Below are 56883 nucleotides of genomic sequence, written 5' to 3'. Positions count from 1 at the left end.
AACTCGGCCTGCCCGGTGAGCTGCCGCAACGGCCGGGTCTCGACGCCCGGGCCGTGCATGTCGATGACGAAGTAGGTCAGGCCCTTGTGCTTGGGCACATCGGGGTTGGTGCGCGCCAGCAGCAGCCCCCAGCGGGCGCGGTGCGCCAGGCTGGTCCACACCTTCTGACCGTTGATCACCCAGTCGTCTCCGTCGGGAACGGCCGAGGTGGCCAGGCCGGCCAGGTCGGAGCCCGCGCCCGGTTCGGAGAACAGCTGGCACCAGATGTCCTCGGTGGTGGCCAACGGCCGCAGCCAGGACTTCTTCAGGTCGTCGGACTGGGCGTGCTCGCGGATGGTCGGCGCGGCCATGCCGTAACCCATCGGGTTCAGGCCCAGCGGCACCGGACCGCCGGCGCCCTGCAGGATCCCGTCGGCCACGGCCTGCAGGCCGCGCGAGACGCCCAGGCCGCCCTGCCCCTCGGGGAAGTGCACCCAGGAAAGTCCGGCGTCGTAACAGGCGCCGAGATAGTCGGGGATGGGAACGGATTTCGGGTTGTGGTCGGCGACGACCTGCCGGGCGAGGTCGGCGACCCGTTCGGAGTCGGCAGCGGTGCTCATCTGAGCCACGATATTGAATCAACACCTGTCAAGAAAGACCGGGGTGTGATTCAGGTCGCTACCAGGTGTCGACGAACCGCGGCCGCCGGCGCGGCTCGCGCTCGTGGTGCGCGGCCGCGGTCAGCGTGGCGATGATCAGCTCCCGGGTCTCGGCGGGGTCGATGACGTCGTCGATCTCGAGGATCTGCGCGGCGTTGAGCGCCTTGGCGTGCTCCTGGGCGGCCGCGGTGGCCTGGCGCACGCGCTCCTCCCGTTCGTCCGCGTCGTCGATGGCCTCGAGCTCCTTGCGCAGGCCCAGCCGCACCGCGCCCTCGAGCCCCATCGGACCCAGATGCGCGCCCGGCCAGGCGACGGTCAGCAGCGGTTCCTGCAGGCTGCCGCCCGTCATGGCCTGCGCGCCAAGGCCGTAGCCGCGGCGCAGGATCACCGCGATCAACGGCACGTCCAGGGCGGCGCCGGCCACCAGCAGCCGCGACGCGCGCCGCACCAGCGCCTGGGCCTCGGCGTCGGGGCCCACCATGAAGCCCGGGCAGTCCACCAGCGAGATTACCGGCAGCCCGAACGCGTCGCACAACTGCAGGAAGCGGGCCGCCTTGTCGGAGGCCGCGGCGGTGATGGCACCGGCCATCACCCGGGTGTTGTTGGCGATGAACCCGACCGGGCACCCGTCGATGCGGGCCAACGCGGTCACCATCTCGGGCGCGAACCGCGGCCGCAGGAAGGTCACGCTGTCCTGATCGGCCAGCGTGGTGATGATCGGGTCGACGGGATAGGCGCGCCGAGCGCGCTCGGGAAGTATTGTGCGCAAGGGGGTTTGGTCGGCGGCCGGACCGGGTTCGGTGCTCCCCTGGAAGTAGGACAGCAGCCGCTTGGTGACCGCCACCGCCTCGGCCTCGTCGGCGACCACCACGTCCACCACGCCGTTGGGCTCCTGCACCGAGATGGGCCCCACCTCGTCGGGCGGCACGTCGCCCAAGCCGCCGCCCGCGATCATCGCCGGGCCGCCCATCCCGAGGGACGCATCGGCGGTCGCCACGATCAGATCCGCCGCCCCCGCGATCACGGCGTTGCCCGCGAAGCAGCGCCCCTTGACCACCGCGATGCGGGGCACCCACCCGGACAGCGCGGCCCACAGCTTGAAGGCGCGCACCTCCAGCGAGGAAACCGTCGGATAATCGGTGTCGCCGGGCCGGCCGCCGCCGCCCTCGGCGAAGAACACCGTCGGCAGCCGCATCCGCTCGATGAGCTCGAAGAGCCGGTCCTTCTTGCGGTGCCCGAACACGCCCTGGGTGCCGGCCAGCACGGTGTAGTCGTAGGACAGCACCGCGCACGCGCTGCGCTGCGGGCCGAACAGCGCGCCGTTGATCCGCGCCGTGCCGGCGAGCAGGCCGTCGGCCGGGGTGCGTTCGATCAGTTCGTCCACCGGGCGCCGCGCGCGCTGCGCGGCGATGGCGAACCGGCCGTACTCGACGAAGGATCCCTCGTCGACCAGGTCGGCGATGTTTTCCCGGGCGGTGCGGGCCCCGGCGGCGTGCCGGCGCTGCACCGCCTCGGGCCGGGCCGCATCCTTGGTGAGTGCCCGACGGCGCAGCAACTCGACGTGATCATCGGGTAGGTGATCGTCAGGTAGGTCGCCGTCGGGCATCGTCACTCCTTCGCTCAGTCCGCCGCGACCGGGTCGGGCCTGCGGCGCTTGACACAGGCGATGATCGCATCGACGACGACGAACGCGAGCAGACTCAGCCCGAACAACGGCAGGAACCAGCCCACCGCGACGGCCGCCACCAGCAACGCCGCCTTCGCAAACGGGGACAGGCTGCGGATCGCGCCGCGCAGCGGCGGGCGTCCCACCGCCCACGCCGAGCCGCGGGTGGGCCGGCGCTGCCACCACATCCGGTAGCCGTGCACGATCAGCACGATCAGCCCGATGGCGATGAGCGCCAACACAATCTGGTTGGGCACCCCGAACAGGATGCCCATGTGGGTGTCGATGGACCACCGGGTGAGCTTCGCCAGCACGGGCCACTCGGCGAAGTCGACCCGGTCGGTGATCGCCCCGGTGTCGGGATCCACCGAGATGGCGTCGTGGCGGTTCGGCCAGTCGCGCTTCTTCTCGGCGACCAGCCAGCCCTCCTCGGCGTTGGCGGGCGGGTACATCCACATCGGTTCCACCAGCCCCGCACCGTGGGCGGTGTGCAGCGCGGTATCGGCGCCGTGCAGGAAATCCGCACCGCCGACGACGGATCCGCCGTGGTGCGCGTGCGACCCGCCGGCCGGTGCGGCGCCGCCGCTCAGGGTCGTGTCGACCGCGGGTGCCTTGCTGTCGAACGCCTGCTGCACCGCGTCGATCGACGCACCGCCGTACCGAGACCAGGTGATCCCGGTGACGGACAGGCCGAGCAGACCCAGCAGGATCCACACCCCGATCACCGCATGCCAGGACCGGGTGCGACGGCGGCCCTTGCCGGTGCGGTCGGGCACCGCGATCCGACGCCAGGACCCGGTCTGGCGGCGATGCCCGACCCACAGCCACAGCCCGGCCAGCGCGGTGATACCCAGCCAGCTGGCGGCCAGCTCGCTGTAGTGCCGGCCGACGGCGTCCAGGTGCAGGTTGCGGTGCAACTCGTCGAACCAGGCCCGGGTGGGCAGCCACTGGCCGTAGGTGGTCAGCGCGCCGCGCACCTCGCCGCTGTACGGGTCGACGAACACCGTGCGCTGGTAGTCCGGCGGCACGTCGTCGACGGCCAGGGTGACCCAGGTGGTCTCGTCGGGGGCCCCGGGCGGACGGATGCTCTCCACACTGCCCTCGGGGTGCGCCGCGCGGGCCGCGGACAGCTGCTCGGCGAGCGGCAGCCGCTGCTCGCCGACGCGTTCGACGGTCAGTTGGTCGCGGTGGATGTAGGTGTCGAGCTGCGGGATCAGGGCGTACATCAGGCCCGTGACCGCGGCGATCAGGATGAACGGGCCGATGAACACCCCGGCGTAGAAATGCAGCCGGCGCAGCAGCGCGGAGAAGCCGTGCGGGCGTGGCGTCGGTGCGGCACCGGTCGGTGCGGCACCGCCCGGCGGACCGTGCTCGTCGCGCGAGGGGGTTTCGGGTTGGGTGGTGGTCATGGTGCGCTTTCGTTTGCGTCGAAAAATGGGAGCACAACGCCGATCGGATCGGGTGGTGCCAAAGACTGCGCGCCGGAACATCCGGCGGCGGTGAAGGATTCGGCTCAGCCGAGCGACGCGAAGCGGGGCGGGGCGCGCATGCCCATCCCGCAGTACAACAGAACCGACTGCGCGACAATGTTTCTCGCGCGGTACCTGCGGGGGCGGGCCGCGGGGCGGGCCCGTCCGACCAGGATCAGCCGCAGCCAGCACAGCACCGACTCGCACACGGAGTACAGGTGCTCGACCGCGGCGATCAACGCGGCGAGGCCGACGGCGGCCGCGGCGTGCAGCGCCAGCATCGGCAGCGACGGCAGCAGCGATCCGTGCGCGTGCGCGGCGGTGAGTGCCAGGCCGAGGTGGCCGAACGCCTGCGCGACGGCCAGGGCCGCGACCAGCGCGCCGAGTTGGCCGCGCCGGTCCTCGACGGTGAACCGGCTCGCGACGGCGCCGACGGTGATGGACAGGATGGTGAGCACCATCAGGGTGCCCCCGCCGGGAAGTCCGCCTCCGGCCGCGGCGTGCGCGGCGGCGGTGACCAGTGCCGAACAACCACCGATCAGGGCGCCGCGCAATCGGCGGACGCGCGAGGGCGGCGTGCTCACGCGCGCAACCCTACTAAATGGGATCAGCCGGCCTCGGCGGCGCCGACCGCAGGTCCGGGCGCCGGACCGGTGCCGGTGCCCCCGGACGGGGCCGGCTGGGCCGTCGGGTTCGAGGCGGCCGGGGCGGGGCCGCCGGCCGGGGGTGGGGCGCCGCCGGCCGCGCCGGGATTGCCGAGCACGAGCTGACCCAGCTGGCCGAGGATCGCCGCCGGGCTGGCGCCCTGCGGGCCGCAGCCGGGCAGGCAGTCGTCGATCTTGCTCCACTGCTGGCAGTCGCTGGTCTTGAAGGCCGTGTCACCGGCCTCGATCTTGACCACCTGCGCCTTCTTGCTCAGGGCGTTGTCGACGAGCTTCTCGCCGCTGATCCGCTTCCAGTAGCAGGCGCCGTCCTCGACCGGGCCGGCCGAACTGTAGGTGCCCGGCATGATCTCGGAGCCCACGGCGTAGGTGCCGTCCCCGGCGAACGTCGTCTGGGGGCCCGGCGGGGGACCCGGGGCCGGTTCGCCCTCGGGATCGGCGAACGCGATCGCTGCCGAGGCGCACCAGCCCACGAGGGCCAGCGCGGCGGCCAGCCCCACGGTTTGCTTAGACCTCATAAGTTGTCAGTGTAGGCGCTCATTCGGCCGCACATCGTCGAACTCCCACGTAGCCCGAGCTCAGCGCCGGGGTCTGGGACAGCGGATCCACCGGGTTGCCGTCGATCAGCAGGTTGCGGTTGACGCCGAAGGACTGCGGCGCGCCCCCGCCGCGCGGATCGAACACCCGCGACCCCCAGCCGTGATCCATGACCAGCAGCCCGCGCCGGGGCCGGTCGCTGAGCTCGGCGTCCAGTTCGACCTCGCCGACCGCGGAGAAGACCCGCACCCGGTCGCCGTCGGCGATGCCCAGCTCGGCGGCGTCGTCGGGGTGGATCAGCACCCGGTTGCCGCGCCCGCCGGGATGCAGTCCGGGCAGCTCGTTGAGATAGGAGTTCATCGAGTGCCGGTTGCGGCGGTTGCCCAGCTGGAACGGGAAGCCGGCCGGCGGCCGCGGCGCCGGGTCGGCCAGCAGCTGCCGCGCGCGGGCCACCAACTCGGCGGGCGCGATGCGGATCAGCTTGTCCTCGGTGCGCAGCGCCGCGCGGAAGTGGCCGAACTCACGCGGGCCGAGCACCTTGCCGTGCGGATTCTCGGTGAGATCGCGCCAGCGCAGCCGGCGCCCGCCGACCTTGCGGGAGGCCGCGACGATGATCCGGTCCAGCCAGCCGGGACCGAACTCCAGACCCGGGCGGCCCGTGCGCCGGGCCAGCGCGCGGGTGGCCCGGATGAACCCGTTGAGCCCGCGGGCACCGAACAGCGGGGTCTTCATGGCCAGGGCCAGGTCGACGAAGATCCGCCATTCGGGCCGGGCGTCGGCGGGCGGGTCCACCACCTTGGCGCCGTACTGCACGAACGGCTCGTCGTGCATGTTGCTGGTGAGCGCCAGCAAGTCGTCGCGCTCCAACCAGTGCACCGCGGGCAGCAACCAGTGCGCGTGCCGGTGGCTCTCACGCTGCACCAGGTCGATGGCCACCAACAGATCCAGCTGCCCCAGGGCGTCGTCGAGGGCGGCACCGTTCGGTCCGGAGACCACCGGGTTGCCGGCGTCGATCACCATCGCCCGGATCCGGCCGCGGCCCGGCGTGGTGATCTCGGCCGGCAGGTCGCTGAGGGTGTGGGCGCCGGCGACCATCGGCCGCCCCGAGACCCGGTTGCGGTGATCGGGTGTCTTCGCCAGACCCGCCAACCGCAGCGCGTCGAGGTAGCCGGGCTCGAACCGGCGTCCGCCGGGGCGGTCCATCCGACCGGTGATGACGTTGAGCACGTGGCCCAGCCATTCGCCGACGGTGCCCGCCAGGTGCAGCGACACCCCGGTCCGCGTCACCACCATCGCGCCGCGGGCCGCCGCGAACTCGCGCGCGGTCTGTTCGATCAGCGCCCGTGGCACGTCGCAGCGGGCGGCCAGGTCGTCGACGTCGACGCCGTCGACCAACTCGCGCAGCGCCGCCATCCCGGTGACCCGCTGCATGCAGTCCTGCCGGTGTTCGCGGCGTTCGTCGAGGATGACCTTGACCATCGCCAGCAGCAGCGCCCAGTCCTGCCCCGGCCGCACCGCGAGGTGGGTGTCGGCCGCGTCGGCGCTCTCGGTGCGCACCGGATCGACGACGACGATCCTGGCCCCGTCGCGCTGCCGGTCCAGCGCGCGGCGCCACCCGCCGGGCGCGGTCTCCACCCAATTCCACGCGCTGACAGCGGGATTCGTGCCGACCAGCAGGAAGTAGTCGCAGTTGTCGATGTCGGAGACCGGCACCATCAGCGCCGAGCCGTACATGGCCTCGGCCACCACGTGCAGCGCGTTCTGGTCCACCGAGCCCACCGCGTAGCGGCTGCCGGTCCCGATCCCGTCGAGCCAGCCGTTGAGGAAGATCAGGTTGGACGACGAGAACCCGGCCGGGTTGCCGTAGTAGACGCCCACGGCGTCCGGTCCGTCGCTGGCGATCAGCGCGGTCATCCGGGCGGCGATGTCGGCGATGGCCTCGTCCCAACCCGCCGCCACGTAGCGATTCCCGACCCGCTTCATCGGCGTGCGGATCCGGCGGGGGTGCTCGACGAGTTGGTGGGCGTTGCGGCCCTTGGCGCAGAAATCCCGCCAACTGTGCGGGTGCTGCTTGTCGGCGGAGATCTTGCGCACCCGGTTGTCGGCGACCGCGACCTCGACGCCGCAGGACGCCAGGCAGATCCGGCAGAACGTGAACACGGTGTCGGTATGGGTGGCGTCCGCGCGGGCGGGAGCGTCGGACGCCCCGGGCGCTGTCATGCGCTCAGCGTGACATCGGCACGCGCGGTTGTAAAGGCTCGGCGCCACCCTCGCCGGGGCGGGGGACGCCCGGCGGATTCGCTGCCGCCGTGGCGTTTCGACCCACCGCCGGTGTGGCAATACTGCCCGGGTGCGATGGCGAGCCAGGGCATCGGCGGCCGGCCGTCCGTAGTCTCGTTGGAACACGCGGTTCGGATTGGCAACGGAAGGAGCTCCATGTCGCAACCGGTGGAATCGGTGCCCGGAGATCAACCAGAGCAGCCCAGCGAATCCCCGGAGCTCACCTTCGACGAGCACCTGCATCCCGCGCGACCGCGTACCTTGCGCTACCGCCCGCGGGTCAAGGCGGCGTTCACCCGCAAGTCCCTCGGCCAGGAGGGCGCGCCCGCGGCCGACAATCCCGCCTACGTGTCCTGGCTGCTGTCGCAGTCGATGCTCGCCGACGCCAACACCATCAGCCAGCAGTTCTCCGGTCAGGGCTCGATGTGGCAGAACCCCTATGCGACCCCGATGCCGCGCGGCGCGGTCGAGACCGCCTCGGTGTGGTTCACCGCCTACCCGCTGTCGCTGATCACCCGGCCCGACGAATCCTTCCTCAAGGCCATGGCGGACGAGGCGATGTGGAAGGCGTTCGCCGACATCGGCATCGAGGCCGTGCACACCGGCCCGGTCAAACGCGCCGGCGGCATCTCCGGGTGGGCGCACACCCCCAGCGTCGACGGGCACTTCGACCGGATCAGCACCCAGATCGATCCCGCGTTCGGGACCGAGGACGACTTCCGGCAGTTGTGCGGCACCGCGAACTGGTACGGCGGCACCATCATCGACGACATCGTGCCCGGGCACACCGGCAAGGGCGCGGACTTCCGTCTGGCCGAGATGAAGTACGCGGACTATCCGGGGATCTATCACATGGTCGAGGTGGATCCGCGGGACTGGGAGCACCTGCCCGACGTGCCGGCCGGCGCCGATTCGGTCAACATCGACGCGGCCTGCGAGGACTGGTTGGACAAGGCCGGATACATCATCGGCCGGCTGCAACGGGTCATCTTCTACGCCGAGGGCGTCAAGGAGACCAACTGGAGCGTGACCCGCCCGGTCCTCGGGGTCGACGGGGTGGAACGTCGCTGGGTGTACCTGCACTACTTCAAGGACGGGCAGCCCTCGATCAACTGGCTGGATCCGTCGTTCGCCGGGATGCGGCTGGTGATCGGCGACGCGCTGCATTCCCTGACCGACCTCGGCTCGGGCGGACTGCGCTTGGACGCCAACGGTTTCCTGGGCGCGGAGAAGACCGCGGCCGACGAGAACCCGGGCTGGTCGGAGGGCCATCCGCTGTCGGAGGCCGCCAACCACCTGATCGCCAGCATGGTGCGCAAGCTCGGGGGGTTCACCTTCCAGGAACTCAACCTGACCATCGACGACATCAAGCAGATCGGCGAGGACGGCGCCGACCTGTCCTACGACTTCATCAACCGGCCCGCCTATCAGCACGCCTTCGCCACCGCCGACACCGAGTTCCTGCGGCTGACCCTGCGCACCACGCTGGAACTCGGCGTCGACCCGGCGTCGCTGGTGCATGCGTTGCAGAACCACGACGAACTGACCTACGAGCTGGTGCATTGGTCCACCGGCCATCGCGACGACCACTACACCTACAAGAACGCCGAGGTCACCGGCGAGGAGCTGGGTGAGATCGTCCGCACCGACCTGACCGAGAAGTTCACCGGCGAGCACGCCCCCTACAACCGGGTCTTCACCACCAACGGAATCGCCTGCACCACAGCCTCTTTGATCACCGCGACGCTGGGCATCACCGACCTTGACGAGCTCGACGACCCCGCCGAGGTGGATCGGGTGCGCCGCGCGCACCTGCTGCTGGCGATGTTCAACGCCCTGCAGCCCGGGGTTTTCGCGCTGTCCGGCTGGGACCTGTGCGGAATGCTCACCTTGCCGGCCGCCGACGTCGCGGAGCTGCTGCGGTTCGGCGACACCCGCTGGATCCACCGGGCCGCGCACGACCTGATGGGCGTCAACCCCGAGGCCCGCGCATCGATGGCCGGAATGCCCAGGGGCAAAAGTCTTTACGGCTCCATCCCGGAACAGCTGGCCGACGAGGCGAGCTTCCTGCGGCAGCTCCAGGCGATCCTGCGGGTGCGGTCACACTACGGGATCGCGACCAGCCGACAGATCGACATCCCGGAGGTGTCGCACCGGGCCATGTTGGTGATGGTGCATCAGCTCGAGGATCCCCAGCAGTATCAGCTCACCGTGCTGAACTTCGCCGACGAGCCGATCGCGGGGACCGTGCGCTCCGACACCCTGCCCCCCGGCGGCACGGTGTCGGACATGTTCAGCGGCAACGCCTTCGCGACCATCGACGATCTGCACAGCTTTGCCGTCGAGATGCCGCCGCACCACGGGATGGCGCTGCTGGTCGAGGCGCCCGAGTCCGAGGCCGAGGACTAGGCGGGTTCCGCACAGAAGACGGCCTCGGCCAGCGGCTCGCGGGGATCGTTCGCACGCGCGGAGCCCCGGGTGAACGTCACGGATACGGCGGCACCGCCGGGCTGTTTGACCATCAGGCTGTGGTAGCCCTCGATGTCCCCGCCGTGACCCCACACGGTGATGCCGCAGGACAGCGTGAGGGCCACCAGACCGAGCCCGTAGGAATACCGCGGACCGCGGTCGGGCCACGCGATGGTGTCCTTCATCTGTTCCAACTGGGCGGGTTCGACGACGCGTCCGTCGAGCAGCGCGCTGATGAACGCCGCCATGTCCTCACCGGTGGAGATCAGCGATCCGGACAAGCCGGCGGCCGAACCGTGGAACGCCGTCACGTCGGTCTGTCGCCCGTCCACCAGTTCGTAGCCGTGCGCGAACGGGACGCGCAGTCCGGTGTCGCCGAGGGCGGGGAAGTAGGTGCCGTCGAGGCCCAGCGGCACCATGATGCGCCGGGTGATCTCGTCGGCTGCGGGCTGCCCGGTGACTGCCTCGATGATCAACCCGGCGATCGTGTAGTTCGTGTTGGTGTAACGCATTTGGGTGCCGGGGGTGAACTCGGAAGGCTTGTCGAGAGCCAGGTCGAGGATCTGGTCGGCGGTCAGCGGCGCGGACGGGGTGGGCGTCGCCGCGTCGAAGTACTCGGGCAGACCGCTCTGGTGGCGCAGCAGGTGCCGAACCGTGATCGCATCGGCGTCGACCCCGGGAGCGCGGATGCGGCCCGGCAGAAGGCTTTCCACCGAAGCATCAAGATCGACGCGACCTTCCCCCACCAATTGCAGAATCGCGGCCGCCACGAAAGTCTTGGTGATGCTGGCCGCGCGCACATGGGAGTCGGGCGCGAAACCGGCCCGCGTCGCGACGTCGGAGTAGCCCGCGACATGGCGGACGACGTCGGGTCCGGTACGGACCACCGCAACCGCTCCCGGGATGCCTCGGTCGTGCACCGCGCGCGCCAGGACCTCGGTGACCGGGACGGGGTCGGCATGGGCCGGCACGGCGAGCGGATTCACGAGCAGGACGACGACGGCTCCCAGGACAGCCATGATGGATCGACGCACCGCGCCGATGCTAACCAACCGTCGCCGGCGCCGGGGGGCGTTGGCGACCCGGCGGCCCAGTACCTTATGGGCATGAGCTACCCCAGCGTCCCGGGCCGGCCGGCGCCGGCCCCGGTTTGCTATCGGCACCCTGACCGCACCACCTATGCCCAGTGCAATCGGTGCGGGCGCTACGTCTGCGGCGACTGCATGCGGGCCGCCGCGGTGGGGCATCAGTGCGTGGACTGCGTGCGCGCCGGGGCGGCCAGTGTCCGGCAGCCCCGCACCCAGCTGGGCGGGCGCCTGCACGGCTCCGGGCAGCCGGTGGTCACTTACACGTTGATCGGGATCAACGTGGTGATGTTCATCCTGCAGATGGCCTCCGGTCAGCTCGAGCGCGAACTCACGCTGTGGCCGCCGGCGGTCGCCGACGGCGAGGTGTACCGCCTGGTGACCTCGGCGTTCCTGCACTACGGCGCCATGCACATCCTGTTCAACATGTGGGCGCTGTACGTGGTGGGCCCGCCGCTGGAGATGGCGCTGGGCCGGCTGCGGTTCGGGCTGCTCTACGGGCTCAGCGCGCTCGGCGGTTCGCTGCTGGTCTACCTGCTGTCGCCGATCAACACCGCCACCGCGGGTGCCTCCGGCGCCATCTTCGGCCTGTTCGGGGCGACGTTCGTGATCGGGCGCCGGCTGAATCTGGACGTGCGCTGGGTCGTCATCCTGATCGGGTTGAACCTGGTCATCACGTTCGTGGCGCCGCTGGCCGGCGCGGGCCAGATCAGTTGGCAAGGCCACCTCGGCGGCCTGGCGGCCGGGGCGCTGGTCGCCGCGGCGTTCGTCTACGCGCCGGCCCGGCAGCGCAACGCAGTGGCGGCCGCGGTGACCGCGGGGTTCCTGGCGATGTTCGTGGCGTTGGTGTGGTGGCGCACCGGGGTGCTGCTGGAGATGTTCGGCGGCGCGATCATCCTCAGCTGAGCATCGTCACCGGGACGGCTTGATGCCCACCGCGTGGCGCAGCTGATCCAGGAAACCGTCGTCGTCGTCGCTGCGCACGATGTAGTGCGACACCGCGACCCGGATCGCCGTGGCGGCCTTGACCGGGGCGCTCGGGCCCGTCAGCAGCCGTTCCAATCGGGCCCGCATCACGGGGATGACCTGCCCCAACCGGGCGATCACCACCTCGGGTTCGATATCGACCGCGCGCACCCCCGAGTAGGAGTGCTGGTATTCGACGATGAACCGCAACGCCCCGTCGAGACGATCGGTGCCGCGCAGCCCCGTCGTCGCGCGGCTGATCCCGGTCTCGAACATCTGCCGCTCGTAGACGCTGAACGCGTCCAGCAGGGCCTCCTTGGAGGCGAACCAGCGGTACAGAGTGGGTCGGGACACCCCGGCCTGTTGGGCGACGTCGGAGAGGCTGAGCTTGGCCTGCCCGCTGCGGCTGAGCACCTCGGAGGTGGCCGCGAGGATCCGCTGTCGCGTCGAATTGTCGTCGACGGCGTCCACCGCTGTTGCGGAGGTCGAAGGTCGGTTCACGGCGTCGGTCCTACGGGGTCGGGAGTGGCGATAAACGTATGATGGACCCGATCGTAAAGGTAAAGCCAAAAAGATGACCGCAACGTCGGGGAAGAGCGCCCGTGTCAACCCTTACCGCGCGGCAGCTGTGGACAGGACAGTATTGTTCTCCAGAACGACAGTGCCAGGTTCAACCCGCAGCCTTGCAGACGTGACGCAAACGCATGTGCGCAACAACAGTGAGGTGTCCTGATGCCAGATGAATCGAACATCACCGACGAGGTGATTCTGCCGCCCGAGTGTGTGGTGGAGGAGAAGTGGATCGACCGGGTCGTGGTGGTGTCCGCCGCCGGGACCGTGGACATGCTGACCTCCCCGAAGCTCGAAGAACGAATCAACGCCGCGGTGGCCCAGAAGCCGGCCGCCCTGGTGGTGGACCTCACCGATGTCGAATTCCTGGCCTCCGCGGGCATGAGCGTGCTGATCGCCGCCCACCAGCAGACGCCCGAGGGCGTCGTCTTTGCCGTCGTTGCCGACGGTCCGGTCACCGGTCGTCCGCTGAAACTCGTGGGAGTTGCCGACATCGTCGACGTGTATCCGACCTTGGATGAAGCGTTGGCAAAGTTGGCTGCGTAGTGGCCGGCGAAACCGGGTAATACCTCTCCGCCATGCCCGCCGCCGAATCCCGCTACCACAGCGAAGTTGCCGACGCCGTCAGCGTTGGCCGTCTTCGCGAGGAATTCAGTCGCTGGCTGCGCCGATTCGGGCTCTCCGCGGACCGGCACGCCGACCTGGTGTTGGCGGTCAACGAGGCGCTCGCCAACACCGCGGAGTTCGCCTACCGCCGGCACAGTCAACCCGGTGCGGTGACGCTGACGGTGCGTTGCGATCCGGCCACGGATTCCCTGTTGGTCACCGTCACCGACGAGGGGGTCTGGCGGGAGCCGCGCGACGACGGCAATCCGCAACTGCGCGGCCGGGGCATTCCGCTGATGGAGGCCCTGGCCGACGAGATGGTCATCGACTCCTCGGCCACCGGTACGACCGTGCGGATGCGGTTCGACCAGGTGAGCAACCCGTCGTCGGCGATGGCCTAACGATAAGCGGTCACCCGCGCCTGTAGCGCCGTGCGGCCGTCGCCGCCGATCGCCTCGACCTCCGCAACGCCCCGGCGGCCGCCGGCCCCCGACACCCGCGCCCGGTAGTGCGACGTCGCCGCGGACCGGAACGGACGCAGGTACGACACCGTCAGCAAAGCGGTCTCCGGCTCGGTGCCCGCCCCGTCGAGGGCCGCGGCGGCCACCAGTTCGCAGCCCGCGGCGGCCACCCCGCCGTGCACCACGCCCATGCTGTTGTCGAGGACCGGGCTGGGCGCCTGCCACAGCAGGGCGTCGTCGGGTCCGGCGTCGCCGACCCGGACGCACATCAGCTCGGCCAACTCCCCGGAGCGCAGCGGGTCCGCGGGCGGGTACGAGTGCGACTGCGTCGCCACCGTGGCGGGGATGGAGATGTGCACCGAGCGCACGGAGCCGACCGCGATCGTCTGCTGCTCGAGAGTGAGCTCGCAGGTACCGAGGCAGGTCCGGCCCTTGGGGCCGACGGGCCGCGCGCTGGCCACGATCTTCGATCCCGGTGCCGCGGCGACCAGGTCGGCGGCTCCGGGGACCAGCTCCAGCGCGAGCTCACTGGAGACCGTCCATTCGTCGGGGGCGCGGCGGTGGTGGTTCACCATGCCGCCGACGTAATCCACCAGCACCGCCAGCGGGGCCAGGCTGGGCCGGCCGGTGTGCGGATTGGTCCACCGCGCGGCCGGCAGCGTGGCGACGTAGCGGTGACCGGCGTCGGACAACGTTTCGATACCGAACCGGCCCAGCGGCGTGTTGGGCTCGTGCAGCGTTGCGGTCACGGGGCCTCCCGGAAACGAATGGTGTTGATGTGGAACGGATTCGGTGCACGCGGGCATGTGGGGCGGAGGGCTCGGCGCGGATCGGCCGCGGTCCTCCTCGATTGACAGTAGTTCACGAACCTGTAAAGGGTCGCCGGGTGCTCCGAGACCAAATCGAGCCTTTACATATCGCCAGAAAAGTGTCACGCTCGATGGACTGATAACTCGGTCAGCCCTTACGGAGGATTTCAGTGATGCCTGCGACCTTGGCGCACGACGAGTACCCCGCCGTCGAGAATTCGCTGAAGTACCAGCTCACCGTGGTGGCATCCTCGGTGCTCGAGGCGGTGACGACGTCCGGCGGCTGGCTGTTCGACCGGGTGATGGCCGGCTGGGAGGTCAACGTCTTGTTGCCCGACCCCGATGACGTCCGGCCGCTGTCCATCCTCGGTGCGCGCGCCTTCGCCCTGGAGACGACGCTGGCAGAGTCCCAGGGCCACGAGCCGCAGGGGCTCGCGGTGTCGGCGCAGATGTTCGCCCGCGACGAGCGGATCGGCCGCCAGGTGCGCACCGCGCTGCGCCGGGGCGACACCGAGGTGACGTTCTGGGGTGCGGAGTTGCCGGCCGGCGTCGGCTACCGGGCCGTCGTGGTCGAACACCAACTGACCGCCGCGGCCCACGCATTCAAGAACCGCGCGCTGGCCCTGGCCGCGGCACCGGCCGCGGGCCGCACCGAACGATTCTTCGTCGGCGGCGCCGGCTACTCGGGGCTGTAGCGCTCAGGCCAGCTGCGCGCGCAACTCGCGCTTGAGGACCTTGCCGTAGCTGTTCTTGGGCAGGTCGTCGACGAACAGATACCGCTTGGGTCGTTTGAACCGGGCGATGCGCTCGAGCAGGTGCGCATCGAGCGTGGTCTGGTCCACCTCGCCGACGATGAACGCGACCACCACCTCACCCCACTCGGGGTCCGGGGCCCCGACGATGCACGCCTCCCGCACGGCGGGATGCTCGAGCAACACCTCCTCCACCTCGCGGGGATAGATGTTGGAGCCGCCGCTGATCACCACGTCCTTGGAGCGGTCGCGCAGCGTCAGATAGCCGCGGTCGTCGAACGATCCCAGGTCGCCGGTGTGCAGCCAGCCGCCCGCCAGTGCCTCCGCGGTGGCGGCGGGGTTGTTCCAATACCCGGCCATGACAACGTCTCCGCGACAGACGATCTCGCCGATCTCGTGCGGCGCGGCCCGGGTGCCGTCCTCGGCCAGCACCGCGACCTCGACGCCGGAGCGGGCCGCGCCGACGGAGCCCAGGACCGCGTCGTCCCCGCTCTGGTGGTCGTCGCGGCGCAGGCCCGTGATGGTCATCGGGGACTCGCCCTGCCCGTAGATCTGGGCGAAGATCGGGCCGAACGCGGCCATGGCCTGTTTGAGGCTCTCGACGTACATGGGGCCGCCGCCGTAGACGATGGTGCGCAGGTTCGCCGGCGCGCCGCGGCCGGTGTCCACGAGGCGTTGCACCATGGTCGGCGCCAGGAAGGCCGCCGAACCCGGATGGGCCGCGCACAGGTCGAGGAACTCGTCGGCGTCGAAGGCGCCGGAGGCCGGCACCACCTGCCGGGCGCCGCGCAGCACGTAGGCCGGGATGTAGAGCCCCGAACCGTGCGACATCGGCGCGGCGTGGACCAGCGCGCAGCCGTGGTCCGGGTCGTCGATGTCGGCCAGGTGCGCGACGGTCATCGCGGTCAGGTTGCGGTGCGAGAGCATCGCGCCCTTGGAGCGGCCGGTGGTGCCGCTGGTGTAGAACAGCCAGGCCAGCGCGGCGGGGTCGACGTCGGCGGGCGGCTGGGGTGCGGCCTCGAACCGGTCCCGGTAGGCGGCGGTGTCGAGGATCTCGAGGTGGACGTCGGTGTGCGGCGCCAGTTCCGCGCCGATCTTGGGGGAGGCGAACACCGTTGCCGCGGCGCAGTCCTCGAGGATCTCGGCCATCTCGCGCGGGTGCAGCTTGAAGTTGAGCGGGACGAAGACGCAGCCGGCGGCCCAGATGCCGAACATCAGCTCCACGATCTCGGTGCGGTTCTCGCTGGCCACCGCGATGCGGGTGCCGGGTTCGGCCGCGCCGCGGATCGAGGCGGCCAGGCGCAACGCCCGGTCGCGAAGTTCGCGCCAGGTCGCGACGCGGGTCTCGCCGCGATAGAGCGCGCCCCCGTCGGGATACCGGGTCGCGGCCTGGTCCAGCATGGTGAAAACGTTCACCGCGGAACCCATTCCGAGTTCAGCGCGAAGTCCGAGAGGTACTTGGTGGAACTCCAGCCGCCGTCGACGACGATGGTCTGACCGTTGATGAAGCTGCCGCCGGGCGAGCATAGGAAGGCCACCGTGGCGGCGATGTCCTCGACGCGGCCCAGCCGCTGATGCGGGGTCATCTCGGTGTTGATCTTGCGGAACCGCTCGTCTTCGAGACGCTGCTCCACCATGGGGGTCACGGTCACGCCGGGGGCCACGGCGTTGCAGCGAATCCCCTGGGGCCCGTACTGACAGGCGATGTGCGTGGTCAACGCGGTCAGCCCGCCCTTGGCCGCGGAGTACGCGCCGCCGCGGAGCCCGCCGACCACCGCGAACGTCGAGGTGATGTTGATGATCGCCGACCCGGGTTGCATGTGGCCCACGACGTCGCGGGCCAACCGGAACGGCGCGCGCAGCATCAGACCCAGGAAGTAGTCCAGGGACTCGTCGTCGGTCTCGTGCAGCGGCTTGGGGCTGCCCACACCGGCGTTGTTGACCAGGAAGTCGATGCGTCCCCACCGCTGCAGTGCGGTTTCCACGATTCGCGCCGGGGCGTCGTCGGCGGTGAGATCCACCGCCACCGTGGCGATGCGCTCCGGATCGCCGGTGGCCGCGGTCACGGCCTCGGTCAGGGCTTGTAGGCGTTCCTGATCGCGTCCGGTGCCGAGCACGGCGATGCCCTGTTCGGCCAGCGTTGTCGCGCAACCGAATCCGATGCCGCTGCTGGCACCGGTGACTATTGCCACCTGCATTGCGAACTCCCTCTCATGCCGTCCCGACGGCTTCGGTCAGCGTCGCGCGGATCCGATGTTTGAGTACCTTGCCCGCGTCGTTCTTGGGCAGTTGCTCCCAGATCTCCACCTGCTCGGGGACCTTGAACTTGGCCACTCCGTGGCCGAGCAGCACCTGCCGCAACCGCTCGACATCCGGCGCGTCGCCCGCGCCGGGCACGATGACCGCGCAGGCCCGCTCCCCGGTGCGCGCATCCGGCAGACCTACCACGGCGATCTCGGCGATCTCCGGCAACGCGATCAGCAGGTCCTCGATCTCCTTGGGGGAGATGTTCTCGCCGTTGCGGATGATGATGTCCTTGGCCCGGCCGGTCACCACCAGGTAGTCGTCGTCCACCCACGCGCCGAGGTCCCCGGTGCGGAAGTAGCCGTCTGGGTCGAAGGCCGCGTCGTTGTCGGCGGGATGCAGGTAGCCGCGCAGCATCTGGGCGCCGCGGGCGCGGATCTCGCCGTCCACCAGGATCACCTCGGCGATGCCGGGGCGGCCGTCGGTCTCGGCCGCGTGGTCGACGTCGCCGCGGCGCATCGACCCCACGGTGGTCACCGGGACCTCGGTGGACCCGTAGACGCGGCTGACCACGGCGCGCTCGAAATAGGCGGTGGCGTCGCGGATCAGCGACGGCGGGACGGAGGCTCCGCCGCAGATGAACACCTTGAGGTCGGGCAGTCGGGTGCCGGCGCGCTCGGCGGCCTCGAGCAGGTTCACCAGGAACGGGGTGGCACCGGCCATGTGCGAGCAGCGTTCGGCGGTCATCAGCGCCACGGCCGCGTCCGGCTCCCACCGGTCCATCAGGATCGCGGTGGTGCCGAGCAGCAGCGGGCATTCGAACGCGTAGATGGAGCCGCCGATGTGGGCGATCGGCGACGGCACCAAGAAGCTGTCGCCCGGTTCGATGTACCAGTGCTCGCGCAGCTGGGTGATCAGCGCGTGCAGCGAGTTGTGGCTGTGCAGAACGCCTTTGGCCCGACCTGTGGTGCCCGAGGTGTAGAGCACCATCCGGGTGTCGTCCGGGTCCAGGGCGGGGAGGTCGACCCGCGCGGTGTCGGCGAACAGGCTCGGGTACGGCGTGTGCCCGTCGCCGCGGACCACCACCACCTCGGGCGCGGCGCCCAATGGGGCGGTGACCCGGTGCAGCATCGCCGCGTAGTCGTGCCCGCGGAAGGTCGGCGGGATGAAGATCATCCGCGAGCCGACATCGTCGAGGATGAAGCTCAGTTCGTGGTCGCGCAGCGACGGCAGGATCGGGTTGACCACCATCCCGGCCAGGGTGGCGCCGAGGTAGATCACCGCGGCCTCATGCCAATTGGGCAGCATGAACGACACCACCGACCCGGCCGGCATCCGCGCCAGCAGCGACTGGGCCAGCGCCGAGGCCTGCCGGTACAACTCCGCGCAGGTCAGCCGCACCTCACCGTCGACCACCAGCACCCGGTCGGGGCTGCGGTCGGCCGCGGTGCGCAGCGCGTCGGCGAGGGTGGCGGCGGGGTGTTCGATGGTCATGGCCTCAGCCCTCGACCCGGCGCAGGGTCATCGAGTGGCGGTACCGCGACGAGGGATGGGTGTTGATGGTGACCTGCGCGATCTCACCGTCGGAGGTCTTGTAGGTGCGCCGCAACTCCAGGGCCGCGGTGCCCGGGTCGACATCGAGGCGGGCCGCCAGATCCGAGCGCATCAGCACCGCGGCGATCTCCTGGTGCACCTCGACGATGCTGCGCCCGAACATGTCTTCGATCAGCGGGAACACCGGGCCGTGGTGGCGCTGCAGCAGCCGGCCGACCGCGGCGAACGCGCGGTTGATGTAGTACTCGGTGAAACACACCGGATTCGGCGCGCCCTCGACCTGCCGGAAGCCGCCGACGGCCAGCCACTCCTCGCCGACGGGAAGTCCGGTGCGGTCGGCCAGGTCGGCGTCGATGGTCAGCATCTTGTTGGCGTGGATGGCGAACCGCGCGCCGGTGGCGAAGGCCATCAGGTCGTCGATGGACATCACGTCCTGCGCATAGGAACTGGTGGACGTGCGGGGCACCACGAGTGTTCCCGTGCGCGGTCGCGAGGAGATCAGATGGTCCTCGCGCAGCCGGCGCAGGGCCTCCCGCACCGTGTAGCGGCTGACCGAGAACCGTTCGCACAGCGCGTGTTCGGTGGGCAGCTGGGAGCCGACGGGATAGATGCCGTCCACGATGTCCTGCCGGAGCGCGCGGGCCACCTGCAGGTAGCGGGGATCGGTGGCGCGGGCCTCGGTCATCGGATCACCGGTCGGCGGGGCGCACGGCGAGCACACTGCCGTCGCCGTCGGCCGAGACGAACAGGGTGCCGTCGGGACCGGCGGCGATCCCGGCGAACGGACCCTGCGGGCCGGAGAACGGCGGCATCCCCAACAGCGGCTTGGGGCTCACCCCGGGCGGGGCGCCCAGCGGCAGGCCGGCGGCGATGGTGCGCTGTGTGCCGGTGCCCGAATCGAACTCGATGAGGGCCTTGCTGCCGGCATCCACGATGTAGAGCCGACCGTTGGACTCCACGATGCCCTGCGGGCTGACCAGCCCGTCGAGCACGGTCTCGGCGCGGCCGCCGTCGACCTTGACCACCCGGCCCGCGCCGGATTCGGTGACCAGCACGGTGCCGCCTGCGTCGACCAGCACGCCCACCGGATCCGTCAGCCCGGAGGCCAGCACGGTGGTCTGCCCGTCGCGCACCGACAGCACCCGGCCGGTGCCGAGTTCGGCGACCACCGCGGCGCCGTCGGGCGCCAGGCTCACGCCGTAGAGCTGGTCGAATCCGTCGGCCAGATAGTCGGTTTCGGCGTCGGCCGGCCGGTAGCGGGCCACCTGACCGCCGGAGGTCGTCACCACGAACTGGTCCGGGCCCGACGGGGTGACGCCGCGGACGAAGCCCGGATAGCCGGGACTGAACAGCATGCCGACGGTCTGCAGGGCGCCGTCGGTCAGCCGGTAGAAGTAGGTGCCGTCGGCGACGTACAACCCGCCGTCGGCCCCGACGGCGAGGTCCAGCGGCCAGTTCAGCCCGCCGGGCAGCAGCGTGCGGGTGCTGCCGTCGAGGATCTCGGTGATCTCCCCGGTGAAGTTGGAGACGAACAGCCGGCCGTCGGCGAAGGTGAGGTTGTCCAGCCCGGGGTTCAGCGACGCGAGCACGGTCTGCGCTCCGCTGCGCGGATCGATGCGCAGCACCTGGCCGCTGGCCACCTGGGTGGACACGATCTGACCGTCTTGGTCGAATTTCACCGCGTCCGGGACGCCGAGGTCGCCGGCCACCTTCTCGGCGGTGATGGGCCCGGCCTGGTCCGGGTCGATGCGCCAGATCTCGTTGGCGCCCATCACCGGGAAGTACAGCAGCCCGTCCGGGCCGAACTCCATCCCGTTGGGGGAGGGCACGTCCGCGAGCAGCAGCCGGGCCGCGCCGGTGCTCGGGTCGAGTTCGAACAGCCGCCCGCCCTCGCGGCACTCGCCGATGAACAGTCGACCGCGGTGCACCGTGATGCCGTTGGCCGAGGGCAGGTCGTCGCGCAGCACCCGCGCGCGGCCGTTCTCGAGCGCGCTGACCCGGCCGTCCATCACCTCGGTGGCGAACAGGGTGCCGTCGTCGGCGAAGGCCACGTCGTCGGGCGCGACGATGTCGCCACCCTTGGGGCTGACCGCGTCCAGCTGCCCGGAGCCGAGGTCCAGCGCGCTGATCTGGCTGCCGGTGACCTGCGCGATGTAGACGCGGCCGTCGGGGCCGGTGCGCAGGCCGTTGGCGCCGAACAACCGGCTCGGCGCGGTCAGCCGCTCGACGCGCCAGCCCACGGCGCTCTCGGGGGTCGACGAAAACTGGCCGGAGCGGGTCGGCAAGGCGTTCACGGGACGGACATTAGCAACCCGGATAAGTCCAGACAATAGTGGCGGGCAATTTTGCAATCCGCCCTTGACGAGCGGTGAAGAGGTAGAGAATGATGTTCTCAAATGAGTGCACAGCGATGTATTGTCCGGACAATTAGGCGGGTGCGGTAGTCGTGGAAGCCGATCTGCTGGGGTTGCAGGACCGTGTCGTCGTCGTCTCCGGAGCCGGGGGCGGCGGCATCGGCACCACGGTCACCCGCACCGTGGCGCGCGCCGGGGCCACCGTGATCGCGGTCAGCCGGTCCCAGGAGAACCTCGACCAGCACATCGGGCCGCTGATCGCCGAGGGGTTGCGCGTGGTCCCGGTGGCCGCCGACGCCGCGACCGACGAGGGCATCGGCACCGTGCTGGAGCGCGCCCGCGCCGCCGACGGCGAGCTCTACGGCCTGGTCAACGTCGCCGGCGGCGCCGCGCCGAACACCTGGATGCCCAGCACCCGGGTCAGCCGCGCGGACTGGCGCGCGCTGTTCACCCAGAACCTCGAAACCATGTTCTTCATGAGCCAGGCCGTGGCCGCCGAACTGCGCGACCGGCAGCTGCCGGGCTCGATCGTCTCGGTGTCCTCGATCAGCGGGATGAACACCGCGCCGTTCCACGTGGCCTACGGCACCGCCAAGGCCGCGGTGGTCGCCGCCACCCGCACCATGGCCGCCGAACTGGCGCAGTCCGATATCCGCGTCAACGCCGTCGCACCGGGCGTCACCGAGACCCCCGCATCGGGAACCTACGTCGCCGCCGACCCCGAGCGGGACCGCCGCGCCATCGCGATGGGCCGTCGCGGCACACCCGAAGAGCAGGCCGGCGCCATCCTGTTCCTGCTGTCCGAGCTGTCGAGCTACATCACCGGTCAGACCCTGCTGGTCGACGGCGGGCTGAACCTGCGGTGGACCCACCTGGGCGCCGACAACACGTCGCTGTTTCTTGCCGACGACTCCTTCCGCGCAGCCATCACCCGGTGGGAGTCCTGATGACGCACTGGTTACGAGCGAAAGCGAGGAGCGGATGACCTCCGATGTGAACGCCATGGATGACACGAGGATCGACGTCGATTCGGCCGAAGAACTGTCCAACCCGGTGACCATCCCGGTCGAGGCCTACACCTCGCCGGAATACGCGCGCGCCGAACGGGACAGGCTGTGGCGCAAGGTCTGGCAGCAGGTGGGCCGCGTCGAGGAGCTGCAGGAGGTCGGCAGCTACCTCACCTACGACGTCCTCGACGACTCGATCCTGGTGGTGCGCACCGGAACCGGTTCGTCGGCGGAGGATTTCAAGGCCCATCACAACGTGTGCATGCACCGGGGCCGCCGCCTGGTCGACGCCCCCGACGGTGCCAAGAACGCCTGCGGCCGCGCCCGCAAATCGTTCGTGTGCGGGTTCCACGGCTGGACCTACGGGCTGGACGGCGCGTGCACGCACATCCGCGAACAGGACGACTGGAAGGGCGCGCTCACCCCGGAGAACACCCACCTGGCCCCGGTCCGCGTGGACACGTGGGGCGGCTGGTTGTTCGTCAACATGGACCCCGACTGCGAGCCGCTGGCCGACTATCTGTTCCCGGCCGCCAAGATCCTGGACCCGTTCGGGTTGGAGAACATGCGCTACAAGTGGCGCAAATGGCTGTACTTCGACTGCAACTGGAAGGTGGCGCTGGAGGCCTTCAACGAGACCTACCACGTGTTCACCACCCACCCGGAGTTCAACAAGTTCGGTGAGTTCAAGGGCTGGGCCAAGGCGCAGGGCAAGCACAGCAACATCGGTTACGACGCGCCCAAGGACATGGAGGCCACCAAGTCCAAGATCCGGCTGGGCACCGGTGACGACCCGCGCGTCTCCACCGCGGAGATGCAGATGTACACCTGGGAGCAGACCAACGCGACCACCACCGAGACCCTGGTGAACGCGGCCAAGCGGCTGGTCGACGAACTGCCCGAGGACACCCCGCCCGACAAGGTGCTCGAGCACTGGCTGGCCTCGGCCCGGCGCGACGACGAGGCTCGCGGGGTCATCTGGCCCACCATCCCGGCCGACATCCTCGGCCAGGCGGGCACGGCCTGGCAGCTGTTCCCCAACTTCCAGATCGGCCAGGGGCTCACCACCGCGCTGTGCTACAGCGCCAGGCCGCATCCGAGCTACGACCCGAACAAGTGCATCTTCGAGGTCGCCACCCTGGAGCTGTACCCGAAAGGGCAAGAGCCGCAGACGGAATGGGAGTACACCCCCAAGGACAGCCCGAACTGGCTCTCGGTGCTGCCGCAGGACTTCTCCAACATGGCCGCGGTACAGCAGGGCATGAAGTCGCTGGGATTCCCCGGCACCAGACCCAACCCCTACCGCGAACGCAGCACCGTCAACCTGCACCACCAACTGTCCAAGTACATGGGAACCGGCGAACCCCGCGAACTCTAGGCCCGCGATTTCGGTGCGCTGGGTTGCGCTGAGCGCCACCGGGCGCACCGAAATCACCACGAAGGAGAAGAAATGAAAGTCAATCTGGGGACCGGAGCGCAGAACTCCCGCGACTGGGAACGCGTCATGGCCGGAAACTTCAGCACCCCACCGGAGACGCCGGACCACCAGTGCGTGCAGGCCGCGCTGGCCCTCGGTGATCTGGCCGAGCCGTTGGGCTTCGACGGCATCTGGTTCCCGGAGCACCAGGGCACCCCGTACGGCATGACGCCCAACCCGATTCAGGCGCTGACCTACTTCGCCGGTCGCACCGAGCGGGTCAGCCTGGGCACCTTCGTGGCCGTCGCGCCGTGGTGGAACCCGGTGCGGCTGGCACATCAGATCGCCTACCTCGACATCGTCTCCAACGGCCGGTACAACACCATCGGCATCGGCCGCGGCGTCTCCAAGAGCGAATTCGCCGCGGTCGGCGTGCCCCGCGAGGAGAGCCGCCAGCGGTTCAACGAGACCCTCGACATCCTGGAACTCGCCTTCTCCGGCGAACGCTTCTCCTACGACGGGGAGATCTTCTCCTTCCCGGAGATGTCGCTGCGGCCCGAACCCATCAGCAAGGACCTGTTCTCCCGGATCTACAGCTCGTCGTCGACGGCCGAGTCGCTGGAGATCCTGTCCCGGCGCGGCATGGTGCCGCTGTTCGTGGGCAACAAGCCGATCTGGGATGCCGGCGAAGAGGTCAAGAAGGTCAACACCTTCCGGGCCGAGGAGGGCTTCGAACCGTGTCAGCCCAAGAACGTGATGTTCATGTACTGCACGGCCAAGGAGGACGACAAGCTGGCGGCGCTGACCGAGGAGTGGATCTGGACGGCCAACCGCGACGTCAACGTCCACTACGGCTTCGCCGACTCGTCGAACTTCAAGGGCGTCAAGGGCTATGAGGCCTACGCGGCGCGGGAGGCCACCGCGACGGCGGTGCTCGCGTCCCAGGTCGGCGACCAGAAGAAGGGCGGCCCGCCAGGATATCACGCCTCGAACCTGCTGATCGGCACGCCGGACGTGGTGTTCGAGAAGCTCAAGGCGGCCCAGGAGGCCTGCTCGTTCTCCGAGGTCACCATCGTCCCGCAGTTCGGCACCATGCCGTACGAGGACGCGATGGAAAGCACCAAGCTGTTCGCGGCCGAGGTGCTGCCCGCGATTCACGACCTGCCGGCGCCGCTGCATCCGGCCGCACTCCCGGAGAACGCGACCGTATGACCGAGACCGGCTGCGGCCCCACCGACACCCCCACCGACATCGACATCGACGCGATCCGAGAGAAGTACCGCGTCGAGCGTGAGAAGCGGCTGCGCCCCGAGGGCGGCGACCAATACCTGGAACTCGAGGGCGATTTCGCCGACTTCTACGAGGTCGACCCCTACAGCACCCCCGTCGAACGGGACCCGATCACCGAGGACGTCGACGTCGTCATCCTCGGCGGCGGGTTCGCCGGCCTGCTGGCCGGGGCCTACCTGAAGAAGGCCGGGGTGCAGGGCATCCGGGTCATCGAGATGGCCGGCGACTTCGGCGGTGTCTGGTACTGGAACCGGTTCCCCGGTATCCAGTGCGACAACGACGCCTACTGCTACATCCCGCTGCTCGAAGAACTCGACTTCATGCCGAGCAAGAAGTTCGCCGACGGCGCGGAGATTTTCCAGCACTGCCGCAACATCGGCAAGCACTTCGGGCTCTACGACGGCGCGCTGTTCTCCACCCAGGTGCGCGAACTGCAGTGGGAGGACGAAGCGCAGCGCTGGTCGATCCGCACCGACCGCGGCGACGAGATCCGGGCGCGGTTCGTGGTGATGGCGCAGGGCTCCTACAACCGTCCGAAGCTCCCGGGGATCCCGGGCATCAAGGACTTCAAAGGCCACGTGTTCCATTCCGCGCGCTGGGATTACGACTACACCGGCGGTGACGCCGACGGTGGGCTGCACAAGCTGGGCGACAAGCGGGTCGCGCTGGTCGGCACCGGTGCCACCGGCATCCAGCTGGTGCCGCACCTGGGCCGCGACGCCCAGCAGCTCTACGTCTTCCAGCGCACCCCGTCCTCGGTCGACGCCCGCACCAACCCGCCCACCGATCCGGCCTGGGCGGCCACCCTGCAGCCGGGCTGGCAGGAAGAGCGCAAACGCAACTTCCACAACTGGTCGCCGTTCGTGGGTGTGGTCTTCGGCGAGCCGGACCTGGTGTGCGACTTCTGGACCGAACTGGGCCGCAACCTCACGGCGCGCATCGCGGCTCTGCCCGATCCCGCTTCGGCGACCATCGAGCAGATCATGGCGTTCCGGGAAGAGGAAGACTTCAAGATCATGGAGCGGCTGCGCCGCCTGGTCGCCGAGGTCGTCGAGGACCCGGATACCGCCGAGGCGCTCAAGCCGTACTACCGCTTCATGTGCAAGCGACCCACCTCCAGCGAGCACTACCTGGAAACCTTCAACCGGCCCAACGTCACCCTGGTCGACGTGTCGGAGTCCAAGGGCGTCGAGCGGCTCACCGAGAAGGGGATCGTCGCCAACGGGGTGGAGTACGAGGTCGACTGCGTCATCTTCGCCAGCGGTTTCGAGATCTCCACCGAGATCAGCCGCCGCTTCGCGATCGATCGCATCGTGGGCCGCGACGGGCTGTCCCTGTTCGACTACTGGCGCGACGACTACAAGACCCTGCACGGCATGACCAGCCGCGGCTTCCCGAACCAGTTCTTCATGGGGTTCATCCAGGGCGGCGTGTCGGCCAACACCACGGCCATGTTCGAACAGCAGGCCCAACACATCGCCTACCTGATCGCCGAGGCGCAGAACCGCGGCGCCACCCTGGTGGAACCCACCCAGGAGGGCCAGGACGCGTGGGTGGCGACCGTCCGGGAACTCGCGATCGACAACTCGGCCTTCGAGCTGTCCTGCACGCCCGGCTATTACAACAACGAGGGCCGCGGCGGCGCCGAACGCAACGGCGCGTTCCTGGGTGACTTCTACTCGCCGGGGTTCTACGCCTTCGACGAACTCATCGCGCAGTGGCGGGACAAGGGTGACCTCGACGGGCTGGAGATTCGTTGAGTGCTGCCCTGAGATTCGATGACCGGGTGGCCGTCATCACCGGCGGCGGCCGCGGGCTGGGCCGCGAGTACGCGCTGTTGCTGGCCGACCGCGGGGCCAAGGTCGTGGTCAACGACGTCGGCGGCACGCTCACCGGCGACGGTGCCGACGCCGGCCCGGCCAGCGCGGTCGTCGGCGAGATCACCGAGGCCGGCGGGCAGGCGGTGGCCTGCACCGAATCGGTGGCGACGGCCGAGGGCGGTCAGGCGATCATCGAGGCGGCCCTGCGCGAGTTCGGCCGCATCGACATCCTGATCCATAACGCGGGCAATGTGCGCCGCGCACCGCTGGCGCAGATGTCCTACGAGGACTTCGACGCCGTGCTCGACGTGCACCTGCGCGGGGCCTTTCACGTTGTCCGGCCGGCCTTTGCGGCCATGACCGAGGCGGGGTACGGGCGCATCGTGCTGACGTCCTCGATCGGCGGGCTGTACGGCAACCACGACGTCGCCAACTACGGCGTGGCCAAGGCCGGCATCATCGGGCTGTCCAACGTCGCCGCGCTCGAGGGCGCGGCGTCCAACGTCGTGAGCAACGTGATCGTGCCGGCGGCCGTCACCCGGATGGCCGAGGGCCTCGACACGTCGGCCTACCCGCCGATGGGCGCCGAACTCGTCGCGCCGACCGTCGGCTGGCTGGCGCACGAAACCTGCTCCGTCACCGGCGAAATCATGGTGGCGCTGGCGGGCCGCGTCGCGCGCGCCTACATCGGTGAGACGCGCGGGGTGTACCGGCAGGCCTGGACCATCGAGGACGTCGCGGAGAACCTGGCCGAGATCCGCGACACCGCCGATCCGGTCATCTTCCCCGTCGTGCCGGACGGGCACGCCGACCACATCCGGTACAGCTTCGGGATGGCGGCCCAGGCGGTGCAGCGATGAGCGCCGCGGGGCCGCTGGCCGGCGTGCGGGTGGTCGACCTCACCGCCATGGTGATGGGTCCCTACTGCACCCAGATCATGGCCGACATGGGCGCCGACGTCGTCAAGATCGAACCGCCGCAGGGCGACAACACCCGGTTCATCTCGGTGGGCCCGGCCCCCGGCATGAGCGGGGTGTTCGTCAACGTCAACCGCGGCAAACGCAGCGCAGTGCTGGACCTGCGGACCGACGACGGCAAGGCCGCGCTGCGGGCCCTGATCGAGTCCGCGGACGTGTTCATCCACTCCATGCGCTCCAAAGCGATTGCCAGCCTGGGCTTTTCCTACGACGAAGTGGCCGCGATCAACCCGACGATCGTCTACACCAACTGCTACGGCTACAGCCGCCGCGGCCCGGCCGCCGACCGCCCGGCCTACGACGACACCATCCAGGCCGAATGCGGGCTGCCCGCCGTCCAGGAACAGTTGACCGGCGAGGCGAACTACGTGGGCACCATCATGGCCGACAAGGTCGCCGGCCTGACCGCGCTCTACGCGACCATGATGGCGCTGTTCCACCGGGAGCGCACCGGGGAGGGCCAAGAGGTCGAGGTCAGCATGTTCGAGACGATGGCGTCGTTCATGCTCGTCGAACACGCCAACGGCGCGATGTTCGACCCGCCGCTCGGACCGGCCGTCTACCCGCGGACCGTCGCCCCCAACCGTCGCCCGTATGAGACCAAGGACGGTCACATCGCCGCCCTGATCTACAACGACAAGCATTGGAACGCCTTCGTCGGCGCCGTCCGGCCCTGCTGGGTCGAAAAGGACCCGACGCTGTACGCGACGCTCGAGCTTCGGGCCAAGCAGATCGACACCGTGTACGGGCTGGTGGCCGAGACGCTGAAGGAGCGCACCACCGAGGAATGGCTGACGCTGTTCGAGGAACTCGAGATCCCGGCCGCACCGATCCACACCCCGGACGCACTGTTCGACAACCCGCACCTCAACGCCGTCGGGCTGTTCGAGACGGTGCAGACGCCGCACGGCCCGATCCGGTTTCCCGGTGTGCCGACCTGGTTTTCGCGGACCCCGGGGCATGTCCGGGGCCCGGCGCCGGAACTGGGCGCCGACACCGCCGCGGTACTCGACGAGTTGGGCGCGCGCAGCACCGCGCCCCGGACAGCCGACAGTGACGCCGAACCCGCGCTGGGTTCGGGATAGGGGACGAAGTGGACTTCGAAATGGGTGCGCAGGCCACGGCGCTGCGCGGTCAGCTGCGTAGCCTGGTGGCCGAGCAGTTGCCCGAGGACTTCATGGGGGCGTTCACCGACGACCCCGCGGATCTGGCTGCCGCGCAGCAGTTCTGCCGCACACTGGCCGAACAGGGTCTGCTGTGCATGTCGTGGCCGGCGGAGTTCGGCGGCCGGGACGCCTCGGTGTGGGAGCAGACCGTGGTGCGCGAGGAGATGTGGGCGCACCACGAACCGCGCGGCGCGCAGTACATGGGCGTCAACTGGGTGGGGCCGATCATCATGCGACACGGCACCCCCGAGCAGCAGCAGCGCCACCTGCCGCCGATCGCCAACGGCGAAGTCATCTGGTGCCAGGGTTTTTCGGAGCCCGAGGCTGGCTCCGACCTGGCCTCGCTGCGCACCACCGCCCGCCGCGATGGCGACGGCTGGTTGGTCAGCGGGCAGAAGATCTGGACCTCGTACGCGACCATGGCGCAATGGTGCTTCCTGCTGGCGCGCACGTCCAAGGAGGACAAGAAGCAGCAGGGCCTGACCATCTTCCTGGTACCGATGTCCGACCCGGCCATCCAGGTGCGACCGATCCGCTGCATCATGGGACCGCACCACCTCAACGAGGTGTTCTTCGACGATCTGCGGGTCACCGAGGCCGACGTGCTCGGCGAGATCGGCGCGGGCTGGTCGATCGTGCAGGACGTGCTGTCCTTCGAGCGCGTGGGCATCGCGCGGTACGCCCGCTGCGAGAAGCTGCTGAACGACGCGCCGCGCGCCCTGGGCGCGGCCTGGGCCGAGCTGCCAGATGAGTTGCGCGCCAGGTGGACCCGGATGCTGGTGCACTGCCGGCGGGCCCGCCTGCTGGCGTACCGGTTGGTCGAGTTGCAGAGCAAGGGGCAGGTGCGGCCCGGGGACGCCTCCGGGTACCGCATCGCGGTGACGAAGCTGGATCAGGACAGCGCGGAGGTGCTCATGGAGATCATCGCGGCCGCGGACGTCGACGACCCCGGGGTGCGTCGGTTCCGCGACGAGGTCGAGGACCACTGGCGCTACTCGCAGGCGTCCACGGTGTCCTCCGGCAGTATCGAGATGCAACGCATCCTGCTGTCCCGAGCGCTGCTGGCGGCATCATGATCCTGGACCTGAGCCCCGAGGCCGACGAGTTCGGCCGGCAGGCGCTGCGGGCCTTCGAGTCGGCCGGCGGCGACGAACTGCTGCAGCAGGCCGAGGCCAAACCCGCGGCCCGCGAGGCGCTGGTGGGTGCGGTCCTGCAGGACCTCGGCGCCTGGGACCTGGAGCCGCGGGCGGATTCCGACAGCCTGGAGGCCGCCGCGGCGCTGTGCCGCAGCGCGGGATACTGGGCGCTGCCGTATCCGGTCGCCGAGCGGCTGTCGCGGCCGACCACCGGCGAGGCCGCCGGACTGCTGGTGGTCGCCGACACCAACCCGTCGGCCCCCGTCGTGGGGGTGCGGCTGCCGTGGACGGCGGTCACCCTGTCGGGGCAGAGCCGGACCGTGGTCGGTACCTCGGCGGCCCGCCCCGGGTTCGTCGCCGAACTGGAGCTGTCCTCGACCAGCGCGGAGGCACCCGACGACGTCGCGCTCGGGCTGGTGCTGCCGTGCTGGACGCTGCTCGGAATGCTCGACCGCGCACTGGCATTGACCATCGAGCATGTCCGGCTGCGCCAGCAGTTCGGTCAGCCGCTGTCGAAGTTCCAGAGCGTGCAGTTCCAGCTCACCGACGCCGAGGTGGAACGCGGCGGGCTCGAGATCCTGGCCAAACACGCGCTGTGGAGCGCCGGACCGTCGTCGGGGACGTCGGCGGCCGAGGCGCTCGACGACGCGCTCGCGCTGCGGATGGCCGCGATCGAGGCGGCCGAGGTGGTGTTCCGGGTCTGCCATCAGCTGCACGGCGCGGTCGGGTTCTGCGACGAGACCACGCTGTCGTGGCTGTCGCGTTACAGCCAGCCGTTGCGGCGCCTGCCCTTCGGGCTGTCGGCGACCCGCGATCTGCTCACCGCCCGCATCGACGGGCGGGGCCTGACCGGGCTGTACGCCGGATGAGCGACCTGGGCGAGTTCCGGAAGCGGGTGCGGGACTGGTGCGCGGCCAACGTCCCGGCTGACTGGCGCCGGGAGCAGGCCGCGGTGACCGAGTCGGAATTCGTTGCGTTCCAGAAGGACTGGTTCGCCACCCTGCACCGGGCGGGCTACGCGGTGCCGCACTGGCCCGCCGAGTGGGGTGGCGGCATGTCGGTGGCCGAACAGGTGGTCCTGTACCAGGAACTCGCGGCCCACGACGCGCCGCGGTTGGTGCTGGCCTTCGTCGGCATCCACCACGCGGCGTCGACCCTGCTGGTCGCCGGCACCGAGGAACAGCGGCAGCGTCATCTGCCGGCGATCCTCGACGGGCAGATCTGGGTGCAGGGGTTCTCCGAACCCGAGGCCGGCTCGGATCTGGCCGCGTTGCGCACCACCGCGCGGCGGGTGGGCGAGGGCTTCGTGGTCAACGGGCAGAAGGTGTGGGCCAGCGGTGGTGCGCACGCGGACTGGTGCCTGCTGCTGGCGCGCACCGACCCGGAAGCGCCCAAACGGAAGGGCATTTCGTACTTCCTGATGGACATGACGAGCCCGGGCATCGAGGTGCGGCCGATCCGCAACGCCATCGGCGAGTCGCACTTCTGCGAGATCTTCCTCAACGACGTCGAGATCCCCGCGGCCAACCTGGTGGGAGCGGAGAACGCGGGCTGGCAGGTGGCGCAGGCGACGCTGGGCGCCGAGCGCGGAATGACCATGCTGGAACTCGCGGAACGGTTGGGTAACGCCGGCTTCCGCTGGCTGGTCGAGGCGTGCCGCGACAACCCGGATTCGCGGGTGCAGGATCAGGTCAGCGCCTTCGAGATCGAGATCGCCGGATTGCGCGGAATGTGCCGGGAACTGGTGGAGCGCAGCGAGGCCGGGACCGCCGGTGCCGCCGACGCCTCGGTCGTGAAGCTGTTCTACAGCGAACTGCTGCAGCGGATGACCGACTTCGGGGTGCAGATCGGCGGGGTCGGGGCGCACACCGTGCTGACCAAACCGATGTCGAGCGGCTGGGAATCCGGCGCCTGGGTGCTGGATTTCATCGGATCGTGGGAATGGACCATCCCCGGTGGTGCCAGCGAGATCCAGCGCAACATCATCGCCGAGCGCGGCCTGGGACTGCCGCGGGAACCGAGTGTGCAGTGACCGAATTGGACTTCAGCGAGCTGCACGACGAACTGCGCGCCGTGGCCGCCGATCTGCTGGGCAAGGAGGCCGACGGCGAGGTCGGCGCGCCGTTGCTGGCCCAGGCCGGCTGGACGGGACTGGAGATCGCCGAGGAGTTCGGCGGCGCCGGCGCCACCGTGCGCGAGACCGTCGTCATCTGCCAGGAGCTCGGCCGGGCGGCCGCCCGCAGCGGTTATCTGGGCGGCGCCGTCATCGGGGTCGGGCTGCTGAACCTGCTGCAGCCCAACGCTCTTCGTGACCGTCTGCTGGCCGAGGTCGCCGAGGGGTCGGCCACGGTGGCGGTCGGGGTCTCGGCCGAGGACCGCGCCGTCGACCCGGCCTGGACCCTGGACGCCGATGGCCGGTTGAGCGGTTCGGTGCCGTATGTCGTCGACGGTGCGGCCACCTGGCTGCTGGCGCCGGTGACCGGTCCCGACGGCGCCCTCGTCGTCGCCGCCGTGGCGACCGACGCGGCGGGAGTGAGCGTGGTCGACCAACCCGTCGTGGACGAGACCCGCTCGCTGGCAACGGTGTCCGCCGATGGCGCCGCCGTCGAGATGCTGAGTTTCGCGGGGGATCCCGGGTCGGGGTTGGCGACCGTGCGGGACCGCGCCTACCTCGGATTGGCCTGCGACAGCCTCGGGTTGGCCGAGGCGATGCTTGACGCCACGGTGTCGTACCTGGGTGTGCGTCAGCAGTTCGGCCGGCCCATCGGGTCCTTCCAGGCGGTCAAGCACGCCTGCGCCGACATGCTGGTGCAGATCTCGGTGACACGCCAGCTGGTGAGCGCCGCGGTGGCGGCCGTCGCCGGCGGGGATCCGGACGCCGGGCGGGCGACCGCGATGGCCAAGGCCTATGCCGGCGAGATGGCGGTGCAGGTCGCGGGCAAGGCCATGCAGTTGCACGGCGGCATCGGCTACACCTGGGAGGCCGGCGTGCACGCCTACCTGAAGCGGGCCACGTTGAACCGGGCGCTGTTCGGATCGCCTGCCGCGCATCGGCTTCGGCTCACCGAGGACGGTCGCTGACCCCAGCCTCCTGCGGCGCGAGCGTGCGCAAAACACGAAGATTCCTCGGCGTGTCGGCCGGGGACGCGCACTCAGTGTCACTGTGGTGATTGCCGCGTTGCGGTGGTTGGGTTCTTCTCACCTGGTGTCTGGCTCAGACGCGCACTGCTGCTCTTCGGGGTTGGCTAGCGAGCATTGTGCCGATATCAGGTGGGAAGGACCGACCGGCGTGACTTGATAGGAGCGTGGCATCGCCCCCACTGAGATGTGTCCGCCGGCCGGCCCAACCTTCTACCCATCCACATCTGAGGAAAGAAGGCACCTCCATGGTGGTTCTTGGAGCCGATGTACACAAGCGCAGCCACACCTTCGTCGCCGTCGACGACCGGGGCCGCAAAGCAGGAGAAAAGACCGTCCCCGCCACCACCGAAGGCCATCTCAAGGCGTTGGCTTGGGCCAAGACCAACTTCGGTGAGGACCTGCTGTGGGGTATCGAAGACTGCCGCAATCTATCAGCGCGCCTGGAGCGGGACCTGTTGTCGGCGGGTCAGAAGGTCGTGCGGGTCGCACCGAAGCTGATGGCCCACGAACGCGCCGGCGCACGCACCCAAGGCAAATCCGACCCCATCGACGCGCTGGCCGTGGCCCGCGCAGTCCTGCGCCACCCGGATCTGCCCGTAGCCGCTCACGACGAGGTCTCCCGCGAACTCAAACTGCTCGTCGATCGACGCGAAGACCTTGTCGCCCAACGCACCTCGACGATCAACCGACTGCTGGGCCGCATCCACGAACTCGACCCCACCCAAATCTTGAAGAAGAAAGCACTCACCCGCGCCAAAGCCCAGACCGCCATGGCCGCCTGGCTGGCCACCATCGACGGGCTACTCGCCGAGCTGGCCACCGACGAACTCGGTGACATCATCCGGCTCACCCTGAGCATCAACGAACTCGAGAAGCGCATCGGCACCGCGGTGCGGGCAGTGGCCCCCCAGCTGCTGGCACTGCCCGGCTGCGCCGAGTTGACCGCCGCCAAGATCGTCGGCGAAACCGCCGGCATCACCCGCTTCAAAAACGAAGCCGCGTTCGCCTGCCACACCGGCACCGCCCCCATCCCGGTCTGGTCAGGCAACACCGCCGGCCGGGTACGTCTGAGCAGAGCAGGCAACCGACAACTCAACGCCGCCCTCTACCGCATCGCCCTCACCCAGACCCGCCTAGCCGACAGCCCCGGCCAGACCTACTACCGCAAACGCATCGACCAGGACGGCAAAACCAAAGCCGAGGCACTGCGCTGCCTCAAACGACGCCTGGCACGAGTCGTCTACAACCGCCTCCACGCCGACGAACAATCACGACACCACACCCACCAAACCGCCGCCGCTTGACATAGGAGCAATGCTCGCGCTGGAAAAGAGGGGCTAGAAAACGTTGTCCTTGTGGTTGACGTCGGTCACCAGGCCGCCGTCGACGACGAACTCGGCGCCGGTGGCGAACGACGACTCGTCGCTGACGAGGAACACCACGAACGTCGACACCTCCTCGGAGCGGCCGGACCGGCCCAGTGGGGCGGTCACCATGTCCTCGGGGAAGTGCTCGGTCATGGGGGTGCGGATGAAGCCCGGATGTACCGAGTTCACCCGAATGTTGTGCCGGCCCAACTCGAGTGCCGCGGACTTGGCCAGCCCGCGCACGGCCCACTTGGACGCGACGTACGGGTGCACCATGGGGGCGCCGCGCAGACCCTCGATGGAGGAGATGTTGATGATCGACCCGGTGCCGGCGGCCTTCATCTGACCGACGACGGCCTGCATGCCCAGGAAGGTGCCGGTGAGGTTGACGTCGATGACCTTCTGCCACTCGGTCATGTCGAACTTGCCGATCTTGCCCAGCGCGACGATGCCAGCGTTGTTCACCAGCGCCGTCAGACCGCCGAACGCGCCGACCGCCGTCGCGACCGCGGCGTCCCACTGATCGGCCTGGGTGACGTCGAGGTGCACGTAGCGCGCGGCGTCCCCGAGTTCGTCGGCCAGCGCTGAACCGGCTTCGTCCAAGATGTCGCCGATGACCACCTTGGCGCCCTCGGCGACGAGCATCCGCGCGTGCGCCGCGCCCATGCCCTGCGCTCCGCCGCTGATCAGTACGACTTTTCCGGTCACGCGTCCCATGGGGCGTCAGGTTACCGCACGCCGCGACCGAAATTAGAACCTGTTCCAATTTTCCTCGAGATCGCGCATACTTCCCCGAAGACCGCCACTCGTGAGGAGATCGAATGACCATCCGCGTCGCGCTGTTCGGCACCGGAAACTGCGGCCGGCTGGCGCTGATCCAACTGATCGAGGATCCGCGCTTCGAGCTCACCGCCGTGGGGGTCTCCAGCGCGGACAAGGTGGGCAAGGACGCCGGCGAACTCGCGGGCCTGGACGTGCAGACCGGGGTGGCGGCGACGCTGGGCCTCGACGCCGCGCTGGCCACCAAGCCGGACTGCCTGGTGTATTGCGCGATGGGCGACACTCGGCCCGTGGAGGCGACCGCCGACGTGATGGCGGCGCTGGCCGCGGGGATCGACGTCGTGGGCTCAGCGCCCGTCACGTGGCAGTACCCGTGGGACTTCGTGCCGGACAAGGCCATCGGACGGCTGGAAGAGGCTGCGCGCCAGGGGAACTCCAGCATCTTCATCACCGGCGTGGACCCGGGGTTCGTCACCGACCTGATCCCGTTCGCGTTCGCGAGCACCTGTCAGCGCATCGAGCAGATCCGCACCATGGAGATCGCCGACTACGCCTCCTACGACGGCAAGGAGGTGATGTTCGACGTCATGGGGTTCGGCAACGAGATCGGTGAGCTGCCACTGCTGTTCCAGCCCGGCGTGCTGTCGCTGGCGTGGGGCACCGCGATCCGCCAACTCGCGGCGGGCCTCGGTATCGAGGTGGACGAGATCACCGACGCCGTCGAACAGGAACCCGCCCCCGAGGACCTCGACGTGGCGGTGGGCCGCATCAAGAAGGGCACCGTGGCCGCACTGCGCTTCGAGATCCGGGGGCTGGTCGGCGGCCACCCCGCGATCGTCGTCGAGCACATCACCCGGCTGCGGGAAGACCTGCGGCCCGATTGGGCCCAACCCGCCCAGCCGGGCGGCTCCTACCGGGTGGAGATCACCGGCGAGCCGTCGTACGCCGTCGACATCTGCCCGAGCAGCAGTCGCGGCGACCACAACTACGCCGCGATCCTGGCCGCCGCCGGTCGGATCGTCAACGCCATCCCCGACGTCATCGCGGCCGTACCGGGCCTGCACACCACGCTGGACCTGCCGCTGGGCACCGGCAAGGGGGTCTACCGGGCGCCCGCCTGAGCCGCGCAGCCGCAGCTCTCGGCCGGCGCCAGCCGCACCGGGACGCGCGCCGGGGCCGCACCGGACGCCGGTGTCTCGTGCCCCAGAGCGATTGAGCGACGCGCGATCTCACCGACGTCCTGCTGCACCGCGGTCAGCGTGATCAGTCCGTACTTGTTGCGGGCATCCGCGTCGAACCCGACCACCTGCACATCGTCGGGCACGCGCAGACCGGCGTCGGCCAGCGCCCGCAGCACCGGCGCGGTCTGGAAGAAGGTGCCGACCACCATGCCGTCCGGCGCCCCACGCTCGCGAAGTTCGGCGCGCACGGCGCGATAGGCGGCGTCCAGGGTCAGGTCGGTGGTGACGTGCCGGACCTCGGCGCCCACCACGGCGCGGTACCCCTCGAAGCGTTCCCGCACCGTGTCGCGATCCCCGTGCTGCACGTGCTCGTCGGAGAAGCCGCCGACGAAGGCGATCGACGCGCAACCGTGGGTCTCGGCCAGGTGCCGGGCGGCCAACTCCCCGGCGCGGACATGGTCCGAACAGATGACCTGCGGCCCGGAAGTGTTGCGGTTGTGGTGGACCCAGATCAGCGGCGTGCGCGCGTCCCGGCAGATCTGGGCGACGGTCTGCCCGTCGGACACCCCGGCCACCAGCAGGCTGTCGACCCCCGCGTCGACGAACGAACGCGCCAACTCCCGCTCGACCGCGACGTCGAAACCGGTGTTGCCGGTCAGCACGAGTTGGCGGCGGCCGCGGGCCTCGGACTCGATCGAGGCCGCCAACGTCCCGTAGAACGGCAGCGTCAGGTCGGGGATCAACAGCCCGACCTGGGCCCATTCGGCGCGGCGGCGCAGCGCACGGGCGTGCCGGTGCGGTCGGTAGTCGAGTTCGGCGATGGCCCGCAGGACGCGCCCACGCAGCGCATCGGAGACCGGTTTGGTGCCCGGGTTCAACACGTAGCTGACCACCGCCGTCGACGTTCCGGCCTGCCGGGCCACGTCGACGATCGTCGTCCGCTTCACCACCGCCCCCTCCCTGTCTGTCGGTCGAGACGCGAGCGTATGGGCGCACCGCGGCCGCGCTAATCGTTTAGATCAGCCCGATCGCAAGGGTGTTCCGGGCGCCGCGGCTGCGGGAGATTGCTCGGCATGGCTTTGGTACAACTCAACGGCGTCACCTATCACGACCCCGCTCGCACGGCGGACGGCTTCGTCCTGTTCACCGGTGCCGACGGCGTCACCCGACTGATCGACCTGACCGGCGCGGTCCACAACGAGTGGCCGCACGCCGGCGTCCCGGCCCGGCTGCTCGATCCGGCCCTCAACGACGGGCGGATCGGCGACCTCGGCGTGCAGTTGTCGCTGCTGCCGGAGTCACCGGGCGGCATCTACGCCAACCGCAGCGTGGGCCGGTTGTCCTGGACCGGGGAGACACTGTGGGAATGGGGCGCCGAGGCCCCGGGCGGCGCGGCGCGGCAGAACCACGACTGGGAGCTGCTGCCCAACGGCAATCATCTTCTGCTGGTGACCATTCCGCGGCAGGTGGCCGACCTCGGCGACGCGGTGATCGGCGATCAGGGCCTCTATGAGGTCACCCCGGCCGGGGAGATCGTCTGGGAATGGCGCGCGGGTGACCACCTGGCGGAGTTCGGCTTCTCCGCCGAGGGTTTCGAACTGCTGCGCCAGGCCTCCCAGCGGGACCCCGAGAACCCCTGGGGCTACCTGGAACTCAACAGCGCCAAGACCATCGGACCGAATCGCTGGCACCGGGCGGACCCCGACACGGTGTTCCAGCCGGACAACATCGTGATCAGCGCCCGCAAGGCGAACATCATCGCCGTGATCGACCGGCGCACCGAGGCCATCGTGTGGCGGCTGGGGCCCGACCTGCCGGCCACGCCGGGCGCCGAGCACCAGCGCATCAACACCCACACGCTGCCGCGCCCGCTGGATCAGTTCTCCGGGCAGCACAACCCGCACTTCATCGCCGACGGCCTGCCCGGGGCGGGCAACCTGCTGGTCTTCGACAACCAGGGCGGCGCCGGCTATCCGCCTGCCCCACTGGGCATCTACGCCGGGTCCCGGATCCTGGAGATCGACCCGGCCACCGAGAACATCGTGTGGCAGTACACCGCCGAGGATTCCGGCCTGCCGTCGTGGAGCTTCTTCAGCTCATTCGTCAGCAACGCGCAGCGCCTGCCCAACGGCAACACCCTGATCACCGAGGGCATGCAGGGCCGGCTCTTCCAAGTGACCCCGGACGGGCAGATCGTCTGGGAGTACTTCAGCCCGTACGAGGGCAAGGGCGTGGCCGGCGAGCCCGAGGTGAAGACGTTGCGCGTGCCCGGCGTGGACCGGCTCAGCCGCACCCGGCTGGTGTACCGCTCGCAGTCCGTGCCCACCGACTGGGTGCCCGCCGGTGTGGTCGCCGCCCGGGACGCGATCGACCGGCGGCAAAGGTGAGCGTCCTGACCAAGCCGGTGACCGTGACCGGCACCAGAGTGGGGCGCGGTGCCGGGCTGGCCGTCGGCGTACTGATCGTCGGGCTGGTCTGGTCGGCGGTCGCGGCCACCGGAATCTTCCCGCGCGCACTGTTTCCCACCGTCGCCGACATCGGCGCCGCCGGGTGGCAACTGCTCGTGGGCGGCGACCTGATCCCCGACATCTCCGCCAGCATGTCGCGCGCGGTGGCGGGTTTCGGCATCGGCGCGGCCGCCGGATTCGGAATCGCCGTGCTCACCGCGACCACCGCCGCCGGGCGCGCGATCGTGCAACCGGTCCTTCGCCTGTTCGCGCCGATCCCCACCATCGGCCTGGTACCGCTGGCCATCCTGTGGTTCGGACTCGGCGAGGAGAGCAAGATCAGCGTCGTCGCCCTGGGCGTGTTCGTCCCGGTCTGGATCAACAGCCACGCCGGGCTGTCGACCACCCCCGCGGACTTCCTGCAGGCCGCCCGCTGCCTCGGCGCGTCGCGGTGGCACACGCTGACCCGGATCGTGATCCCGGAGGCCGCACCGGATGTCGTCGCCGGACTCCGGGTCGGCGCGGCGATGGCGTTCGTGCTCATCGTGGTCGCCGAGATGACCGGGACCACCCACGGCCTCGGCTACCGGATCTACCAATCGCAGCTGTTCTCCCAGGCCGACCGGCTGATCTTCTGCCTCGTCGTGCTGGGCCTGCTGGGAGCCGTCGTCGACCAACTACTCGCCCGCCTCACCGCGCCGGTGACCCGGTGGGCGGCTCAGGAGCGATGAGATGACCCTGCGCACAGACGGTTTGGTGGTCCGCCATCCCGGCGCGGCCGCCCCGTCGCTGAGGGGGATCGACCTGGAGTTCCCGGACGGCTCCTTCACCGTGCTGGTGGGGCCGTCGGGCTGCGGCAAGACCACGCTGCTGTACTGCCTGGCCGGGCTGCTGTCGGCCAGCGAGGGCCGGGTCACCGACGACGGCGCGGTGGTCGACAAGCCGGATCCGCGGCGCGGCATGGCCTTTCAACGCGACATCCTCTTCCCGTGGATGAGCGTGGAGGCCAACCTGCTGTTCGCGCTGCGCGCCCGCTCGGTGCCCGCGCGGGAACGCCGCGGCCGGGTGCGCGAGCTGCTGGCCGCCGTCGGGCTGTCCGAGAAGGTCGCCGGCCAGCAACCCAACCAGCTGTCCGGCGGCATGCGCCAACGCATCGGCCTGGCCCGGCTGCTCGCCGGCGAGCCCGAGGTGATGCTGATGGACGAACCGTTCGCCGCGCTGGACGCCCAGACCCGGCTGCGGATGCAGGATCTGGTGGTCGACCTGTGGTCGAACCTGCGGCGCACCGTCGTGTTCGTGACCCACGACGTCGACGAGGCCATCCGGCTCTCGGATCGCATCGTGGTGCTCGGCGACGGTGAAGTCCGCAGCGCCCTGGACAACCCGCTGCCCCGACCCCGCCCCGCGGACCGGCTGGCCGACCTGGACGGCTACAGCGACCTGCGGCGCCGGCTGCACAACGAACTCGGCTCCGACGCCGAACCCAACATCCACCCGTTACCGATCAGCTAGGAGCACAATCGATGTCCATCCTCACCCGCAAGTCCGTCATCGCACTCGCGGTGGCCGCGGCGGCCGCCCTGGCCGGCACCACGGCGTGCACCGCCCAATCCGACGACGCGGACGGCAAACTCGTCGTCGGCTTCGTGGTGGACCCGTCGTGGTCGCACATCCCCGTCGCCGAGCAGGCCGGCTACTTCGCCGACCGCGGGCTGGACGTCGAGGTGGTCAACTTCTCCACGGGAGTCGAGGCGCTGCAGGCGCTCACCGCCCGGCAGGTGGACGTGACCACGGCCGCGGCGGTACCCACCTCCGCGGCGGTGCTCAAGTCCCCGGAACTGCGGGTCGTCGCCGACGGGGCGCGCTGGAGCGGCGGGCGCATCGTCGCGCGCAAGGATTCCGGGGTGGCCAGCCTGGCCGACCTGGAGGGCAAGCGGGTCGGCGCGCCGCAGGGCACCAGCGGAGCGTTCTTCGCCGACAGCGTCCTGGCGCAGGCGGGGGTGCGCGCCGAGCAGGTCCAGGTGGCGCCGTCGGCCATCGTCACGGCCGCCACCCAGGGCAACGTCGACGCGGTATCCATCTTCCAGCCCTATCAGGCGCAGGTCATCGCCGCGCTCGGGGACAACGCGGCGGTGCTCGAGGACAGCGGGGGCAGCTTCGTGGACCACTGCCTGTACCTCACCACCGAGGCCACCGCGACGGACAAGGCCGAGGACCTGACCGCGTTCTTCGCCGCCCTCGACGCCGCCGGCGCCGACCTGGCCAATGGGACCGAAGGCAGCGTGGCCGCCGTCGCCGACGCCACGCAGCTGGACCCGGCGCTGGTCAGCGGTGTGCTGGCGGAGTACGACTTCAGCCTGGAACTCGAGCCGTCGCTGGCCGAGGAACTCAACGCCAAGGGCACCTGGGCCAAGCAGGTCGGCAACATCGACGCCGGCGCGGTCCTGCCGGATTACGGCCAGTTCCTCGACGGGCAGTTCCTGGGGCAGCCGGCGCCCGCCTGAGTTTGTAAACTGCCTTCTCGGACAGCGAGAGGGTGGTTTTCATGACGCAGGTCGGCGATGCGGACACGGTCACGCTGCGCAAGGTGATCACCGGGGCGTCGATCGGGAACGCCGTCGAATGGTTCGACTTCGCCATCTACGGCTTCCTGGCGACGTTCATCGCGGCGAACTTCTTTCCGGAGGGCAACGACACCGCGGCGCTGCTGAACACCTTCGCGATCTTCGCCGCGGCGTTCCTGCTGCGGCCGCTGGGCGGATTCGTCTTCGGCCCACTCGGCGACCGGATCGGCCGGCACCGCGTGCTGGCGCTGGTGATCCTGCTGATGTCGGCGGCCACCCTGGCCATCGGCCTGCTGCCGACCTACGAGGCGATCGGGATCGCCGCGCCGCTGCTGTTGCTGCTGATGCGCTGCCTGCAGGGCTTCTCCGCCGGCGGCGAATACGGCGGCGGCGCGGTGTATCTGGCCGAGTTCGCCGAGGATCGCACCCGCGGCCGCACCATCACCTTCATGGTGTGGTCGGGCGTACTGGGCTTTCTGCTCGGCTCCATCACCGTCACGCTGCTGGAGGCGGGGCTGTCCGCGGAGGCCATGAGCACCTACGGCTGGCGGATCCCGTTCCTGATTGCGGGCCCGCTGGGGCTGGTGGGCCTCTACATCCGGCTGAAGCTGGACGACACCCCGGAGTTCAAGGAGCTCAGCGCGAACGACGAGATCGCGAGTTCCCCGCTGCGCGAATCGATTCGGACGTCGTGGCGGCAGATCCTGCAGGTCATCGGGATGTTCGTGATCTTCAACGTGGGCTACTACGTGGTGTTCGCCTACCTACCCACCTACTTCATCCGGACGCTGGAGTTCTCCGAGACCGGCGCCTTCGTCTCGATCACCGCGGCCTGCCTGGTGGCCATCGTGCTGATCCTGCCGCTGGCCGCGCTGTCGGACCGGATCGGCCGGCGGCCCATGCTGATCGCGGGCTCGGTGGGCTTCGCGGTGTTCGCCTATCCGCTGTTCCTGCTGCTGAATTCGGGTTCGCTGGCCGCGGCCATCGCCGCGCACATCGGGTTGGCGGTCATCGAGTGCGTCTACATCTCGGTGGCGGTGTCGGCGGGAGTGGAGATGTTCGCGACCCGGGTCCGCTACAGCGGTTTCGGAGTGGGCTACAACCTGTGTGTCGCGGTGTTCGGCGGCACCACGCCCTACATCGTCACCTGGTTGACGGCGTCCACCGAGAATGCGATCGCCCCGGCGTACTACATCGTGGTGGCCGCGGTGATCTCCTTGGTGACGGTCCTGACCGTGCGGGAGACCGCCGGCCGTCCGTTGGTGACGGCCTGATCTTGCGCCTGATCCGCGCCGAGAAGTAGCGCGACTACGCCGGCTCTCGGGCGATGTGTACGGCAGCTACTTCTCGGCGTCGGCGGCGGCGGTGGCGACCGACTTGGCCCAGCGGTAGTCGGCCTTGCCCGCGGGCGAGCGCACCACCTTGTCGGTGCGGATGAAGCGCTTGGGCACCTTGTAGCGCGCGATGCTGCGGCTGCAGGCCTCCACGAGTTCCTCGTCGGTGACCGACGTGCCCTCGGCGAGTTGCACCACGGCCACCACCTCGCTGCCCCAGCGCTCCGAGGGACGGCCGACGACCACGACGTCGTAGATGTGCGGATGCGCCGCGACGGCCCGTTCGACCTCCTCGGCGAAGATCTTCTCGCCGCCGGAGTTGATCGTCACCGAGTCCCGGCCGAGCAACTCGATGCGCCCGTCGTCGAGGTAGCGGGCCTTGTCGCCGGGCACCGACCACCGCACGCCGTCGATGGTGGGGAAGGTGCGCGCGGTCTTGGCCTCGTCGCCCAGATAGCCCAGCGGGATGATGTCGCGCCGGGCCAGCCAGCCCTCCTCGCCGCTGCCGGGCGTGAGCACCCGGTCGTAGTCGACCGAGACCACCGCGGTGTCGGCCTGCGGGTTGAACACCGCCGACGGCACCTCGTCGCTGGCCACGGTGTTCATCTGCTGGCCGGCCTCCGAGGACCCCACCGCGTCGAGCAGCAGCACGTGCGGCAGCGCCGCGCGGATGCGGTCGCGCACCCCCGGTGACATGGGCGCCCCGCCGTTGGTCACCGAGATCAGGCACGACAGGTCGTAGTCGCCGGCCTCGATCTCGTCGATCAGCGGCCGGGCCATCGCGTCGCCGACGACGGGGACGCTCAGCACCTTCTCGCGTTCCACCAGTCGCAGAACATCGGCCACACGCAACCGCTCGACGTCGTCGGGGATCACGATCCGGCCGCCCATGGTGATGATGTTGTAGGCCGCCCACTGCGCGGCGCCGTGCATGAACGGCGGCAGCATCAGCAGCGACATCGCGCCGCCGGTGGATCTGGCGCGCTCGGCCAACTCCGCGTAGGACCCCAGCGGAGTGTCGCTGCCGAAGGGGCGGCCGCCCATCGCCGAGATGAAGATGTCGTGCTGCCGCCAGAGCACGCCCTTGGGCATGCCGGTGGTGCCGCCGGTGTAGAGGATGTAGAGGTCGTCGGGCGACGGGGCGGGCAGTCCGGCCGTGGGAGCCGTTGTGCCGGTGATGGATTCGTAGTCGACCGCACCGGGTAGCAGGTCGTTCCCGGACTCGTCGGCCACTTGGAGGAGCACCCGCAGCGCCGGCAGCCGGTCGCGGATGGCGGCCACCCGCGGCGCGAACTCGGCGTTGTACACCAGCGCGGTGGCCTTGCTGTCGTCGAGGAGATACACCAACTCCTCGTCGACGTAGCGGTAGCTGACGTTGAACGGCGCCACCCGCGCGCGGTACCCGGCGATCATGGCCTCGAGGTATTCGTTGCCGTTGCGCAGGTACAGCCCCAGGTGGTCCTGCCCGCTCTCGTGGCCGGGCAGCTGGTCGCGCTCGGTGTGACAGCCCAGCCCCTGGGCGGCCAGGTGGTGCGCCACACCGTCGATGCGCGCCTTGCTCTCGCCGTAGGTGAACCGCTTGTCGCGCCAGACCAGGAACTCCTGCTCCGGCAGTTCGTCGGCGACGGTGGCGAACACCGTCGAGAGATCGAAGTCCGCCCGGTCGCTCATGGGTCCAATCTAGAACACGTTCTAGTAAGAGTGTGAGCCAGGTCTCGTTGGGGTTTATCGGGGCTGGCAGAGTGTGCAGTCGCTCTCGGTCACGGTCGCCACGCTGATGTGGCGTTTGCGCATTTCGACTTGGAACCGGGCGAAGATCCCAGGATGTCGCAGGGCGTGGTCCTGCTGGCGGCCGGCACTGTCATGGACGACGGCGATCCGGTCGTCGCAATCCCAAAGCGCGAGGGAGTGGCCGAAGTTGTAGGCGGTGCGGTAGCGCACACCACGGATTGTGGGGCCGGCGGGTTGATCTTCGTAGATTGCGCGGGCCCACTGTTGGGTCAGTTCACGGGCTTCGTTGCCGTCGGCGAGGGTGGGCAGCGCACCGATCGTCATAGCAGCCCCAGGTTTGGTGAGGTCGAACAGCGGGACGGGCGTGGAGGGCGCCAGCACCGATACTCGGTAGCGGGGGCAGACCTCGGCAATGCCTGCCTCGCCGAACACTTCGCTGGCCGAAGTCGCCAGGTCGGCGCCCACATAGAGGACCCGGCGTCCCTCTGGATCGAGTTGTGGCGGATTGGCCGCTTGGTGGTGGTCGAGTCTGTGGAGCGGACCGAACTGGCGAAATGTTGTGCCGTCAGGGGTGTGCGGCCCGCGGTGATACACCCGGCACCATTGCCATCGGCTGGCATTGGGTCGAGCTGCCCATGTCCAGCGTGCCCGCACTTTGGGCAGAGGTCGTGTGGGCGGTTCGAGCTGTTTCACCATGCAGCAGCGGTGAGCGCCTGCGCGAGAGCGATCACGGGTGCGCTGCCTCGCAACGCCATCTCCACTCGGGGCGTACGGCCCCCGAACTCAGGTTGTTCGCGCTGCATCCAGGCCGAGAGGCTGACCACTCCGCCGGGGAACACCGACTGCAGCACGTCGAGGTCGGGTAGCGCGCCGGAGGGGGCGTCGGGATCGAACTGCCACAGCGGCAGGCGCCATTCCCGGCCGACTTTGATCCCGACGAGTTTGTGTGCGGCGAGCTTGGCGGTGATGCTCTGTGGGGTCACGTCGAGTAGTCGGGCAGCCTCGTCCCGGCTGATGCTCTCGTCTGAGAGTTGCCGCCGCGCCGCGAATTGCTCCTGCAGGTCGGAGAAGGCCGCCTGCGTAACCGAGACCGAGTCTGGCGCCGTCCCCCAAAATGTCACGTCCAGGTCGTCGTCGGGGTCCACAGTGACCGCGGAGTGCAGCCTGTCGAGTTCCTCCTCGGTGGCAGCGTTGACCACCGCAGCCACCGATGCCCGCAGCGGATGGCGGTCATCGCCAGGTGCCGATGGCGAGCCGATAAGAGAGTCCAGGGGCACGATGGCCAGTCCGGCGTCGCGTAGGGCGCGCTCCAATGGCCCGCGTGCCGGGCTGTTCACCGGCAAGTTCTCGGGGATTCGATCGCTGTCCTGGTCGCCCGCAGGCTCGAGAACAAAGATGTCGGTCACCGTCCACACCTCCTCTATGCAGGATACGCAACCTAAGAAGGTAGTGCCATATTTCCGCGAGTCCAGTTCGTGAGCGGCGGGCGCACCCACGCGACTCGGTGGGTGTATTTCGAAAGTCGATTTCCGTCACGCAGATTGGCCGGGTTGACCGACTGAAACTGGCCGGTCATTGACGGGCACCGCCAAGTCTGGAAATCTCATGCCCCGATTCAGAGAGCGGCATTCTCGCGTGCCGCCACGAGCAAGGGAGTGTCAGTTGGCCGCCAAGGGTTACATCATCATCACCGAGGACATCAAGGACCCGGAGGGAATGAAGGAGTACGCCAAGCTGGCGGGGGCGGCGATGGGCAGCGCCAAGATCGTCGCCGTCGACACCAAGCCCGAGGTGCTCGAGGGCACCTGGCACGGCTCGCAGACCGTGGTGCTGGAGTTCGGGTCCGTCGAGGCCGCACGCGAGTGGTACAACTCCGATCAGTACCAGGCCGCCGTCAAGCTGCGTCAGGCCGCGGCCGACTGCAACGGGGTCATCCTCAGCGGTTTCCCGTCCTGAGTCACTGAGAGCAATACCGGCGTCGAGCGTGAAAGTCCCACGCTCGACGCCGGTTTCGGCTCAGGTGTTGCGCCCGCCGTTGACGCCCAGGATCTGCCCGGTGATGTAGCTGGCTTCCTCGGAGGCCAGGAACGCCACCGCGGCCGCGATGTCCTCGGGCAGGCCCATCCGGCGCACCGGGGTGGCCTCGATGGTCTTGTCGATGTCGCCGAGGTAGCCCTTGTCGGCGGCCTTGCGCAGCATCGGGGTGTCGATGAAGCCGGGCGGCACGGCGTTGACCGTGACTCCGGCCGGACCGTATTCCAGCGCAAGGCTTTTCGTCAGCCCGTTGACGCCGGACTTCGCCGAGACGTAGTGCGACATGTAGGGCGTGCCGGAGTGTGTGCTCGACGAGGAGATGTTGACGATGCGGCCCCAGCCGGTCTCGATCATCTCCGGCAGCACCGCCTGGATCATGTGGAACACGCCGTGCAGGTTGACGTTGACCACCCGCTGCCAGTCCTCGAACGAGATCTTGAGGAACGGCTTGAAGCCGTCCAGTCCGGCCGCGTTGACCAGGATGCCCACCGTGCCGAGTTCGTCGTGGATGCGGGTGAGCGCCGCGTCGATGGCGGCGCGGTCGGTGACGTCGGCGACGTAGGAGTGCGGGGCGTCCGAGGGCTGCAGGTCGAGGGTGGCCACCTGGTGGCCATCGGCGCTGAGGCGTTCGACGATCGCCTTGCCGATGCCTGATCCGCCGCCGGTCACCAGCGCGACCCTGGGGGTGTTCGTCGTGGACATGAGTGTTCCTTCCGATGTGGGCTTTTCGAGTGGTGCTTGGACTGGGGGAGAAGTCAGTGCTTGGCGCGGGGTATGCGCAGGCCGAGGGCGCGACGGCCGGTGTCGATGAGGTAGCCGAGCAGTTCGTCGCGGTCCAGGGCGGCGGCCATGGGCCCGGAGGCGCCGGCCACCCCGGCGAGCACCACGGTGGCCTTGACCATGCCGGCCGGACCCGGGTCGACGTCGGCGAGCAGCGCCATCTGCCGTTCGATGAGCGCATCCCACTTGCGACTCGCGCGCAGCATCTTGGCGACGGCGGGGTCGGCGGCCAGGACCGCGACCACCCGGTTCTGCACGGCCAACTCGGCGAAGCCGGTGAGCAGGTAGTCGGCGCGGGCGTGCGCGCCGCGAAGCTGTTCGGCCTCCACGATGGCGGTCTCGAGCCGGTCGAGGATGGGACCGACGACCGCGTCGAGCAGCTGCTCGCGGGTCCGGAAGTGGTGGTAGATGGCGGCTTTGGTGAAGCCGAGTTCGTCGGCGATCATCTGCAGCGAGGTGCCCGCGAAGCTGTGCCGGATGAACAGTTCGACCGCGACATCGATCAGGCGCTGGCGGGTGTCCGGGCGCGCCGGGTCGGCCGGCGCCTCGGCATCGGCTGCGGGTGACCCCATGTACCGCCCTCCTGCGCCAAACGATGATTGCCTAAACCAACTTTACGATCGTATAGTAACTTACTAGTCGATCGTAAAGCTCGATGCAGCCCGAATGACCTGAAAGCGAACACGATGACCGAACTGGAACAGTTGGATTTCTTCAAAGACCCGAGCTTGGTCGCAGACCCGTACCCGTACATGGAGGCCATGCGCAACGGCTGTCCGGTCCGCCGGGAGCCGCACCAGAACGTGCTGGTGGTGACCGGATACGACGAGGCCGTCGCGGTCTTCTCCGACGCCGACACGTTCTCCTCCTGCACCGCGGTGACCGGCCCCTTCCCGGGTTTCCCGGTCCCCATCGAGGGGGTGGCCGAGGACGTCAGCGACCTGATCGAGGAGTACCGCGAGCAGCTGCCGTTCAGTGACCAGGTCACGGTGATGGACCCGCCCAAGCACACCGAGCACCGCGCGCTGCTCATGGGCCTCATCACGCCGAAGCGGCTCAAGTCCAACGAGGACTTCATGTGGCGGCACGCCGACGCCTATCTGGAGCCGTACCTGGCCGCCGGCGGCGGCGACGCCATCCAGGGCTTCGCGGTGCCGTTCACGCTCGGGATCATCGCCGACCTGCTCGGCGTCCCGGAGGAGGACCGCCCCGAGTTCTCCCGCCACATGAACCACAGCGCCGGCGGCGTCGGCGGCACCGACAACAAGTCGATGTCGCACAGCCCGCTCGAGTACCTCTACGAGAAATTCTCGGCCTACATCGCCGATCGCCGCGCCAACCCGCGCGACGACGCGCTGACCGAGATGGCCGCCGCGAAGTTCCCCGACGGCTCCACCCCCGAGGTGATGGACGTCGTGCGGATCGCGGCCAACCTCTACACCGCCGGTCAGGAAACCACCGTGCGGCTGATCTCGACCGCGCTGAAGCTGATCGCCGAGGACGCCGAGTTGCAGCGGGAACTGCGCAAGGACCGCAGCAAGATCTCCAACTTCATCGAGGAGTGCCTGCGCTTCGAGAGCCCGGTCAAGGGTGACTTCCGGCTGGCCAAGCGCAAGACCAGCGTCGGCGGCGTGGACGTGCCGGCCGGCGCCACCGTGATGGTGATGAACGGTGCGGCCAACCGGGACCCCGCGCAGTTCGAGGATCCGAACACCCTCGACATCGGTCGCAGCAACGCCCGTCGCCACCTGGCCTTCGGGCGCGGCCCGCACAGCTGCCCGGGTGCCCCGCTGGCCCGCGCCGAGGCGCGCGTCAGCCTGGAGCGAATCCTGGACCGCACCAGCGACATTCGGCTCTCCGAGGAGCATCACGGCCCCGAGGGTGCTCGGCGGTTCAACTACGTGCCGACGTTCATCCTGCGCGGCCTGATCGACCTGCACCTCGAGGTCACGCCCGCCGAACCGGAGGCGGCCGGCGGATGAGCGCGGTGCAGCGATGAAGGTGTCGGTCAACGACGGGCTGTGCCGCGGACACGGCGTGTGCGTCGCGGTGTGCCCGGAGGTGTTCACCCTCACCGACTGGGGCTACGCCGAGGCGATCGAGGACGATGTCCCACCCGAGCATCACGACGCGGTGCGGGAGGCCATCGGCGCGTGCCCGGAGCACGCGATCACCGAGAGCTGAGGCGGGCGGGTCCAAGGGCCGTCGAACCTGCGGTTTCATCCCCCGTCACGGCATGTTGCGGATGAATCCGCAGGCTCGGCGCCGGCGGCATACCCGACGGCCGCCCGGCCAAACGAGGGTTGACCAGGTGCCGTAACGGGTAGTTCGACAGCTGTGCCGTCACTATGGACAGCGGGTCACGCCGAGCGCCCCGCCAGCGAAACCGAGGTCCGGGCCGCCGAATCCGTCGACGTCGCGGTGGTGGGTGCCGGAATGACCGGTCTGGTCACCGCCGTGCTGCTGGCGCGGGCGGGGAAGAACGTCGTCGTCCTGGAGGCCCGTCGCATCGGCGACGGCACGACCGGCAACACCACCGGCAAGGTCAGCCTGCTGCAGGGCACCAAGCTGTCCCGGATCCGGTCCAAGCACAGCGCCCAGACCGTGCGCGACTACGTCACCGGCAACCGCGAGGGCCTCGGTTGGCTGCTGCGCTACTGCGAGAGCCACGGCCTGTCGACCCAGACCGAGGACGCCTACACCTACGCGCAATCCGCTGCCGGTCTCGACGACGCCCGCGCCGAGTTGCGCGCCGCCCGCGAGGCCGGACTGCCGGTCAGCTGGGCCGACGAGGCCGACGCGCCGTTCCCGTTCCACGGCGGGGTCCGGCTCCCGGAGCAGGCCCAGTTGGATCCGCTGCCGGTGCTCGACAGCCTCATCACCGAACTCGAAACGCACGGCGGGCGTTGCCTGCAGGGGGCTCGCGCGGAGTCGGTGTCGGGCACCGGTCCGGTGCGCATCAAGGTCAACGTCCGCGGCGGCGAGCCCGCCCGACACGTCACCATCACCGCCAAGCACTGTGTGCTGGCGACCGGCATCCCGATCCTCGACCGGGGCGGGTTCTTCGCCCGGGTGGTGCCCGAGCGGTCCTACTGCCTGGCCTTCGAGGTGCCCGGCGAGATCACCCGGTCGATGTTCCTGTCGACGGATTCGCCCACCCGCTCGGTCCGCTACGCGCGCTCGGCGGACGGAAAAGAACACCTGATCGTCGGCGGGGCCGGGCACACCGTCGGGCGCGGCGGCGACGAGCGGCCGGGCCTCGATGAACTCGCCGAATGGACCAAGACCTTCTTCCCGGGCGCGGTGCAGACCCATCTGTGGTCGGCGCAGGACTACTCCCCGGCCGACGAATTGCCTTATGTGGGACCGATTTTGCCCGGCGCCGACGGCATCCTGGTGGCCACCGGGTTCGACAAGTGGGGGATGGCGAACGCGGTGGCGGCCGGCCTCGCGCTGTCCGGGCGGGTGCTGGGCGGACACCTGCCCTGGGCCGCGGCCTTCGCCAGCTGGAGCCCGCACGAACTGGCCGGCCTCGGCGCCGCGGCCAAGGCCAACCTGGAGGTCGGGTTCCATCTGGCCCGCGGATGGGCCACCCCGCATCTGGGTCGCGACGACGTCGCCGACGGCCAGGGCATGGTGAGCGGCCCGCCGTGGCGGCTGACCGCGCACAGCCGCGTCGACGGGGCGCAGCATTCGGTGTCGGCCGTGTGCCCGCACCTGGGTGGGGTGCTCAACTGGAACGAGGTGGACCTGGCGTGGGAGTGCCCGCTGCACGGGTCGCGTTTCGGCCCCGACGGTCGACTGCTCGAGGGGCCGGCCACCGCCGACCTGGCGGCGCGCTGACCCACCTGGCGATTACCGACTCGGGACACCGGGTAGGTGCAACGGCATGGATCAATCGCAGACCCCGCTGCTCGACGCGCTGGCGAAGTATCACCGCGAGGACCGCTACGGGTTCACCCCGCCGGGGCATCGGCAGGGCCGCGGGATCGATCCGCGCGTCCTGGACGTCATGGGACCGCAGCCGTTCCGCAACGACGTGCTGGCCTCCGGCGGGCTGGACGACTGGCACTCCAGCAACGGATATCTTTCGCGCGCTGAACAATTGATGGCCGACGCCGTCGGCGCCGAGTACGCGTTCTTCTCCACCTGCGGTAGCTCGCTGTCGGTCAAGGCCGCCATGCTGGCCGTCGCCGGCGGGGTCGACGGCGGTCTGTTGGTGGCCCGCGACAGCCACAAGTCGATCGTGGCGGGGCTGATCTTCTCCGGTGTCCGGCCCGCGTGGATCACGCCGCGCTGGGACGCCGAACATCACATGTCGCATCCGCCGTCGCCGCAACAGGTTCGGGACGCGTTCGAACAGAACCCGGATGCCGCCGGCGCGCTGATCGTCAGCCCCAGCCCGTACGGGACCTGCGCCGACATCGCCGGGATCGCCGAGGTGTGTCATGAGCGCGGCAAGCCGCTGATCCTCGACGAGGCGTGGGGTGCGCACCTGCCGTTCCACGATGAGCTGCCCACCTGGGCCATGGATGCCGGGGCCGACGTGTGCGTGGTGAGTGTGCACAAGATGGGCGCCGGGTTCGAGCAGGGCTCGGTGTTCCACGTGCAGGGCGACCTGATCGACCGCGATCGACTGTCCGCGTGCGCCGATCTGCTGATGACCACCAGCCCCAACGTCATGCTCTACTGCGCGCTCGACGGCTGGCGGCGGCAGATGGTCGAGCATGGCACCGCGCTGCTGGGCAACGCCCTGGAGCGGGCCACGCGGGTGCGGGCCCGGTTGGACGAGATCCCCGGCCTGAAGGTCCTCGAGGACGAGCTGCTGGGGGTGGAGGCCTCCGCCGACCTGGACCGCCTGCAGATCCTGATGGACGTCGCCGACACCGGGACCACCGGCTATCAGGCCGCCGACTGGCTGCGCGAGCACTGCCGACTCGACGTCGGGATGAGCGACCACCGCCGGGTGCTGGCCACCATGTCCTTCGCCGACGACGACGCGACCATCGAGCGGCTGGTGCAGGCGATGACGGCCTGGCGCACGGCCGCCGACGACTTCGATACGCCGCCCGAGATCCGGCTGCCCGACCCGGGGGAGTTGCAGCTCGAGACGGTGATGCTGCCCCGCGACGCGTTCTTCGGCAAGACCGAGATGGTGCCCGCGGACCGGGCCGCCGGGCGCATCGCCGCCGAGCAGATCACCCCGTACCCGCCGGGCATCCCGGCGGTGGTGCCGGGCGAGCGACTCAACGACGCGGTGATCGCCTACCTGCGCAGCGGCCTGGCGGCCGGGATGACGCTGCCGGACCCCGCCGATTCATCGCTGGAGAAGTTCCGCGTGGTGGCCTGATCCGCCCCTACCGCGGCTGCCGCAGGAACTCGGTCAGCATCTCGGTGACCGACGGGATCGCTTGGCGCGCAATCACTTCGTAGCCGTGCGTGCTCAGGGTGGGTAGGCACAGCAGCCCGGCCTGGGCGGTGAGTCCGGTGGCCTTGGCGTGCGACGGGTCGGCCTCGAAGGCGCCCACCACCGCGGGCTGCGGGTCGAGGCCCAGCCGGGCGCCGATGTCCATCAGCCGGTCGGCGATCGGCTTGTCGTACACGCATTCGGCGTCGCTGTAGACCACGATGGGCCCGCCCGCCACGGTGGTGCCGTACTCCTCCTCGGTGGGGCCGACCTCCACCCCGAGCGTCAGCTCGCCCGGCAGCGTGCGGCTGGCGTAGGAGCCGCCGACGCCGCCGACCTCCTCGTTGGTGGTGAACACGAAGTAGACGTCGCTGTCGGGCCGCCGGCCGGAGTGCAGTTCGCGCGCGGTCTCGAGCAGCACCACGATGGCCGCGCGGTCGTCCAGGAAGTAGCAGCCGACGAAGTCGCCGAAGGCGACCAGACCGCGCTTGCTGGCGTCGATGCAGACCCGGGTGCCGGGCCGGACGCCGGCGTCGCGCAACTGCTCGGGTGTGCGGCCGGTGAAGACGTAGACGTCGCTCCAATCCAGCGCCTTGCCGCCCTGATCCGGTTTGGTCGCGAAGATCCGCGGGCTCTCGGCGGTGGTGTGCTCTGAACCCAGCGTCAACACCCCGCGCAGCATCTCCTGATCGCCCAGCACCGCCACCGGTCCCAGCCCGAAGTTGCCCGGATACATCGTGCCGAGGTGGGTGAGGTGCAGGCTGCCGTCGGGAAAGATGCGCTTGACCAGCATCGACAGCTCGTCCATGTGCGCCATCACGCGGATCGGTGGACCGCCCTCGCCGGCGGCGCCCCGCAGCAGGCCCACGACGTTGCCGGCCGGATCTACCCAGGCCTCGTCCACCAGCGGACTCAGCTCCCGACGGCAGATGTCGCGGACCGCGTCCTCCTGCCCGCCCGGGCCGTAGGCCCACAGCAACTCCTGCAGCAGTTCGAACTGCGCGGTACCCTCTCCGGCCTGTCCGGTGTCGTCCGGGCGCAGCGAATCGACGCTCATCGCCGCGGCCCCTATTCGACGATGGTGTAGTACGAGTCGCCGTCTTCGGGGGTGCCGTCGACCTGACCGGCGTCGCGGCCGTGCCGTTCCGGCGTCATCCGGTCGAGTTCGTCATCGGAAACGGTGGTCACCGGCCCCCGGCGCGCGGAGGCATCACCCGGGTCGATGTCGCCCGGCGCGACGTCGGGCTCTTCCTCGGCGATCCGCTGATCGAGGGTCCGGTGGTCGTCCGCGGGGATCCACTTCTCGGGTGGATCGGCGACCTCGTCGCCGTCGTCGTTGCGGACCAGGTCCGAATCCAGGCTCTCGGACTGTTCGAGCATGTTCTCGTCGGGTGCGTCATCGTTGTTCGGTTGCACCCTTGCCGAGTGCCCGTAGGGCAGCCCGGCCAAACCGTCGCGGCCTCAGGCCTGCACGGTGACCAGGTCGCCGATGCCGACGTTGTTGTAGTACCAGGCGGCGTTGTCGGGGCTGAGGTTGATGCAGCCGTGGCTGACGTTGGCGTAGCCCTGCGAGCCGACCGACCACGGCGCGGAGTGGATGTAGACCCCGCCCCAGGTGATGCGCACGGCGTGGTTGACCGTGAGCTTGTAGCCCTCGGGGTCGTCCAGCGGGATGCCGATGGTGCGGGAATCCATCACCACCGGGTTCTCCTTACCCAGGACGGTGAACCGGCCCTGCGGCGTCGGGAACTTGGACTTGCCCATCGAGGCCGGCATCTGGCGCACGACCTCGCCGTCGATGCTGACCGTGAACGTGTAGGCGGAGATGTCGGCGACGGCCGTCACTGCGGCGCCGGTGCGGAAGCTCATCGGCATGCCGCCGGCCAGCAGCTTGATCTCGGAGTGTGCGGGCCACAGGTCATCGGGCACGAAATGCACGGTGTTGGGGCTGATCCAGTCGTACTCGCCGGTGACCGCGGCCGGCGACACGACGCGGATGGAGCGCTCGGCGCGGGCGCGGTCGGCGACGGGTTCGCCGAACGTGACCACGATCGGATGCGCGACGCCCACCTGCGAGCCCATCCGCGGTTGCACGTCGACGACGCTCACGTCGGCGGTCGGGGTGGGCACGGCCGCGGTGCCGACGGCGGCCCACGCCGTCTGGGTGAGCGTCACAACCCCCAGCAAAGCCAAGACGTAACCGAATGCCTGCCGCACGGTGGTCATCCTTTCGTCATCCCCGGAATCACCGATCGTAGTGAACCGGCGGTACTACTGAGGAAAGTCGCTGATCATCGCCGCTTTGTTACAGATGGTGTGCGCGCGGGGCGCGCGCCGGGGCCGGGGCAGCGCCGCGGGGGTCGGGATGGCCGGGGCAATTGAAATCACAACCAATCCCGTCGTTTGAACATGACGAACAGGATCACGCTCATCACCACGATGGCGCCGGTGCTGACGAGGAACCCGCCGAAGGTCTCCGAGCCCGGATACGGCACGTTCTGTCCGTAGAAGCCGGTGATCGCGGTCGGGACGGCGATGATCGCGGCCCACCCGGTGAGCTTCTTCATCACCGCGTTCAGCCGCGCATCCTGCAGGGACAGGTTGGTCTCGAACACCGTGGTGACCATGTCCCGCAGCGATTCGGTCCACTCGGTGACCCGCAGCACGTGGTCGTAGAGGTCGGCGTAGAGCGGGTCGAGTTCGGGCGCGCGGTGCTGGTCGATCCGGTGGTGCTGGATGGTGTTGATCACCTCCCGCATGGGCAGCACCACGCGGCGCAGGTCGACGAGGATCTTGCGCAGCTGGTAGGTGCGGCGCTGCAGGTGCGGCATCTTGGTGGGCGGGTCGAACAGCAGGTCTTCGAGGCTTTCGATGCCGTCGTCGAGCACCTGGACCGCCGCGAAGTGCCCGTCGACCACCACGTCGAGCAGGCCGTGCACCAGGGCGCCCGGGCCGTGGCGCTGCCCGCCGAGGTCGTCCCAGCGGCGCAGCACCTGCTCGATCTCGAAGTGCGGCTGCAGGCGCACCGTCACCAACGCCTGCGGCAGCACGAACGCCGAGATCCGGTGCTTGGTCAGCACCATCCGGGTGGGATCGTCGGGTTCGGCGACGATGTCGACGGCGTAGACGGTGAAGAAGGTGTGGGTGGCGTCCAGCCGCGCCTTGACCCGCTCGGCCGGGGCCACGGCGTCCTCGACGGCCCAGATGTTCAGCCCGAGCTCGTCGGCGAGGTCCTTCAGGGTTTCGTGGTCGGGATCGAACAGATCGACCCACACCAGCGTGTCCTCGTCGCGCAGATAGTCCGAGACCGCCTCGAAGTCGAAGTCCGGTTGGGCCTCGCCGCCGCGCCACACCCGTCCCCGGATGCGGGTCTCGGTGGGCTCGGCCGTCGACACCCCCTCATCTCAACACCGGGGCCGCGGTCCCGATGCGTTCGACACACCCGGGGACTAGGCCGGCAGCTCGGCGAGCAGTTGCACCCGCTCGGCGTCGAAGCTCAGGAAGCCCTTGATGGGCAGCGACTCCGGCAGCGGGTCGTCGTAGCTCCACGCGATGTCCTCGACGGTGGTGCCGTCGGCGAGGGTGACGCCCCAGTACGTCGCGTACCCCTTGTAGTTGCAGTAGCTGGTGGTCTCGGTGCGGTGCAGCAGGTCCGTGCGCACCGCCGCGGGGTCGACGTAGAGCCGGGGTTCCAGGGACGTCTCGAACACGATGACGGTGTCGGTGGTGTCCACCAGCGTCGTATCGCCGACGCTGACGCGCAGACCCCGCTGGGTGGGGCGGCAGTCGACGCGGTGGTACGGGTTGGGCGGGTAGTGCACCAGCCGGCGGCCCTCCTCGAACCAACCGTCGACGGCGTCCCACGGCACCGTGACGTAGCCCGGGGCCTCGGCGACGGGTTCGCAAGGCAGATCGGCGATCTCGGCCGCCGGGAAGGCGTAGCTCAGCGGCCGGCCCAGCCGGTGCACCAGCAACACATCCTCGGTGTCGATCACGGCGGTCTCGCCGAGCAGCGCCCGCACGCGGCGCGGGTGCGGTTCGACGAAGACGACGTCGGCGGGGACCGGGGCGGAGAACCAGCCCGCCGGATCGCTGCCGAACGGGCCGCGCCCGGCAACCAGGCTCATCGCCGACCGTCCGGGCGTATCAGGGCTCCGTCTGTCACGGGCGCAAGCCTAACGC

The 56883-nt window shown here is 69.6% G+C and carries 53 protein-coding genes (1 of these 53 only partly in view); 27 read left to right on the top strand and 26 right to left on the bottom strand.

The window, feature by feature from the left end; all coding sequences use genetic code 11:
* The 6 genes from EL338_RS23690 to EL338_RS23665 all read right to left on the bottom strand — a co-directional run.
* A protein-coding gene (locus EL338_RS23690) for an acyl-CoA dehydrogenase family protein (protein ID WP_126335974.1) crosses the window boundary here: on the bottom strand, positions 1-599 show its 5' portion. Its footprint begins 598 nt before the window's first position; 599 of the gene's 1197 nt are visible here — the first part of the coding sequence; its start codon is at positions 597-599; the stop codon falls past the left edge of the window.
* Between the two features lie 58 nt (positions 600-657).
* Complete coding sequence (locus tag EL338_RS23685; RefSeq protein WP_126335973.1) at positions 658-2244, bottom strand: acyl-CoA carboxylase subunit beta; 1587 nt, start codon at positions 2242-2244, stop codon at positions 658-660.
* Between the two features lie 14 nt (positions 2245-2258).
* Positions 2259-3713, bottom strand: coding sequence for a PepSY-associated TM helix domain-containing protein (locus tag EL338_RS23680; RefSeq protein ID WP_126335972.1), 1455 nt, complete (start codon positions 3711-3713; stop codon positions 2259-2261).
* A gap of 104 nt (positions 3714-3817) precedes the next feature.
* Entirely contained in the window at positions 3818-4357 is a 540-nt protein-coding gene (locus EL338_RS23675) for a hypothetical protein (RefSeq protein ID WP_126335971.1), read from the bottom strand.
* A 23-nt stretch (positions 4358-4380) separates the two neighbouring features.
* On the bottom strand, positions 4381-4953 hold the full coding sequence (locus tag EL338_RS23670; protein WP_126335970.1) for an Rv1352/Rv1906c domain-containing protein: 573 nt from the start codon (positions 4951-4953) through the stop codon (positions 4381-4383).
* 19 nt (positions 4954-4972) lie between these two features.
* Entirely contained in the window at positions 4973-7192 is a 2220-nt protein-coding gene (locus EL338_RS23665; protein ID WP_126335969.1) for a molybdopterin-containing oxidoreductase family protein, read from the bottom strand.
* A 216-nt stretch (positions 7193-7408) separates the two neighbouring features.
* On the opposite strand from EL338_RS23665, the gene treS reads away from it, so the two are divergent.
* Positions 7409-9661, top strand: a complete 2253-nt coding sequence (gene treS, locus EL338_RS23660) for a maltose alpha-D-glucosyltransferase (protein ID WP_126335968.1) — start codon at positions 7409-7411, stop codon at positions 9659-9661.
* Here the strand turns inward: treS and EL338_RS23655 are convergent.
* A complete protein-coding gene (locus tag EL338_RS23655) occupies positions 9658-10740 on the bottom strand; it encodes a serine hydrolase domain-containing protein (protein ID WP_126335967.1) in 1083 nt (360 codons plus the stop codon). The two genes, treS and EL338_RS23655, sit on opposite strands and share 4 nt — an antisense overlap.
* Before the next feature lie 87 nt (positions 10741-10827).
* On the opposite strand from EL338_RS23655, the gene EL338_RS23650 reads away from it, so the two are divergent.
* Complete coding sequence (locus EL338_RS23650; RefSeq protein WP_126335966.1) at positions 10828-11712, top strand: rhomboid family intramembrane serine protease; 885 nt, start codon at positions 10828-10830, stop codon at positions 11710-11712.
* A gap of 6 nt (positions 11713-11718) precedes the next feature.
* Here the strand turns inward: EL338_RS23650 and EL338_RS23645 are convergent, their stop codons facing one another.
* Positions 11719-12273, bottom strand: coding sequence for a TetR/AcrR family transcriptional regulator (locus EL338_RS23645; RefSeq protein ID WP_126335965.1), 555 nt, complete (start codon positions 12271-12273; stop codon positions 11719-11721).
* A gap of 231 nt (positions 12274-12504) precedes the next feature.
* Between EL338_RS23645 and EL338_RS23640 the strand changes: the two genes are divergently transcribed.
* Together EL338_RS23640 and EL338_RS23635 are read left to right on the top strand one after the other, a co-directional pair.
* The gene (locus EL338_RS23640) at positions 12505-12888 is read left to right on the top strand and encodes an STAS domain-containing protein (protein ID WP_126335964.1); all 384 of its coding nucleotides are present in this window, start codon (positions 12505-12507) and stop codon (positions 12886-12888) included.
* A gap of 32 nt (positions 12889-12920) precedes the next feature.
* A complete protein-coding gene (locus EL338_RS23635; RefSeq protein ID WP_126335963.1) occupies positions 12921-13349 on the top strand; it encodes an ATP-binding protein in 429 nt (142 codons plus the stop codon).
* Here EL338_RS23635 and EL338_RS23630 read toward each other — a convergent pair.
* Positions 13346-14158 carry a PaaI family thioesterase gene (locus tag EL338_RS23630; RefSeq protein WP_235666270.1) on the bottom strand — a complete coding sequence of 271 codons (813 nt, stop codon included), beginning with the start codon at positions 14156-14158 and terminating at the stop codon, positions 13346-13348. The genes EL338_RS23635 and EL338_RS23630 overlap by 4 nt on opposite strands.
* A gap of 233 nt (positions 14159-14391) precedes the next feature.
* Between EL338_RS23630 and EL338_RS23625 the strand changes: the two genes are divergently transcribed.
* Positions 14392-14913, top strand: a complete 522-nt coding sequence (locus tag EL338_RS23625; RefSeq protein ID WP_126335961.1) for a hypothetical protein — start codon at positions 14392-14394, stop codon at positions 14911-14913.
* A 3-nt stretch (positions 14914-14916) separates the two neighbouring features.
* Here EL338_RS23625 and EL338_RS23620 read toward each other — a convergent pair whose 3' ends face one another.
* The 5 genes from EL338_RS23620 to EL338_RS23600 are packed head-to-tail and all read right to left on the bottom strand — an operon-like array spanning position 14917 to position 21062.
* Complete coding sequence (locus tag EL338_RS23620; protein WP_126335960.1) at positions 14917-16398, bottom strand: acyl-CoA synthetase; 1482 nt, start codon at positions 16396-16398, stop codon at positions 14917-14919.
* The gene (locus EL338_RS23615; protein WP_126335959.1) at positions 16383-17168 is read right to left on the bottom strand and encodes an SDR family NAD(P)-dependent oxidoreductase; all 786 of its coding nucleotides are present in this window, start codon (positions 17166-17168) and stop codon (positions 16383-16385) included. Before EL338_RS23615 ends, EL338_RS23620 begins: the two co-directional genes overlap by 16 nt.
* A gap of 13 nt (positions 17169-17181) precedes the next feature.
* Complete coding sequence (locus tag EL338_RS23610; protein WP_126335958.1) at positions 17182-18708, bottom strand: AMP-binding protein; 1527 nt, start codon at positions 18706-18708, stop codon at positions 17182-17184.
* A 4-nt stretch (positions 18709-18712) separates the two neighbouring features.
* Positions 18713-19453 carry a GntR family transcriptional regulator gene (locus tag EL338_RS23605; RefSeq protein WP_126335957.1) on the bottom strand — a complete coding sequence of 247 codons (741 nt, stop codon included), beginning with the start codon at positions 19451-19453 and terminating at the stop codon, positions 18713-18715.
* A 4-nt stretch (positions 19454-19457) separates the two neighbouring features.
* Positions 19458-21062 carry a Vgb family protein gene (locus EL338_RS23600; RefSeq protein WP_235666269.1) on the bottom strand — a complete coding sequence of 535 codons (1605 nt, stop codon included), beginning with the start codon at positions 21060-21062 and terminating at the stop codon, positions 19458-19460.
* A gap of 152 nt (positions 21063-21214) precedes the next feature.
* Here EL338_RS23600 and EL338_RS23595 point away from each other — a divergent pair, with 152 nt between their 5' ends.
* The 11 genes from EL338_RS23595 (at position 21215) to EL338_RS23545 (ending at position 34380) form a co-directional block, all read left to right on the top strand.
* Positions 21215-22069 (top strand): SDR family NAD(P)-dependent oxidoreductase, encoded by an 855-nt coding sequence (locus EL338_RS23595; protein WP_126335955.1) that lies wholly within the window; start codon positions 21215-21217, stop codon positions 22067-22069.
* A gap of 34 nt (positions 22070-22103) precedes the next feature.
* Positions 22104-23507: an aromatic ring-hydroxylating oxygenase subunit alpha gene (locus EL338_RS23590; RefSeq protein WP_235666268.1), complete on the top strand. Its 1404-nt coding sequence runs from the start codon at positions 22104-22106 to the stop codon at positions 23505-23507.
* Positions 23508-23579: 72 nt separating this feature from the next.
* On the top strand, positions 23580-24758 hold the full coding sequence (locus EL338_RS23585; protein WP_126335954.1) for an LLM class flavin-dependent oxidoreductase: 1179 nt from the start codon (positions 23580-23582) through the stop codon (positions 24756-24758).
* Positions 24755-26596, top strand: coding sequence for a flavin-containing monooxygenase (locus EL338_RS23580; protein ID WP_126335953.1), 1842 nt, complete (start codon positions 24755-24757; stop codon positions 26594-26596). The genes EL338_RS23585 and EL338_RS23580 overlap by 4 nt, the downstream gene beginning before the upstream one ends.
* A complete protein-coding gene (locus EL338_RS23575; RefSeq protein ID WP_126335952.1) occupies positions 26593-27516 on the top strand; it encodes an SDR family NAD(P)-dependent oxidoreductase in 924 nt (307 codons plus the stop codon). The genes EL338_RS23580 and EL338_RS23575 overlap by 4 nt, the downstream gene beginning before the upstream one ends.
* Entirely contained in the window at positions 27513-28718 is a 1206-nt protein-coding gene (locus EL338_RS23570) for a CaiB/BaiF CoA transferase family protein (RefSeq protein WP_126335951.1), read from the top strand. The genes EL338_RS23575 and EL338_RS23570 overlap by 4 nt, the downstream gene beginning before the upstream one ends.
* A 20-nt stretch (positions 28719-28738) precedes the next feature.
* Entirely contained in the window at positions 28739-29875 is a 1137-nt protein-coding gene (locus EL338_RS23565) for an acyl-CoA dehydrogenase family protein (protein ID WP_126337076.1), read from the top strand.
* Positions 29872-30804 carry an acyl-CoA dehydrogenase family protein gene (locus EL338_RS23560; protein WP_126335950.1) on the top strand — a complete coding sequence of 311 codons (933 nt, stop codon included), beginning with the start codon at positions 29872-29874 and terminating at the stop codon, positions 30802-30804. Before EL338_RS23565 ends, EL338_RS23560 begins: the two co-directional genes overlap by 4 nt.
* Positions 30801-31967: an acyl-CoA dehydrogenase family protein gene (locus EL338_RS23555; protein ID WP_126335949.1), complete on the top strand. Its 1167-nt coding sequence runs from the start codon at positions 30801-30803 to the stop codon at positions 31965-31967. Before EL338_RS23560 ends, EL338_RS23555 begins: the two co-directional genes overlap by 4 nt.
* The gene (locus EL338_RS23550; RefSeq protein ID WP_235666267.1) at positions 31964-33016 is read left to right on the top strand and encodes an acyl-CoA dehydrogenase family protein; all 1053 of its coding nucleotides are present in this window, start codon (positions 31964-31966) and stop codon (positions 33014-33016) included. Before EL338_RS23555 ends, EL338_RS23550 begins: the two co-directional genes overlap by 4 nt.
* Before the next feature lie 305 nt (positions 33017-33321).
* The gene (locus EL338_RS23545; RefSeq protein WP_126332096.1) at positions 33322-34380 is read left to right on the top strand and encodes an IS110 family RNA-guided transposase; all 1059 of its coding nucleotides are present in this window, start codon (positions 33322-33324) and stop codon (positions 34378-34380) included.
* A gap of 33 nt (positions 34381-34413) precedes the next feature.
* On the opposite strand, the gene EL338_RS23540 is transcribed toward EL338_RS23545, so the two are convergent.
* Positions 34414-35160, bottom strand: a complete 747-nt coding sequence (locus EL338_RS23540) for a glucose 1-dehydrogenase (protein WP_126335947.1) — start codon at positions 35158-35160, stop codon at positions 34414-34416.
* 104 nt (positions 35161-35264) lie between these two features.
* Between EL338_RS23540 and EL338_RS23535 the strand changes: the two genes are divergently transcribed.
* Positions 35265-36344, top strand: a complete 1080-nt coding sequence (locus tag EL338_RS23535; RefSeq protein ID WP_126335946.1) for an NAD(P)H-dependent amine dehydrogenase family protein — start codon at positions 35265-35267, stop codon at positions 36342-36344.
* On the opposite strand, the gene EL338_RS23530 is transcribed toward EL338_RS23535, so the two are convergent.
* On the bottom strand, positions 36326-37354 hold the full coding sequence (locus tag EL338_RS23530) for a LacI family DNA-binding transcriptional regulator (RefSeq protein ID WP_126335945.1): 1029 nt from the start codon (positions 37352-37354) through the stop codon (positions 36326-36328). The genes EL338_RS23535 and EL338_RS23530 overlap by 19 nt on opposite strands.
* 123 nt (positions 37355-37477) lie before the next feature.
* Here EL338_RS23530 and EL338_RS23525 point away from each other — a divergent pair, with 123 nt between their 5' ends.
* Genes EL338_RS23525 through EL338_RS23505 form a run of 5 tightly spaced genes read left to right on the top strand, consistent with a single transcriptional unit; the run spans position 37478 to position 42689 of the window.
* A complete protein-coding gene (locus EL338_RS23525; RefSeq protein ID WP_126335944.1) occupies positions 37478-38791 on the top strand; it encodes an aryl-sulfate sulfotransferase in 1314 nt (437 codons plus the stop codon).
* Positions 38788-39582, top strand: a complete 795-nt coding sequence (locus tag EL338_RS23520; RefSeq protein ID WP_126335943.1) for an ABC transporter permease — start codon at positions 38788-38790, stop codon at positions 39580-39582. Before EL338_RS23525 ends, EL338_RS23520 begins: the two co-directional genes overlap by 4 nt.
* A gap of 1 nt (position 39583) precedes the next feature.
* Positions 39584-40363 carry an ABC transporter ATP-binding protein gene (locus EL338_RS23515; RefSeq protein WP_126335942.1) on the top strand — a complete coding sequence of 260 codons (780 nt, stop codon included), beginning with the start codon at positions 39584-39586 and terminating at the stop codon, positions 40361-40363.
* An 11-nt stretch (positions 40364-40374) separates the two neighbouring features.
* Positions 40375-41355 (top strand): ABC transporter substrate-binding protein, encoded by a 981-nt coding sequence (locus EL338_RS23510; protein ID WP_126335941.1) that lies wholly within the window; start codon positions 40375-40377, stop codon positions 41353-41355.
* 41 nt (positions 41356-41396) lie between these two features.
* Positions 41397-42689 (top strand): MFS transporter, encoded by a 1293-nt coding sequence (locus EL338_RS23505; RefSeq protein WP_126335940.1) that lies wholly within the window; start codon positions 41397-41399, stop codon positions 42687-42689.
* A gap of 66 nt (positions 42690-42755) precedes the next feature.
* Here the strand turns inward: EL338_RS23505 and EL338_RS23500 are convergent, their stop codons facing one another.
* The 3 genes from EL338_RS23500 to EL338_RS23490 form a co-directional block, all read right to left on the bottom strand.
* Positions 42756-44420 (bottom strand): acyl-CoA synthetase, encoded by a 1665-nt coding sequence (locus EL338_RS23500; protein WP_126335939.1) that lies wholly within the window; start codon positions 44418-44420, stop codon positions 42756-42758.
* Positions 44421-44474: 54 nt separating this feature from the next.
* Positions 44475-44945, bottom strand: a complete 471-nt coding sequence (locus tag EL338_RS23495; protein ID WP_327390630.1) for an RES domain-containing protein — start codon at positions 44943-44945, stop codon at positions 44475-44477.
* A gap of 224 nt (positions 44946-45169) precedes the next feature.
* Positions 45170-45886 carry a helix-turn-helix domain-containing protein gene (locus EL338_RS23490; protein ID WP_126335937.1) on the bottom strand — a complete coding sequence of 239 codons (717 nt, stop codon included), beginning with the start codon at positions 45884-45886 and terminating at the stop codon, positions 45170-45172.
* A 310-nt stretch (positions 45887-46196) separates the two neighbouring features.
* Between EL338_RS23490 and EL338_RS23485 the strand changes: the two genes are divergently transcribed.
* Positions 46197-46436 carry a DUF1330 domain-containing protein gene (locus tag EL338_RS23485; protein ID WP_235666570.1) on the top strand — a complete coding sequence of 80 codons (240 nt, stop codon included), beginning with the start codon at positions 46197-46199 and terminating at the stop codon, positions 46434-46436.
* A gap of 60 nt (positions 46437-46496) precedes the next feature.
* On the opposite strand, the gene EL338_RS23480 is transcribed toward EL338_RS23485, so the two are convergent.
* Positions 46497-47216 (bottom strand): SDR family NAD(P)-dependent oxidoreductase, encoded by a 720-nt coding sequence (locus EL338_RS23480; RefSeq protein ID WP_126335935.1) that lies wholly within the window; start codon positions 47214-47216, stop codon positions 46497-46499.
* Positions 47217-47269: 53 nt separating this feature from the next.
* Complete coding sequence (locus EL338_RS23475; protein ID WP_126335934.1) at positions 47270-47866, bottom strand: TetR/AcrR family transcriptional regulator; 597 nt, start codon at positions 47864-47866, stop codon at positions 47270-47272.
* A gap of 114 nt (positions 47867-47980) precedes the next feature.
* Between EL338_RS23475 and EL338_RS23470 the strand changes: the two genes are divergently transcribed.
* The 4 genes from EL338_RS23470 (at position 47981) to EL338_RS23455 (ending at position 52644) form a co-directional block, all read left to right on the top strand.
* Positions 47981-49276 (top strand): cytochrome P450, encoded by a 1296-nt coding sequence (locus tag EL338_RS23470; RefSeq protein ID WP_126335933.1) that lies wholly within the window; start codon positions 47981-47983, stop codon positions 49274-49276.
* A 13-nt stretch (positions 49277-49289) separates the two neighbouring features.
* Positions 49290-49478, top strand: a complete 189-nt coding sequence (locus tag EL338_RS23465; protein WP_126335932.1) for a ferredoxin — start codon at positions 49290-49292, stop codon at positions 49476-49478.
* A gap of 153 nt (positions 49479-49631) precedes the next feature.
* On the top strand, positions 49632-51137 hold the full coding sequence (locus EL338_RS23460) for an FAD-dependent oxidoreductase (RefSeq protein WP_126335931.1): 1506 nt from the start codon (positions 49632-49634) through the stop codon (positions 51135-51137).
* A gap of 46 nt (positions 51138-51183) precedes the next feature.
* Positions 51184-52644: an aminotransferase class I/II-fold pyridoxal phosphate-dependent enzyme gene (locus EL338_RS23455; protein ID WP_126335930.1), complete on the top strand. Its 1461-nt coding sequence runs from the start codon at positions 51184-51186 to the stop codon at positions 52642-52644.
* Positions 52645-52651: 7 nt separating this feature from the next.
* On the opposite strand, the gene EL338_RS23450 is transcribed toward EL338_RS23455, so the two are convergent.
* The 5 genes from EL338_RS23450 to EL338_RS23430 all read right to left on the bottom strand — a co-directional run bounded on the left by EL338_RS23450 (position 52652) and on the right by EL338_RS23430 (position 56828).
* Complete coding sequence (locus tag EL338_RS23450) at positions 52652-53758, bottom strand: M42 family metallopeptidase (protein ID WP_126335929.1); 1107 nt, start codon at positions 53756-53758, stop codon at positions 52652-52654.
* A gap of 11 nt (positions 53759-53769) precedes the next feature.
* A complete protein-coding gene (locus EL338_RS23445; RefSeq protein WP_308213138.1) occupies positions 53770-54117 on the bottom strand; it encodes a hypothetical protein in 348 nt (115 codons plus the stop codon).
* Positions 54118-54162: 45 nt separating this feature from the next.
* Positions 54163-54927, bottom strand: a complete 765-nt coding sequence (locus tag EL338_RS23440; RefSeq protein ID WP_126335928.1) for a L,D-transpeptidase — start codon at positions 54925-54927, stop codon at positions 54163-54165.
* Between the two features lie 158 nt (positions 54928-55085).
* Positions 55086-56096, bottom strand: a complete 1011-nt coding sequence (locus EL338_RS23435; protein ID WP_126335927.1) for a magnesium transporter CorA family protein — start codon at positions 56094-56096, stop codon at positions 55086-55088.
* 54 nt (positions 56097-56150) lie between these two features.
* Entirely contained in the window at positions 56151-56828 is a 678-nt protein-coding gene (locus EL338_RS23430; RefSeq protein WP_126335926.1) for a DUF427 domain-containing protein, read from the bottom strand.
* Positions 56829-56883 lie beyond the last annotated feature (55 nt).

The sequence above is a fragment of the Mycolicibacterium chitae genome, from assembly GCF_900637205.1.
Lineage (GTDB): Bacteria > Actinomycetota > Actinomycetes > Mycobacteriales > Mycobacteriaceae > Mycobacterium > Mycobacterium chitae.
This window is presented reverse-complemented; position numbering and strand designations above follow the sequence as displayed.

Excerpts from the sequence above, each read along its gene's own strand:
- EL338_RS23585 (WP_126335954.1), top strand. The coding sequence starts at position 23,580 with ATGAAAGTCAATCTGGGGACCGGAGCGCAGAACTCCCGCGACTGGGAA.
- EL338_RS23655 (WP_126335967.1), bottom strand. The coding sequence starts at position 10,740 with ATGGCTGTCCTGGGAGCCGTCGTCGTCCTGCTCGTGAATCCGCTCGCC.
- EL338_RS23440 (WP_126335928.1), bottom strand. The coding sequence starts at position 54,927 with ATGACCACCGTGCGGCAGGCATTCGGTTACGTCTTGGCTTTGCTGGGG.
- EL338_RS23475 (WP_126335934.1), bottom strand. The coding sequence starts at position 47,866 with ATGGGGTCACCCGCAGCCGATGCCGAGGCGCCGGCCGACCCGGCGCGC.
- EL338_RS23545 (WP_126332096.1), top strand. The coding sequence starts at position 33,322 with ATGGTGGTTCTTGGAGCCGATGTACACAAGCGCAGCCACACCTTCGTC.
- EL338_RS23465 (WP_126335932.1), top strand. The coding sequence starts at position 49,290 with ATGAAGGTGTCGGTCAACGACGGGCTGTGCCGCGGACACGGCGTGTGC.
- EL338_RS23450 (WP_126335929.1), bottom strand. The coding sequence starts at position 53,758 with ATGAGCGTCGATTCGCTGCGCCCGGACGACACCGGACAGGCCGGAGAG.
- EL338_RS23665 (WP_126335969.1), bottom strand. The coding sequence starts at position 7,192 with ATGACAGCGCCCGGGGCGTCCGACGCTCCCGCCCGCGCGGACGCCACC.
- EL338_RS23640 (WP_126335964.1), top strand. The coding sequence starts at position 12,505 with ATGCCAGATGAATCGAACATCACCGACGAGGTGATTCTGCCGCCCGAG.
- EL338_RS23470 (WP_126335933.1), top strand. The coding sequence starts at position 47,981 with ATGACCGAACTGGAACAGTTGGATTTCTTCAAAGACCCGAGCTTGGTC.
- EL338_RS23580 (WP_126335953.1), top strand. The coding sequence starts at position 24,755 with ATGACCGAGACCGGCTGCGGCCCCACCGACACCCCCACCGACATCGAC.
- EL338_RS23565 (WP_126337076.1), top strand. The coding sequence starts at position 28,739 with ATGGGTGCGCAGGCCACGGCGCTGCGCGGTCAGCTGCGTAGCCTGGTG.
- EL338_RS23455 (WP_126335930.1), top strand. The coding sequence starts at position 51,184 with ATGGATCAATCGCAGACCCCGCTGCTCGACGCGCTGGCGAAGTATCAC.
- EL338_RS23650 (WP_126335966.1), top strand. The coding sequence starts at position 10,828 with ATGAGCTACCCCAGCGTCCCGGGCCGGCCGGCGCCGGCCCCGGTTTGC.
- EL338_RS23635 (WP_126335963.1), top strand. The coding sequence starts at position 12,921 with ATGCCCGCCGCCGAATCCCGCTACCACAGCGAAGTTGCCGACGCCGTC.
- EL338_RS23605 (WP_126335957.1), bottom strand. The coding sequence starts at position 19,453 with ATGACCGAGGCCCGCGCCACCGATCCCCGCTACCTGCAGGTGGCCCGC.
- EL338_RS23560 (WP_126335950.1), top strand. The coding sequence starts at position 29,872 with ATGATCCTGGACCTGAGCCCCGAGGCCGACGAGTTCGGCCGGCAGGCG.
- EL338_RS23510 (WP_126335941.1), top strand. The coding sequence starts at position 40,375 with ATGTCCATCCTCACCCGCAAGTCCGTCATCGCACTCGCGGTGGCCGCG.
- EL338_RS23610 (WP_126335958.1), bottom strand. The coding sequence starts at position 18,708 with ATGACCATCGAACACCCCGCCGCCACCCTCGCCGACGCGCTGCGCACC.
- EL338_RS23620 (WP_126335960.1), bottom strand. The coding sequence starts at position 16,398 with ATGGGTTCCGCGGTGAACGTTTTCACCATGCTGGACCAGGCCGCGACC.
- EL338_RS23485 (WP_235666570.1), top strand. The coding sequence starts at position 46,197 with ATGAAGGAGTACGCCAAGCTGGCGGGGGCGGCGATGGGCAGCGCCAAG.
- EL338_RS23500 (WP_126335939.1), bottom strand. The coding sequence starts at position 44,420 with ATGAGCGACCGGGCGGACTTCGATCTCTCGACGGTGTTCGCCACCGTC.
- treS (WP_126335968.1), top strand. The coding sequence starts at position 7,409 with ATGTCGCAACCGGTGGAATCGGTGCCCGGAGATCAACCAGAGCAGCCC.
- EL338_RS23525 (WP_126335944.1), top strand. The coding sequence starts at position 37,478 with ATGGCTTTGGTACAACTCAACGGCGTCACCTATCACGACCCCGCTCGC.
- EL338_RS23535 (WP_126335946.1), top strand. The coding sequence starts at position 35,265 with ATGACCATCCGCGTCGCGCTGTTCGGCACCGGAAACTGCGGCCGGCTG.
- EL338_RS23505 (WP_126335940.1), top strand. The coding sequence starts at position 41,397 with ATGACGCAGGTCGGCGATGCGGACACGGTCACGCTGCGCAAGGTGATC.
- EL338_RS23515 (WP_126335942.1), top strand. The coding sequence starts at position 39,584 with ATGACCCTGCGCACAGACGGTTTGGTGGTCCGCCATCCCGGCGCGGCC.
- EL338_RS23680 (WP_126335972.1), bottom strand. The coding sequence starts at position 3,713 with ATGACCACCACCCAACCCGAAACCCCCTCGCGCGACGAGCACGGTCCG.
- EL338_RS23590 (WP_235666268.1), top strand. The coding sequence starts at position 22,104 with ATGACCTCCGATGTGAACGCCATGGATGACACGAGGATCGACGTCGAT.
- EL338_RS23670 (WP_126335970.1), bottom strand. The coding sequence starts at position 4,953 with ATGAGGTCTAAGCAAACCGTGGGGCTGGCCGCCGCGCTGGCCCTCGTG.
- EL338_RS23570 (WP_126335951.1), top strand. The coding sequence starts at position 27,513 with ATGAGCGCCGCGGGGCCGCTGGCCGGCGTGCGGGTGGTCGACCTCACC.
- EL338_RS23685 (WP_126335973.1), bottom strand. The coding sequence starts at position 2,244 with ATGCCCGACGGCGACCTACCTGACGATCACCTACCCGATGATCACGTC.
- EL338_RS23480 (WP_126335935.1), bottom strand. The coding sequence starts at position 47,216 with ATGTCCACGACGAACACCCCCAGGGTCGCGCTGGTGACCGGCGGCGGA.
- EL338_RS23430 (WP_126335926.1), bottom strand. The coding sequence starts at position 56,828 with ATGAGCCTGGTTGCCGGGCGCGGCCCGTTCGGCAGCGATCCGGCGGGC.
- EL338_RS23615 (WP_126335959.1), bottom strand. The coding sequence starts at position 17,168 with ATGCAGGTGGCAATAGTCACCGGTGCCAGCAGCGGCATCGGATTCGGT.
- EL338_RS23625 (WP_126335961.1), top strand. The coding sequence starts at position 14,392 with ATGCCTGCGACCTTGGCGCACGACGAGTACCCCGCCGTCGAGAATTCG.
- EL338_RS23555 (WP_126335949.1), top strand. The coding sequence starts at position 30,801 with ATGAGCGACCTGGGCGAGTTCCGGAAGCGGGTGCGGGACTGGTGCGCG.
- EL338_RS23540 (WP_126335947.1), bottom strand. The coding sequence starts at position 35,160 with ATGGGACGCGTGACCGGAAAAGTCGTACTGATCAGCGGCGGAGCGCAG.